This is a genomic window from Sphingomonas hankookensis (assembly GCF_001619955.1).
GTDB lineage: Bacteria > Pseudomonadota > Alphaproteobacteria > Sphingomonadales > Sphingomonadaceae > Sphingomonas > Sphingomonas hankookensis_A.
This window is the reverse complement of record NZ_LQQO01000063.1, coordinates 1-52,705: the sequence shown is the minus strand read 5'-3', so window position 1 is coordinate 52,705 and position 52,705 is coordinate 1. Positions and strand designations below refer to the sequence as shown.

The 52,705-nt window shown below is 67.1% G+C and carries 65 protein-coding genes and 2 tRNA genes (1 of these 67 cut by a window edge); 40 read left to right on the top strand and 27 right to left on the bottom strand.

Annotation, left to right across the window (positions count from 1 at the left end):
• Nucleotides 1–595, bottom strand: the 5' portion of a protein-coding gene (locus AVT10_RS17000; RefSeq protein ID WP_066694256.1) for a protein adenylyltransferase SelO family protein. The gene continues 881 nt to the left of window position 1, outside the view; the window shows 595 of its 1,476 coding nt (coding positions 1–595); its start codon is at nt 593–595; its stop codon lies beyond the left edge, outside the window.
• An 18-nt stretch (nt 596–613) separates the two neighbouring features.
• Here AVT10_RS17000 and AVT10_RS16995 point away from each other — a divergent pair, with 18 nt between their 5' ends.
• Both AVT10_RS16995 and AVT10_RS16990 read left to right on the top strand, forming a co-directional pair.
• Entirely contained in the window at nt 614–1,504 is an 891-nt protein-coding gene (locus AVT10_RS16995) for an alpha/beta fold hydrolase (RefSeq protein ID WP_066694241.1), read from the top strand.
• Nucleotides 1,501–2,637 carry a glycosyltransferase family 4 protein gene (locus AVT10_RS16990; RefSeq protein ID WP_066694236.1) on the top strand — a complete coding sequence of 379 codons (1,137 nt, stop codon included), beginning with the start codon at nt 1,501–1,503 and terminating at the stop codon, nt 2,635–2,637. Before AVT10_RS16995 ends, AVT10_RS16990 begins: the two co-directional genes overlap by 4 nt.
• 4 nt (nt 2,638–2,641) lie before the next feature.
• Here the strand turns inward: AVT10_RS16990 and AVT10_RS16985 are convergent, their stop codons facing one another.
• Complete coding sequence (locus tag AVT10_RS16985; protein ID WP_066694234.1) at nt 2,642–3,121, bottom strand: hypothetical protein; 480 nt, start codon at nt 3,119–3,121, stop codon at nt 2,642–2,644.
• A 128-nt stretch (nt 3,122–3,249) separates the two neighbouring features.
• Here AVT10_RS16985 and AVT10_RS16980 point away from each other — a divergent pair, with 128 nt between their 5' ends.
• The gene (locus AVT10_RS16980; protein ID WP_066694568.1) at nt 3,250–4,653 is read left to right on the top strand and encodes an NAD(P)H-dependent flavin oxidoreductase; all 1,404 of its coding nucleotides are present in this window, start codon (nt 3,250–3,252) and stop codon (nt 4,651–4,653) included.
• Nucleotides 4,654–4,726: 73 nt separating this feature from the next.
• Here AVT10_RS16980 and AVT10_RS16975 read toward each other — a convergent pair whose 3' ends face one another.
• Nucleotides 4,727–4,921 carry a hypothetical protein gene (locus AVT10_RS16975; protein ID WP_066694232.1) on the bottom strand — a complete coding sequence of 65 codons (195 nt, stop codon included), beginning with the start codon at nt 4,919–4,921 and terminating at the stop codon, nt 4,727–4,729.
• A gap of 127 nt (nt 4,922–5,048) precedes the next feature.
• Here AVT10_RS16975 and AVT10_RS16970 point away from each other — a divergent pair, with 127 nt between their 5' ends.
• Together AVT10_RS16970 and AVT10_RS16965 are read left to right on the top strand one after the other, a co-directional pair.
• Nucleotides 5,049–5,729: a glutamine amidotransferase-related protein gene (locus tag AVT10_RS16970; RefSeq protein ID WP_066694230.1), complete on the top strand. Its 681-nt coding sequence runs from the start codon at nt 5,049–5,051 to the stop codon at nt 5,727–5,729.
• 364 nt (nt 5,730–6,093) lie between these two features.
• Nucleotides 6,094–6,588: a hypothetical protein gene (locus tag AVT10_RS16965; protein ID WP_066694221.1), complete on the top strand. Its 495-nt coding sequence runs from the start codon at nt 6,094–6,096 to the stop codon at nt 6,586–6,588.
• A gap of 7 nt (nt 6,589–6,595) precedes the next feature.
• On the opposite strand, the gene AVT10_RS16960 is transcribed toward AVT10_RS16965, so the two are convergent.
• Both AVT10_RS16960 and AVT10_RS16955 read right to left on the bottom strand, forming a co-directional pair.
• Nucleotides 6,596–7,120 (bottom strand): HIT family protein, encoded by a 525-nt coding sequence (locus AVT10_RS16960; protein ID WP_066694218.1) that lies wholly within the window; start codon nt 7,118–7,120, stop codon nt 6,596–6,598.
• Between the two features lie 18 nt (nt 7,121–7,138).
• Entirely contained in the window at nt 7,139–8,140 is a 1,002-nt protein-coding gene (locus AVT10_RS16955) for a 2-hydroxyacid dehydrogenase (RefSeq protein ID WP_066694215.1), read from the bottom strand.
• Between the two features lie 98 nt (nt 8,141–8,238).
• Here AVT10_RS16955 and AVT10_RS16950 point away from each other — a divergent pair, with 98 nt between their 5' ends.
• Both AVT10_RS16950 and AVT10_RS16945 read left to right on the top strand, forming a co-directional pair.
• Complete coding sequence (locus AVT10_RS16950; protein WP_066694212.1) at nt 8,239–8,721, top strand: SH3 domain-containing protein; 483 nt, start codon at nt 8,239–8,241, stop codon at nt 8,719–8,721.
• A gap of 225 nt (nt 8,722–8,946) precedes the next feature.
• Complete coding sequence (locus tag AVT10_RS16945; RefSeq protein ID WP_420038522.1) at nt 8,947–11,181, top strand: S9 family peptidase; 2,235 nt, start codon at nt 8,947–8,949, stop codon at nt 11,179–11,181.
• A gap of 1 nt (nt 11,182) precedes the next feature.
• On the opposite strand, the gene AVT10_RS16940 is transcribed toward AVT10_RS16945, so the two are convergent.
• From AVT10_RS16940 to AVT10_RS18420, 4 genes are read right to left on the bottom strand one after another with little or no spacing between them, the layout of a single operon-like run.
• Nucleotides 11,183–11,545 (bottom strand): hypothetical protein, encoded by a 363-nt coding sequence (locus tag AVT10_RS16940; protein WP_066694209.1) that lies wholly within the window; start codon nt 11,543–11,545, stop codon nt 11,183–11,185.
• On the bottom strand, nt 11,542–11,841 hold the full coding sequence (locus AVT10_RS16935) for a DUF6402 family protein (RefSeq protein WP_066694206.1): 300 nt from the start codon (nt 11,839–11,841) through the stop codon (nt 11,542–11,544). The genes AVT10_RS16940 and AVT10_RS16935 overlap by 4 nt, the downstream gene beginning before the upstream one ends.
• 3 nt (nt 11,842–11,844) lie before the next feature.
• Nucleotides 11,845–12,054, bottom strand: a complete 210-nt coding sequence (locus tag AVT10_RS16930; protein WP_066694204.1) for a hypothetical protein — start codon at nt 12,052–12,054, stop codon at nt 11,845–11,847.
• Nucleotides 12,003–12,314, bottom strand: coding sequence for a DUF6402 family protein (locus AVT10_RS18420; RefSeq protein WP_420038520.1), 312 nt, complete (start codon nt 12,312–12,314; stop codon nt 12,003–12,005). The genes AVT10_RS16930 and AVT10_RS18420 overlap by 52 nt, the downstream gene beginning before the upstream one ends.
• A 196-nt stretch (nt 12,315–12,510) precedes the next feature.
• On the opposite strand from AVT10_RS18420, the gene AVT10_RS16925 reads away from it, so the two are divergent.
• Nucleotides 12,511–13,536, top strand: coding sequence for an aspartate-semialdehyde dehydrogenase (locus AVT10_RS16925; RefSeq protein WP_066694562.1), 1,026 nt, complete (start codon nt 12,511–12,513; stop codon nt 13,534–13,536).
• 116 nt (nt 13,537–13,652) lie between these two features.
• Nucleotides 13,653–14,354 carry a methyl-accepting chemotaxis protein gene (locus AVT10_RS18885; RefSeq protein ID WP_066694202.1) on the top strand — a complete coding sequence of 234 codons (702 nt, stop codon included), beginning with the start codon at nt 13,653–13,655 and terminating at the stop codon, nt 14,352–14,354.
• 4 nt (nt 14,355–14,358) lie between these two features.
• Here the strand turns inward: AVT10_RS18885 and AVT10_RS16915 are convergent, their stop codons facing one another.
• Nucleotides 14,359–15,003, bottom strand: coding sequence for a YitT family protein (locus AVT10_RS16915; protein WP_066694200.1), 645 nt, complete (start codon nt 15,001–15,003; stop codon nt 14,359–14,361).
• A gap of 145 nt (nt 15,004–15,148) precedes the next feature.
• On the opposite strand from AVT10_RS16915, the gene AVT10_RS16910 reads away from it, so the two are divergent.
• Entirely contained in the window at nt 15,149–15,907 is a 759-nt protein-coding gene (locus AVT10_RS16910) for an alpha/beta fold hydrolase (RefSeq protein WP_232308069.1), read from the top strand.
• A 26-nt stretch (nt 15,908–15,933) separates the two neighbouring features.
• Here the strand turns inward: AVT10_RS16910 and AVT10_RS16905 are convergent, their stop codons facing one another.
• The gene (locus tag AVT10_RS16905) at nt 15,934–16,602 is read right to left on the bottom strand and encodes a glutathione S-transferase family protein (protein WP_066694195.1); all 669 of its coding nucleotides are present in this window, start codon (nt 16,600–16,602) and stop codon (nt 15,934–15,936) included.
• 77 nt (nt 16,603–16,679) lie between these two features.
• Here AVT10_RS16905 and AVT10_RS16900 point away from each other — a divergent pair, with 77 nt between their 5' ends.
• Nucleotides 16,680–17,297, top strand: a complete 618-nt coding sequence (locus AVT10_RS16900; RefSeq protein WP_066694193.1) for an exopolysaccharide biosynthesis protein — start codon at nt 16,680–16,682, stop codon at nt 17,295–17,297.
• A gap of 113 nt (nt 17,298–17,410) precedes the next feature.
• Here AVT10_RS16900 and yihA read toward each other — a convergent pair whose 3' ends face one another.
• The 6 genes from yihA to AVT10_RS16870 form a co-directional block, all read right to left on the bottom strand.
• Nucleotides 17,411–18,079: a ribosome biogenesis GTP-binding protein YihA/YsxC gene (gene yihA, locus AVT10_RS16895; RefSeq protein ID WP_066694191.1), complete on the bottom strand. Its 669-nt coding sequence runs from the start codon at nt 18,077–18,079 to the stop codon at nt 17,411–17,413.
• Nucleotides 18,076–19,773: a membrane protein insertase YidC gene (gene yidC, locus AVT10_RS16890; protein WP_066694561.1), complete on the bottom strand. Its 1,698-nt coding sequence runs from the start codon at nt 19,771–19,773 to the stop codon at nt 18,076–18,078. Before yidC ends, yihA begins: the two co-directional genes overlap by 4 nt.
• A 22-nt stretch (nt 19,774–19,795) precedes the next feature.
• On the bottom strand, nt 19,796–20,008 hold the full coding sequence (yidD, locus tag AVT10_RS16885; RefSeq protein WP_055818097.1) for a membrane protein insertion efficiency factor YidD: 213 nt from the start codon (nt 20,006–20,008) through the stop codon (nt 19,796–19,798).
• Between the two features lie 29 nt (nt 20,009–20,037).
• Nucleotides 20,038–20,373: a ribonuclease P protein component gene (gene rnpA / locus AVT10_RS16880; RefSeq protein ID WP_066694189.1), complete on the bottom strand. Its 336-nt coding sequence runs from the start codon at nt 20,371–20,373 to the stop codon at nt 20,038–20,040.
• Between the two features lie 5 nt (nt 20,374–20,378).
• Nucleotides 20,379–20,513 (bottom strand): 50S ribosomal protein L34, encoded by a 135-nt coding sequence (gene rpmH / locus AVT10_RS16875; protein ID WP_055760664.1) that lies wholly within the window; start codon nt 20,511–20,513, stop codon nt 20,379–20,381.
• 109 nt (nt 20,514–20,622) lie between these two features.
• Nucleotides 20,623–20,868 (bottom strand): hypothetical protein, encoded by a 246-nt coding sequence (locus tag AVT10_RS16870; protein WP_066694187.1) that lies wholly within the window; start codon nt 20,866–20,868, stop codon nt 20,623–20,625.
• A 114-nt stretch (nt 20,869–20,982) separates the two neighbouring features.
• Between AVT10_RS16870 and AVT10_RS16865 the strand changes: the two genes are divergently transcribed.
• The 4 genes from AVT10_RS16865 to AVT10_RS16850 all read left to right on the top strand — a co-directional run bounded on the left by AVT10_RS16865 (nt 20,983) and on the right by AVT10_RS16850 (nt 23,506).
• Nucleotides 20,983–22,488 (top strand): YifB family Mg chelatase-like AAA ATPase, encoded by a 1,506-nt coding sequence (locus AVT10_RS16865; RefSeq protein WP_066694185.1) that lies wholly within the window; start codon nt 20,983–20,985, stop codon nt 22,486–22,488.
• Nucleotides 22,489–22,553: 65 nt separating this feature from the next.
• Nucleotides 22,554–22,946 carry a DUF805 domain-containing protein gene (locus AVT10_RS16860; protein WP_066694166.1) on the top strand — a complete coding sequence of 131 codons (393 nt, stop codon included), beginning with the start codon at nt 22,554–22,556 and terminating at the stop codon, nt 22,944–22,946.
• 41 nt (nt 22,947–22,987) lie between these two features.
• Nucleotides 22,988–23,072: transfer RNA gene (locus tag AVT10_RS16855), tRNA-Leu, on the top strand.
• Nucleotides 23,073–23,134: 62 nt separating this feature from the next.
• Entirely contained in the window at nt 23,135–23,506 is a 372-nt protein-coding gene (locus AVT10_RS16850; RefSeq protein ID WP_066694164.1) for a PilZ domain-containing protein, read from the top strand.
• A gap of 7 nt (nt 23,507–23,513) precedes the next feature.
• Here the strand turns inward: AVT10_RS16850 and AVT10_RS16845 are convergent, their stop codons facing one another.
• The 4 genes from AVT10_RS16845 to AVT10_RS16830 all read right to left on the bottom strand — a co-directional run bounded on the left by AVT10_RS16845 (nt 23,514) and on the right by AVT10_RS16830 (nt 29,976).
• Nucleotides 23,514–24,989, bottom strand: a complete 1,476-nt coding sequence (locus AVT10_RS16845; protein ID WP_066694163.1) for a tryptophan halogenase family protein — start codon at nt 24,987–24,989, stop codon at nt 23,514–23,516.
• Nucleotides 24,986–26,008: a cupin-like domain-containing protein gene (locus AVT10_RS16840; protein ID WP_066694161.1), complete on the bottom strand. Its 1,023-nt coding sequence runs from the start codon at nt 26,006–26,008 to the stop codon at nt 24,986–24,988. The genes AVT10_RS16845 and AVT10_RS16840 overlap by 4 nt, the downstream gene beginning before the upstream one ends.
• Nucleotides 26,009–26,010: 2 nt before the next feature.
• Nucleotides 26,011–26,670 carry a SapC family protein gene (locus tag AVT10_RS16835; RefSeq protein WP_198158626.1) on the bottom strand — a complete coding sequence of 220 codons (660 nt, stop codon included), beginning with the start codon at nt 26,668–26,670 and terminating at the stop codon, nt 26,011–26,013.
• A 162-nt stretch (nt 26,671–26,832) separates the two neighbouring features.
• Nucleotides 26,833–29,976, bottom strand: coding sequence for a TonB-dependent receptor (locus AVT10_RS16830; RefSeq protein ID WP_084401832.1), 3,144 nt, complete (start codon nt 29,974–29,976; stop codon nt 26,833–26,835).
• A gap of 301 nt (nt 29,977–30,277) precedes the next feature.
• Between AVT10_RS16830 and AVT10_RS16825 the strand changes: the two genes are divergently transcribed.
• From AVT10_RS16825 to AVT10_RS16780, 10 genes are read left to right on the top strand one after another with little or no spacing between them, the layout of a single operon-like run.
• Nucleotides 30,278–31,747, top strand: a complete 1,470-nt coding sequence (locus tag AVT10_RS16825) for a methyl-accepting chemotaxis protein (protein WP_066694159.1) — start codon at nt 30,278–30,280, stop codon at nt 31,745–31,747.
• A 41-nt stretch (nt 31,748–31,788) separates the two neighbouring features.
• Nucleotides 31,789–32,052, top strand: a complete 264-nt coding sequence (locus AVT10_RS16820; protein WP_232308066.1) for an STAS domain-containing protein — start codon at nt 31,789–31,791, stop codon at nt 32,050–32,052.
• A 16-nt stretch (nt 32,053–32,068) separates the two neighbouring features.
• Nucleotides 32,069–34,255, top strand: a complete 2,187-nt coding sequence (locus AVT10_RS16815) for a chemotaxis protein CheA (RefSeq protein ID WP_066694157.1) — start codon at nt 32,069–32,071, stop codon at nt 34,253–34,255.
• Nucleotides 34,252–35,115: a CheR family methyltransferase gene (locus AVT10_RS16810; protein WP_066694154.1), complete on the top strand. Its 864-nt coding sequence runs from the start codon at nt 34,252–34,254 to the stop codon at nt 35,113–35,115. Before AVT10_RS16815 ends, AVT10_RS16810 begins: the two co-directional genes overlap by 4 nt.
• On the top strand, nt 35,112–36,149 hold the full coding sequence (locus tag AVT10_RS16805) for a protein-glutamate methylesterase/protein-glutamine glutaminase (protein WP_066694151.1): 1,038 nt from the start codon (nt 35,112–35,114) through the stop codon (nt 36,147–36,149). The genes AVT10_RS16810 and AVT10_RS16805 overlap by 4 nt, the downstream gene beginning before the upstream one ends.
• Entirely contained in the window at nt 36,146–36,694 is a 549-nt protein-coding gene (locus AVT10_RS16800; protein ID WP_066694148.1) for a chemotaxis protein CheD, read from the top strand. The genes AVT10_RS16805 and AVT10_RS16800 overlap by 4 nt, the downstream gene beginning before the upstream one ends.
• 32 nt (nt 36,695–36,726) lie before the next feature.
• A complete protein-coding gene (locus tag AVT10_RS16795; RefSeq protein ID WP_066694146.1) occupies nt 36,727–37,089 on the top strand; it encodes a response regulator in 363 nt (120 codons plus the stop codon).
• Between the two features lie 27 nt (nt 37,090–37,116).
• Complete coding sequence (locus AVT10_RS16790) at nt 37,117–37,554, top strand: chemotaxis protein CheW (RefSeq protein ID WP_066694144.1); 438 nt, start codon at nt 37,117–37,119, stop codon at nt 37,552–37,554.
• A 33-nt stretch (nt 37,555–37,587) separates the two neighbouring features.
• Nucleotides 37,588–38,589 (top strand): chemotaxis protein CheB, encoded by a 1,002-nt coding sequence (locus tag AVT10_RS16785; RefSeq protein ID WP_232308065.1) that lies wholly within the window; start codon nt 37,588–37,590, stop codon nt 38,587–38,589.
• Entirely contained in the window at nt 38,586–38,864 is a 279-nt protein-coding gene (locus AVT10_RS16780) for a hypothetical protein (protein WP_066694140.1), read from the top strand. The genes AVT10_RS16785 and AVT10_RS16780 overlap by 4 nt, the downstream gene beginning before the upstream one ends.
• Before the next feature lie 16 nt (nt 38,865–38,880).
• Here the strand turns inward: AVT10_RS16780 and AVT10_RS16775 are convergent.
• From AVT10_RS16775 to AVT10_RS16760, 4 genes are all read right to left on the bottom strand, one after another.
• Nucleotides 38,881–38,954 (bottom strand) — tRNA-Thr (locus AVT10_RS16775).
• Nucleotides 38,955–38,996: 42 nt separating this feature from the next.
• Nucleotides 38,997–39,914, bottom strand: coding sequence for a hypothetical protein (locus tag AVT10_RS16770; RefSeq protein ID WP_066694137.1), 918 nt, complete (start codon nt 39,912–39,914; stop codon nt 38,997–38,999).
• On the bottom strand, nt 39,860–40,231 hold the full coding sequence (locus AVT10_RS16765; protein ID WP_126013665.1) for a hypothetical protein: 372 nt from the start codon (nt 40,229–40,231) through the stop codon (nt 39,860–39,862). The genes AVT10_RS16770 and AVT10_RS16765 overlap by 55 nt, the downstream gene beginning before the upstream one ends.
• A complete protein-coding gene (locus tag AVT10_RS16760; protein WP_066694131.1) occupies nt 40,201–41,508 on the bottom strand; it encodes a replication-associated recombination protein A in 1,308 nt (435 codons plus the stop codon). The genes AVT10_RS16765 and AVT10_RS16760 overlap by 31 nt, the downstream gene beginning before the upstream one ends.
• 96 nt (nt 41,509–41,604) lie before the next feature.
• Here AVT10_RS16760 and AVT10_RS16755 point away from each other — a divergent pair, with 96 nt between their 5' ends.
• From AVT10_RS16755 to AVT10_RS16715, 9 genes are all read left to right on the top strand, one after another.
• Nucleotides 41,605–42,147: a PadR family transcriptional regulator gene (locus AVT10_RS16755; protein ID WP_066694552.1), complete on the top strand. Its 543-nt coding sequence runs from the start codon at nt 41,605–41,607 to the stop codon at nt 42,145–42,147.
• Entirely contained in the window at nt 42,144–42,461 is a 318-nt protein-coding gene (locus tag AVT10_RS16750) for a DUF2218 domain-containing protein (protein ID WP_066694128.1), read from the top strand. Before AVT10_RS16755 ends, AVT10_RS16750 begins: the two co-directional genes overlap by 4 nt.
• Before the next feature lie 31 nt (nt 42,462–42,492).
• Nucleotides 42,493–42,759, top strand: a complete 267-nt coding sequence (locus tag AVT10_RS16745; RefSeq protein WP_066694125.1) for a UvrB/UvrC motif-containing protein — start codon at nt 42,493–42,495, stop codon at nt 42,757–42,759.
• Nucleotides 42,760–42,866: 107 nt separating this feature from the next.
• A complete protein-coding gene (locus AVT10_RS16740) occupies nt 42,867–43,247 on the top strand; it encodes a MerC domain-containing protein (RefSeq protein WP_066694550.1) in 381 nt (126 codons plus the stop codon).
• 40 nt (nt 43,248–43,287) lie between these two features.
• On the top strand, nt 43,288–43,749 hold the full coding sequence (locus tag AVT10_RS16735) for a Fur family transcriptional regulator (RefSeq protein ID WP_066694123.1): 462 nt from the start codon (nt 43,288–43,290) through the stop codon (nt 43,747–43,749).
• Nucleotides 43,750–43,835: 86 nt separating this feature from the next.
• A complete protein-coding gene (dxs, locus tag AVT10_RS16730; RefSeq protein ID WP_066694118.1) occupies nt 43,836–45,758 on the top strand; it encodes a 1-deoxy-D-xylulose-5-phosphate synthase in 1,923 nt (640 codons plus the stop codon).
• Nucleotides 45,755–46,174, top strand: coding sequence for a hypothetical protein (locus tag AVT10_RS16725; protein ID WP_066694117.1), 420 nt, complete (start codon nt 45,755–45,757; stop codon nt 46,172–46,174). The genes dxs and AVT10_RS16725 overlap by 4 nt, the downstream gene beginning before the upstream one ends.
• Before the next feature lie 24 nt (nt 46,175–46,198).
• Nucleotides 46,199–46,414, top strand: a complete 216-nt coding sequence (locus AVT10_RS16720) for an AbrB/MazE/SpoVT family DNA-binding domain-containing protein (RefSeq protein ID WP_066694115.1) — start codon at nt 46,199–46,201, stop codon at nt 46,412–46,414.
• Nucleotides 46,411–46,809, top strand: coding sequence for a PIN domain-containing protein (locus tag AVT10_RS16715; protein ID WP_066694113.1), 399 nt, complete (start codon nt 46,411–46,413; stop codon nt 46,807–46,809). Before AVT10_RS16720 ends, AVT10_RS16715 begins: the two co-directional genes overlap by 4 nt.
• Here AVT10_RS16715 and AVT10_RS16710 read toward each other — a convergent pair.
• Nucleotides 46,806–47,474 (bottom strand): RBBP9/YdeN family alpha/beta hydrolase, encoded by a 669-nt coding sequence (locus AVT10_RS16710; protein ID WP_066694544.1) that lies wholly within the window; start codon nt 47,472–47,474, stop codon nt 46,806–46,808. The genes AVT10_RS16715 and AVT10_RS16710 overlap by 4 nt on opposite strands.
• A 180-nt stretch (nt 47,475–47,654) precedes the next feature.
• Between AVT10_RS16710 and AVT10_RS16705 the strand changes: the two genes are divergently transcribed.
• The 5 genes from AVT10_RS16705 to proC all read left to right on the top strand — a co-directional run bounded on the left by AVT10_RS16705 (nt 47,655) and on the right by proC (nt 50,753).
• Nucleotides 47,655–48,443 (top strand): TlyA family RNA methyltransferase, encoded by a 789-nt coding sequence (locus AVT10_RS16705; protein WP_198158625.1) that lies wholly within the window; start codon nt 47,655–47,657, stop codon nt 48,441–48,443.
• A 39-nt stretch (nt 48,444–48,482) separates the two neighbouring features.
• Nucleotides 48,483–49,037, top strand: a complete 555-nt coding sequence (locus tag AVT10_RS16700; protein ID WP_066694110.1) for a TspO/MBR family protein — start codon at nt 48,483–48,485, stop codon at nt 49,035–49,037.
• Nucleotides 49,038–49,083: 46 nt separating this feature from the next.
• Nucleotides 49,084–49,383, top strand: coding sequence for an accessory factor UbiK family protein (locus AVT10_RS16695; RefSeq protein ID WP_066694108.1), 300 nt, complete (start codon nt 49,084–49,086; stop codon nt 49,381–49,383).
• 66 nt (nt 49,384–49,449) lie between these two features.
• Nucleotides 49,450–49,950, top strand: a complete 501-nt coding sequence (locus AVT10_RS16690) for a YbjN domain-containing protein (RefSeq protein WP_066694106.1) — start codon at nt 49,450–49,452, stop codon at nt 49,948–49,950.
• Nucleotides 49,947–50,753, top strand: coding sequence for a pyrroline-5-carboxylate reductase (gene proC, locus AVT10_RS16685; RefSeq protein ID WP_066694104.1), 807 nt, complete (start codon nt 49,947–49,949; stop codon nt 50,751–50,753). Before AVT10_RS16690 ends, proC begins: the two co-directional genes overlap by 4 nt.
• 109 nt (nt 50,754–50,862) lie before the next feature.
• Here proC and AVT10_RS16680 read toward each other — a convergent pair whose 3' ends face one another.
• Nucleotides 50,863–51,339: a MarR family winged helix-turn-helix transcriptional regulator gene (locus AVT10_RS16680; protein ID WP_232308064.1), complete on the bottom strand. Its 477-nt coding sequence runs from the start codon at nt 51,337–51,339 to the stop codon at nt 50,863–50,865.
• Between the two features lie 85 nt (nt 51,340–51,424).
• On the opposite strand from AVT10_RS16680, the gene AVT10_RS16675 reads away from it, so the two are divergent.
• A complete protein-coding gene (locus tag AVT10_RS16675) occupies nt 51,425–52,513 on the top strand; it encodes a branched-chain amino acid aminotransferase (protein ID WP_066694098.1) in 1,089 nt (362 codons plus the stop codon).
• Nucleotides 52,514–52,705 lie beyond the last annotated feature (192 nt).

Genomic DNA, 52,705 nt, shown 5'->3' with positions numbered 1-52,705 from the left:
GTTCCTCGCCGGTTTCGATCAGCGAGAAGCTGCGCGAGGTGGGGACGTTCAGCGCTTCCAGCATCTCGGTAGCCAGCACTTCGCGCACGCCGCCCTTCAGTGTCAGGCGGCCGTCGCCGAACCGGCTGTACGGGGTCTGGCCCGATCCCTTGGTGCCGAGGTCGAGCAGGCGGTCATGGGTATCGGTCGCCTGCGCGAAAAGGAAGCCGCGTCCGTCGCCGATATCGGGGTTGTACGACTGGAACTGGTGGCCGTGGTAGCGGAGCGCCAGCGGTTCGGAGAGGCTGCCGGGGAGCGGTACGAAGCGGCCGAAATGGTCGATCCATTGGGCGTCGGATAGCGGAAGCGTATTCCCGCGAAGGCGGGGATCCAGGGTTTCAATCGCTGCGCTGGGCTCTGCTAGGCTCTGGACCCCCGCCTGCGCGGGGGTACGCGACGCAGGGACGATCCCGATCTGCCCCGCCGCGCGGTCGTTCCTGAAGCGCAGGGTGTGCGCCGGGAACTGGGCTGCGGCGACCGCGTCATAGAACGGGGCGCCGAGCGACAGAATATCGGTGCGGGGACGATAGCGAGCGGGTTGCGGGTTTTCGGCCATGCGGCGATATGGGGTGCGATGGCGCTTTTGGACAAGCAACGCTTCACCGATGGCTATTGGTGGTCGAACGACGGCCTCCGACTGCATTATCGCGACTATGGCGGGCAGGGCGGCGGACGCACGGACCGGCCGGCGATCCTGTGCCTGCACGGGCTGACGCGCAACGCGCGCGACTGGGAGGATGTCGCCGACCGGCTGGCCGGAGAGTGGCGGCTGATCGTGCCCGAGATGCGCGGGCGCGGCGAAAGCGGCTATGCCCGCGATCCGATGAGCTATGTGCCGCTGGTCTACCTCCAGGATGTCGAGGCGCTGCTGAACCAGCTCGAGCTGCCGCGCGTCGTCGCGTTCGGGACGTCGCTGGGCGGTATCCTGACCATGTTGCTGGCGGCGACCGATCGCGACCGGATCGCCGCGGCGCTGCTCAACGATGTCGGGCCGGAGCTGGACCCGGCGGGGCTGGGACGGATTCGCGGCTATGTCGGGAAACAGGTCAGCCATCCCACCTGGATGCACGCCGCGCGTGCGCTGGCCGAAGGGAATGGCGACGCCTATCCGACCTATCAGGTGCAGGACTGGCTGCACATGGCGAAGCGGCTGCACCGGCTGAACTCGGCCGGGCGGATCATCCTCGACTATGACATGAAGATCGCCGAGCCGTTCCGCGTGCCGGGCAACGAGGCGGGGCCGGACATGTGGCGCGCCTATGAGGCGCTGGCGGGCAAGCCGGTCGGTATCCTGCGCGGGAGACTGTCGGATATCCTGCCGGCGACCGTGGCGGAGGCGATGGTAACGCGGCTGGACGGGGCGGAGCTGACGACGGTCGCCGATGTCGGCCATGCCCCGGTCCTGACCGAGCCGGAGTCGGTCGCGGCGATCGACCGGCTGCTGGCGCGGGTCGCCGGCCAGTGAGCGTGCCGGTCCGCATCCTCCACCTGCATTCGTCCTTCGCCTATGGCGGCAAGGAAGCGCGGGCGATCCGGCTGATGCATGCCTGGGGCGACCGCGCGGTGCATACGATCGTGTCGGGCGTGCCGGAGCGTACCGAGGCGCGCTCGGCCATCGCGGACTATATCCGCTACGAAATCGCGCAGAATCCGCCGCCGCTGACCGGCAAGCCGTCGGTCGCGCGGTACGAGGCGATCGCGAAATATATGCGCCGCTTCGATCTGGTGCTGACCTATAATTGGGGGGCGATCGACGGGGTGATGGCGAAGCGGGTCTTCGCCAGGGGCACGCCGCCGGTGGTCCATCACGAGGACGGCTTCAACGAGGACGAGGCGACCCGACTGAACCCGGTGCGCAACCTGTATCGCCGGTTCGCGCTTGGCGCAGCGGAGGCGCTGGTCGTGCCGTCGCAGCGGTTGATGCAGGTCGCGGGGGGGCCGTGGAAACAGCCCGACCACCGGCTGCACCTGATCGGCAACGGCATCCCGGTCGAGCGCTATGCCGAACCGGTCGCGGCGGATGCCATTCCGGGGCTGAAGCGCAAGCCGGGCGAGGTGGTGATCGGCACCGTCGCTGGCCTGCGCGAGGTGAAGGACCTGCCGCTGCTGGTCCGCGCGGTCGGCGGGATCGCGGTCAAGGTGCGGCTGGTCATCGTCGGCGAGGGGCCGGAGCGGCAGGCGATCCTCGACGCGGCGGAGGCGATGGGGATCGACGACCGGGTCGTGCTGCCCGGCTTCCTGCCCGAACCCTATCGCTATATGGGGCTGTTCGACATCTTCGCCCTGTCGTCGCGCAGCGAGCAGCAGCCGATTTCGGTGATGGAGGCGATGGCGACCGGCCTGCCGGTGGTCGCGCCGCCGGTCGGCGATATCATGGCGATGGTGGCGGACGAGAACCATCCGTTCATGGGCATCGACCGGCACGAGGTGCATCTGCGCGACCGGTTGCAGACGCTTGCGGTCGACGCCGACGCGCGCCGACGGGTGGGGGAGGCGAACCTCGCCAAGGCACGGGCGGAGTTCGACGAGGCGAAGATGATCGCCGCGTACAAGGCGCTGTACGAGCGGGCGCTGGGGCGGCTGGGGGCGTTGGGGTAGGCGATTATCGGGACCCGCTTGCCGATGGTACCTCGCCGTTGCACCCCACCATCGAGAAGCGCTTGATCGCGGGGTCGTACCGGATGGTTAGCTGGGCACAGCCACCGTCACTTATCATCGGGAGCATGTCGGGCGTGGCATGCCAGTATCTTCTGCCCGCTCCGCCCCATTGTTCGCGAGACAAGGCATTCATCGCCTTGATGTCCTCGATCTCGCGCGCGGTGGGTGCACGCCGATTGCCTCTGGTGAATGCCGCCACGTCCTCCTGCCAGTCGGTCGGTTCGATCGGAATGACGTAAACTGCCTCCACCGCGGTCGGGCTGCGGAACGCGTAGTGGCGAGCATAGGTTCGCATGGGATAGGCGTCGTCCGGCAGGCTGATCGTTCGCTCGATCTCCTCCATCAGCACCTGCTCACGGCCCGGCGGAGCGGCGCAACTGGCGGCGGGGAAGGCAAAGGCCAGGAGCAGGAGACGGGCGCGCATATCGCACGATAACGTGCCGGCCGATCGACGCCACGCAATTTGCTCGCCATCGGGCGCTGCTGGCAGTAATGACGGCCGGATGCGGTGGCGCGATGCGTGCCGCAACGAAGTTCCCGTTGGAGGTCGCGTTGTTCAAAGGTCTGTCGCCCATCGTCTATAACGGCCGCGAAGTCTGGCCGCTGATCGAAGGGGGCAAGGGCGTTGCCGCGACCAATCACGCATCGGCTGGCGCCTGGGCGGCGGCGGGCGGCATCGGCACCGTCTCGGCGGTCAATGCCGACAGCTATGACGCCGAGGGCAAGATCGTGCCCCAGGTGTACAAGGCGCTGACCCGCCGCGAACGCCATGAGGAACTGATCGAATATGCGATCGAGGGCGCGGTGCAGCAGGTGCGGCGCGCGTGGGAGATCGCCGGCGGCAAGGGCGCGATCAACATCAACGTGCTGTGGGAAATGGGCGGTGCCCAGCGCATCCTGCATGGCGTGCTGGAGCGGACGCGTGGGCTGGTGTCGGGCGTGACCTGCGGCGCGGGCATGCCGTACAAGCTGTCGGAGATCACCGCGTCCTACGGCGTCAGCTATCTGCCGATCGTGTCGTCGGGCCGGGCGTTCCGCGCGCTGTGGAAGCGCGCCTATTCCAAGGCGTCGGAATGGCTGGCGGCGGTCGTCTATGAGGATCCGTGGCTGGCCGGCGGGCATAACGGCCTGTCGAATGCCGAGAACCCGCTGGAGCCGCAGGACCCGTACCCCCGCGTCCGCGACCTGCGCGCGACGATGCGCGAGGGCGGCATCTCGGACGACGTGCCGATCGTGATGGCCGGCGGCGTGTGGTATCTGCGCGACTGGAACGACTGGATCGACAATCCCGAGCTCGGCAAGATCGCGTTCCAGTTCGGCACCCGGCCGCTGTTGACGCAGGAAAGCCCGATCCCGCCCGAATGGAAGGCGAAGCTGATGGAGATCGAGGAGGGCGAGGTGCTGCTGCACCGGTTCAGCCCGACCGGTTTCTATTCGTCGGCGGTGCGCAACCCGTTCCTGCGCAACCTCGAGGCCCGGTCCGAGCGGCAGATCGCTTTCTCGACGCAGGAGGCGGGCGACCATGTCTTCCAGCTCGACGTCGGGGTGAAGGGCAAGAATTTCTGGGTGACGCAGGGCGACCTGCTGCGCGCGCGCGAATGGTTCGGCATGGGCTTCACCGACGCGCTGAAGACGCCGGACAATACTTTGGTGTTCGTGACGCCCGAAGAAAAGGGCATCATCCGGAAGGATCAGGCGGACTGCATGGGCTGCCTGTCGCAGTGCAGCTTTTCGAGCTGGGCCGATAGCGAGACGAACTCGACCGGGCGGCTGGCCGATCCGCGCAGCTTCTGCATCCAGAAGACGTTGCAGGACATCGCCCATGGCGGCCCGACCGACCAGAATCTGATGTTCGCGGGACACGCCGCATACAATTTCAAGCGCGATCCCTTCTATTCGAACGGGTTCGTGCCGAGCGTGAAGCAGCTGGTCGACCGTATCCTGACCGGGGATTGATCGGCGATCCCTGCCGGCATGGCGCAAAGGTAACGGGCCGGGGTAGCGAAGGCGCTACCCCGGCCTTTCCATATCAGTCGTCGGCGACGGTGCCGACCACCGCACCGCCGACGCCACCGACCGCCGCGCCCTTCTCGACATTGCCGCCGGTCGCTGCGGCGATGCCGGCGCCGCCCGCTGCGCCGATCGCGCCGCCGCGCAGGGTCGAGCAGGCGGCCAGCGAACTGCCGGCGGCGAGGGCGAGGGCGATGGTTGCGAGCTTCTTCATCGGGTTACTCCTGTTTACGCGATGCCCGGGCAATGATTTTCGGGCGGCCGGGGTTCCCAAGCGTCACCACTGCAACACAAAGAAACATTGCAGGTGCCATTCAGCTTGCGCAGGATAGATTGTGCCCATGAAGTCCGCGCTGATCGTCCGCCACGTCCCCTATGAAGGCTGCGCCGGATACCGCGCGCCGGTGGAGGCGGCGGGATATGTCATCGACCGGATCGACGTCACCGACCCGAGCTTCGCCACCGCCGACCTGACCCGGCCCGACCTGCTGATCGTGATGGGCGGGCCGATGGGGGTGTATGACGTCGCCGAGCACCCGTGGATACCGGGCGAGATCGCCGCATTGTCACGGCGGCTGGCGGCGGACCGGCCGACGCTGGGCATCTGTCTCGGCGCGCAGATGATGGCGGCGGCGCTGGGATCGCCCGTTTCCCGGGGGACCGGGTGCGAGATCGGCTTTGCGCCCATCGACCTGGCGCCGGGGGTGGAGTCGCCGCTGGCCCATGTCGCCGGGGTGCCGGTGCTGCACTGGCATGGCGATACGTTCGACCTGCCGGAAGGGACCGAATTGCTGGCGACGACGCCGCGTTATCGGCAGGGGTTCCGGCGGGGGCGCAACCTGCTGGCACTCCAATTCCATGCTGAGATGGGCGAGGATGCGCGGTTCGAAGCGTGGCTCGACTATCTCGACTGCCCGACGCATCGCGGCGTCCTGACCGAAGAATATCGCACGCTGGGACCGGCGGCGGTGCGCGCGGGGCAGGCGATGATTGCCGAATGGCTGAGTAGCTTGAAGGGCTGAATATTTTTTCCCAAGTTCACTAAGTTCACACTCGTGCGCTGTTTGCGTGGCGTATGGAGCGGTGCCGTCGAAGAGCACGTCCCGCAACCGGGCCATCGGGCAGATTGGCAGCGAAGGTCGCTGTAGGAAAGCGCTCGCTCCGTCCGGAGGATGGTCCGGTTTCCCGGCAGCGACGTGTCACCCTCTCGGAGGCTGGGGTCTGAAGCTACTCTTGCTGTGCTACCGCAAAGAAGTCCCGGCGCTCATTGGCGGGACGCCTGCTCCCAGGAGGATGAATCGGGCTTTTGGGTGGCTGCACCGACTGGATCGCGCAGGACGGCCGTCCTATCGTCGGCTTTCCCGCTGAGATGCCGGACGAGGTGCGATGGCAGAGAAGCTCGTGTTCCGAACCGGATGGCCCAAGCGCCTGCTGAGCTGGTTCATCATTCTGGCCGGATCGGCGGCACTGATCGCGCTGGTAGAGGCGATGGTGCGGCACTGGGCGACATTGCCCGCGGCTGAAATCTGGTCCGGGCTGGCGATCGGACTGGTCATTCTCGGCTTCGTAATCGGTGGGTTCGCGATCCAGGATTTCAGCTGGACGCTGGATGGCGACGTCATCCGCATGAACCGGCTGTACCGAGAGCGGACGATCGACCTGCGGAACGTCGAAGGCTTTGGCCGGACGGTGTTCGTCCTGGGCGTGTTTCCGGTGGCGCATATCGATCTGTATGACGGGCGGTTGCAGCAAGTCGCGCGCATCCCGATCGATTTTCGCGACCTTCCCGTTGCGGAAAGACGGCTGGCAATGCGCTTTCGGCAGGTCGTGGACGACGGGAGCGCCGCCTTTCCGAAGCGCCGGTTCGTGGAGGACGAGTAGCGGCCGGTCATCCGGGCGGAAGGGCAGCCTTCAAACGCCGGGCGATGGCGTCCATTTCGGCGCGGGTCGGGTTGCTTCTGGGGTCCGGGGCTGTGTTCGGGATGACGTGCAGGTGAAAGTGGCAGACATGCTGGCTGACGGCATTGTTCTGCTGCACCGCGAACCCGGTGCTGCCCAGCGCACGCTGCTGCGCGGTCGCCACGCGTTTGGCCATCCGCATGACGGCCAGCATGTCGCGGTCGCTCAGCTCGTAGAGGTTGCGGACCGGCGCCTTGGGGATCACCAGCGCATGGCCCGGACGTTTCCAGTCGATCGGGACGATCGCCATCACGCGCGCGTTTTCGGCGATGATCGAGGCGGGGATTTCGTGGCGCAGGATGCGGGCGAAGGCATTGTCGGTGCGATAGGGCGCGGATAGTGGGCAGACGATCGGCTTGTCCGCTTCGGCTTGTTGCGCGGCCGGCATGGCGACGGTTCCGCCGGTCGGCGCGACGATCGGGATCAGTCCTGAGGCAATCGATCTCCACCGCATCGCCTGTCCCCAATGATCCTACCGCAACCCGTCCAGCACCTGATCCGGCGGGCGGTGGCCGTCCGCCCAGACGCGGATGTTGGTGATCACCTTTTCCCCCATCGCCACGCGGCCCTCCAGCGTGGCCGATCCCATGTGCGGGGTCATCACGACATTGGGCAGCGCCAGCAGACGGGGGTCGATGGCGGGTTCGTGCGCCCAGACGTCGAGGCCCGCGCCGGCGAGGCGTCCGCGTTCGAGGGCATCGACCAGCGCCTCTTCGTCGACGATGCCGCCGCGCGAGGCGTTGATCAGATAGACGTGGCGGCGCAGCCGGGCGATGCGGTTCTCGTTGAGCAGGTTTTCGCTGTCTGCATTGCGCGGGGTGTGGATCGTCAGCAGGTCGATGACGCCCAGCATCTCGTCGAGGTCGGCATGCCAGGTGGCGCCGAGTTCGGCCTCGACCGTTTCGGGCAGGCGGTGGCGGTTGTGGTAATGGATCGACAGGCCGAAGGCACGGGCGCGGCGTGCGACGGCCTGGCCGATGCGGCCCATGCCGACGATGCCCAGCGCCTTGCCGCCGATGCGGTGGCCGAGCATGCCGCTGGGGCTCCAGCCCTTCCATTCGCCCGAGCGGACCAGCTTTTCCCCTTCGGCCAGCCGGCGCGGCACGGCGAGGATGAGCGCCATCACCATGTCGGCGGTATCCTCGGTCAGGACGCCGGGGGTGTTGGTGACTAGGATGCGGCGGGCGTGGGCCGCCTTCAGGTCGATATGGTTCACGCCCGCGCCGTAATTGGCGATCAGGCGCAGGCGATCGGGCGCGGCGGCGATCAGCTCGGCGTCGATGACGTCGGTGACGGCGGGGACCAGCACGTCGCAGTCCGCCATCGCGGCGGCCAGTTCGTCGCGGGAAAGGGCATGGTCGTCGGGGCTGAACACCGTGTCGAACAGCGTCGCCATCCGCCCCTCCGTCGCCGCCGGCAACCGCCGCGTCACCTGGACTCGGGGGGTGCGGGGCGGGGGGGATGCTGCGGCCATGTCATACGGATTGGCGAAGGGGGCGGGCGGCGTCAACGGCTTGCCGCGGGGGGCTGCTTGCCGATACAGGCAAGCGACAGACATTCGGGGACAATATCATGCGCTTGGGCGGGCGATCGATCGCGGTGGCGGCGGTGCTGACGGTGGTTGCGACGGGAGCGGCCGATGCGCAGCGCCGCAAGACGCCCTATTATGCGTCGATCGCCGCGGGCGAGGCGCGGATGCGCAGCGGGCCGGGCAAGAATTATCCGACCCAGTGGGTCTATCGCCGCGCCGACATGCCGATCAAGGTGCTCGACATCTATCAGGACTGGCGCCGGGTCGAGGACCCGGACGGCACGCGTGGATGGTTGCAGGTCGGGCTGCTGAGCGACCGGCGCACCGGCTTTGTCGGGCGCGAGGTGGTCGAACTGCGCGCGTCGCCGCAGGCGGGGGCGGCGGTGGTGTGGCGCGCCGCGCCGGGGGTCGTCGGGCGGTTGTCGCGATGCAATGGCGCATGGTGCTTCTTCGATGTGAAGGGGCGCGGGGGCTATGTCGAACAGTCGCGGCTGTGGGGCGTCGATCCCGGCGAGACGATGTAGGGCGTTCCGTCATTCCCGCGCAGGCGGGAATCCGGAGCCAAGCTGACCACGGCCCGCGCCTGTGACCCTGGACCCCCGCCTGCGCGGGGGTACGGCATTGGTAGGACCGGTCCGCGACCCGCCTAATTCAGCCATTTACCTCCGCCGTCCCCCAAGCGATAACAACCGATACGACCGGCGCGGACGTGCCGGGCAAGGATACGGGGCACTATGGTAAAATGGTTGATGGGCGCAGCGTTGCTGGCAATGGGAACGGCCGGGATGGCGAGTGAACCGGCCCAGCCAGCGGCCGCCGGCAATCCGGCAAGGGCCGGCGAGCTGACTCTGGAGCGGGTGTTCGCCAGCCCCGACCTGAACGGCAGCCAGCCGCAGAATTTGAAGCTGTCGCCGGACGGCAAGTACGTCACGCTGCTGCGCAATCGGGCGGACGAGCGCGAGCGGTTCGATCTGTGGGCGATGGACACGACCACCCGCGAATGGCGGATGCTGGTCGATTCCAAGAAGGTCGGCACCGGTGCGGCGCTGTCCGAAGCGGAAAAGATGCAGCGCGAGCGCGACCGCTCGCTGACCGGCAAGCGCGGCATCCTGGCCTATGACTGGGCGCCCGATGGCAAGTCGATCCTCGTGCCGCTGGACGGCGACCTCTATCTCGCGACGATCGACGGCCAGGTCCGCCGGCTGACCAACAGCGAGAGCGGCGAGCTGAACCCGGTGGTCAGCCCGGAGGGCAACTATGTCAGCTTCGTACGCGACCAGAACCTGGTGGCGCTGGACCTGAAGACCGGCAAGGAAACCGCGCTCACCACCGAAGGCAAGGATAATGTCCATTTCGGCGAGGCGGAGTTCGTCGCGCAGGAAGAAATGGGACGGCGTACCGGCTATTGGTGGTCGCCGGGCGACCGGCTGGTCGCGGTGCAGCGCTTCGACGAGGCGCCGGTCGGCATCGTCACCCGCTCGGCGATCGGTGCCGAGGGGACGAGCATCTATCAGCAGCGTTACCCGAAGGCGGGCACGCCCAACGTGCTGGTCGACCTGTATGTGATGAAGCCGGACGGGTCGGGCCGGGTGAAGGTTGACCTGGGCCCCGATCCCGACATCTATCTGGCGCGGGTCGACTGGACGCCGGATGGCAAGGCGCTGCTGGTCCAGCGGCAGGACCGGGCGCAGACCAGGCTCGACATGCTGAAGGTCGATCCGACAACCGGTCGCTCGACCGTGCTGTTCACCGAAGAATCGGGACCGAAGAGCTGGATCAACCTGTCCGATGCCTATCACATGATGAAGGACGGGAGTCTCATCTGGTGGTCGGAGCGCGACGGGTACGGCCATCTGTACCGCTGGCAGGCAGGCAAGTGGACGCAGCTGACCAGCGGCAAATGGATGGTCGCAGATCTGGCGGGCGTCGACGAGGCGAAGGGGCGCGTCTATTTCCTCGCCAACAAGGACGATGTGCTGGAGCGGCAGCTATACCGCGTCGACCTGTCCAAGCCCGGCGCGGTCACGCGGATGACCGAGGCGGGCTGGTCCTACGGCGCGTCGATGGACGGGAAGGCGGCGCGGCTGATCGTCACCCGCTCCAACCCCGACCAGCCGGCGCAGACCTATCTGGCGGATACGTCGGCCAAGCGGATCGCGTGGATCAACGAGAATGCGCTGAGCGGCGATCACCCCTACGCGCCCTATGTCGCCAGCCATCGCCCGACGCAGTTCGGGGAGATCAAGGCGGCCGACGGGTCGGTGCTGCACTGGAACATGATCACGCCCAAGCTGGAGCCGGGCAAGCGCTATCCGGTGTTCTTCTCGCATTATGGCGGGCCGGGCAGCCAGGTCGTGCGCCGCGCATGGGGCGGGGCGCTGCGCCAATATCTGGTCGATCAGGGGTGGATCTGGTTCGAGATCGATAATCGCGGATCGCCCGAACGCGGCAAGGCGTTCGAGAACCAGATTTATCGCGCGATGGGATCGGTCGAGGTCGACGACCAGATTGCCGGCGCGAATTATCTCAAGACCTTGCCCTTCGTCGCGCCGGACAAGATCGCGACCTATGGCTGGTCCTATGGCGGCTATATGACGCTCAAGATGCTGGAAAAGGCGCCGGGCGTGTTCGCGGCGGGCGTGGCGGGCGCGCCGGTGTCGCGCTGGGAACTGTACGACACCCATTATACCGAGCGCTATATGGGCGATCCCCGCACGGTGCCCGAAGCCTATGCCACGTCGGCGACGGTGGCGGACGCGGCGAAGATCAGCGATCCGATGCTGCTGATCCACGGCATGGCCGACGATAACGTCGTGCTGGAACATTCGACCGCGATGATGGCGGCGATGCAGAAATCGGCGACACCGTTCGAACTGATGCTCTATCCGGGGCAGACCCACCGCGTCGGCGGACCGGGGGTGAGCGAGCATCTGTGGAAGACGATCCTGAACTTCCTGAACCGGCAGGTGAAGGACAAGCCGTAAGCTATTGCACCGACCATCGGCCCGTCGCCCGGTCGTACCGGGCGGCGACGCCGATCTCGACCGCGCGGGGCGACCACCGCGTCGCGCCCGATCCGTCGAGGTAGAAGGGCGGACTGGTGGCGAGGATCGTGCCGTCGGCGGTCGAGGACAGGCGGGCGATGGCATAGTCGTTTGCATTGTGGCCCGTCAGCTGCTGCCAGCGATCCGGGCGATAGAGCTCGACCCGTTCTTTCTGGTCGGGTGAGGTTTCGATGTCGATCAGGGCACCCGGCGTCGCCCAATGCAGTCCGGCAGTCGCGCCGACTGCGGTGCCCGCAACGAAGGCGATCGCGACTACCGGCGCACGCCACGGCCGCCGGCTCATCGTGGCACCATGACGGTGACGGGCTGGGCCAGTCGCTGCCCGCGTATGTCCGAATAGATCATGAAGTCCCCGCCCATGTCCGTAACGCCACGATATTGCCGGAACGGGTCGTTGCTGACCGGGAAACAGGCAAACCCCTGTCGGAAAGAGGAGGGTTGCTTGCGGACCTCTACTTCGATGGCCGGTGCGAGTAGCGCGACGCGCAAAAGGCCGCCCGGACCCCAGCTGCCCAGCGGCTGGTTGCCGTTGAAATCGTAAGAGTCACGCAGGTAGGTACCGACCTGATCGATGCTCACCCGCTAGCCGCCGGATACGGGTTCGACCATGCCGCTGACTGCCAGCCGTACCAGCGCGCTGCCGAACGCGGCGTAGAAATCGTCGGCGGCGCCATACCAGGCGCTGTCGACCACCTCGCGGTTGATCGCGCAGTCCATGTCGATGACCGGGACCCGCCGTCTCAGGTCGCCGAAGCGGAACGAGCGATCACCGGCGACACGGTAGATGCGCATCCACCGCAGGACCTGCGCACGACTTCGCCCGGACTGGGACCGAGCCGCTCACCACGCGACCATGTTGCCAGCAGCCGGCGTTGGGCAGCGGCGAAGCGCGGCACCGCCATTGCCCATGCCATCGTGACGGTGGTGGTATCGACGGCACGCGGCGGCGCTGGTTGCTGGCCGCGCTTGACGGCTGTCGGCATGGCCCAGGCCTTCGCTGCGAACCAGCGATCCATCAATGCTGCGCCAATCGGCCATTGCTCGCGCCGCATGACCGCCGGAATGTCGCTGAGATAAAACGCCTTGGGTGTTGCATTCAGCCTTGTCCTCCGCTCCGGCCGGGATCATGCACGCGCCACCGATCCCCAGGCAAGAGCGGCGCAGGAGCTGACCGTGATCCGCGAACCGCTGGACTTTTCTTGCAAGGCGACTATGCGTTCGCGCAAGTTAAGAACGCGGAGTATGCAAGTGGGGTATCGGGTAGTCGTCGCGGGCGCGACCGGCAATGTCGGGCGCGAAATGCTAAACATCCTGGCGGAGCGCGAGTTTCCGATCGACGATCTGGCGGTGCTGGCATCGTCGCGCTCGGCCGGCGACATGGCCGATTTCGGCGAGACCGGTAAGCAGTACAAGATCCAGAATATCGAGCATTTCGATCCGACCGGATGGGACATGGCGCTGTTCGCGATCGGCAGCGAGGCGACCAAGGTCTATGCGCCCAAGTTCGCCGCCGCCGGCTGCACGGTGATCGACAATTCGTCGCTGTACCGCATGGACCCCGACGTTCCGCTGATCGTGCCGGAAGTGAACCCGGAGGCGATCGACGGGTACAAGACGCGCAACATCATCGCCAACCCCAATTGCTCGACCGCGCAGATGGTCGTGGCATTGAAGCCGCTGCACGATGCCGCCACGATCAAGCGCGTCGTCGTCGCGACCTACCAGTCGGTGTCGGGCGCGGGCAAGGCGGGGATGGACGAGCTGTTCGAACAGAGCCGCAACATCTTCGTCGGTGACTCGGCAGAGCCCAAGAAGTTCACCAAGCAGATCGCGTTCAACGTGATCCCGCACATCGACAGCTTCCTCGACGACGGGTCGACCAAGGAAGAGTGGAAGATGGTGGTCGAGACCAAGAAGATCCTCGATCCCAAGATCAAGGTGACCGCGACCTGCGTTCGCGTTCCCGTGTTCGTCGGCCATTCGGAAGCGATCAATATCGAGCTGGAAAACGAGCTGTCGGCCGAGGATGCGCAGAAGATCCTGCGCGAGGCGCCCGGCATCATGCTGGTCGACAAGCGTGAGGACGGCGGATACGCAACTCCGATCGAATGCGTCGGCGACTTCGCGACCTATGTCAGCCGCGTGCGCGAGGATTCGACCGTCGAGAACGGCCTGGCCCTGTGGTGCGTCAGCGACAATCTGCGCAAGGGCGCCGCGCTGAACGCGGTGCAGATCGCGGAGCTGCTGGGTCGCCGGCACCTGAAGAAGGATTGACCGGGCGCGGCTTCCGCGGCGGCCGCGGCGCGCTACGTACCTGACGTACCGTTGTTTTTCGGAAGCCGTTCCGATTTCCTAAGTCGTCCTTAACGCTATGCGCGCATGATGTGTGCATGGACACGCAGTTCATCCAGGATAGCGCGCTGTATCACGGTGCGTGGGAGGCGATCTGCCGGTCGCAGGCGGTGGTCCATTTCGGGCTGGACGGCACCGTCCTGTGGGCCAACGATCTGTTCCTCGACGTCATGGGATATGGCCTGCCGGAGATACGCGGCCGGCATCACCGGATTTTCTGTCGGACGGAAGATGGCGTTTCCGCGCATTATGCGCAATTCTGGCACAAGCTGGGCGAGGGCGCGTTCGACAGCGGATTGTACCGGCGGATCGACCGGCAGGGCCATGATGTGTGGTTGCAGGCGACCTACAACCCGATCCTCGACGGTCGCGGCCAACCGACCTCGATCGTCAAGATCGCGACCGACCTGACGCGGCAGGTGCTGCTGGAACGCGAAGTGCAGGCACGCTTCGACGAGGGGCAGCGGTTTCAGGCGCGGCTGGAGCAGCAGGCGGAGGCGCTGCGGCTGCTGATGACGCAACTGGCGGCGATCGTCACCTCGATCGGCGATATCACCGCGCAGACGCGGCTGGTCGCGTTGAACGCCGCGATCGAGGCGGCGCGCGCGGGTGAGGCGGGGAGCGGCTTTGCCGTGGTCGCGCGCGAGGTGAAGTCGCTGGCCGAGGATATCCGCCACGCCACCGAACGCGCATCGGCCATGTTGCGTGAGAACGATCAGCTGACGGCCATCGCCGCCTGACCCGTCAATAGCCGGTGTAGCGTCCCGGCCGGTGCCACGCGATCAGGATGCCGCTGATCGCCGCCGCGCTGAGCGCCGACCAGGCGACCTGTACCGGGGCGACGACCGCGAAGGACGCGGCAAGGATGGCGAGGTCGATCGCGATCTGCGTCCGCCCCGCATTCCACCCGCGCGTGCGTTGCAGCCACAGCGTCACCACGCCGGTCCCGCCGACGCCGGCATCGTGCCGCGCCAGCGCGAGGATGCCCATGCCGATCACCGTACCGCCCGCGACCGCGGCGAAGGCCGGATGCGCCTCGACGATGCGAAAGCCGTAGCGCGCCATCGTCGAAAACAGCGCGATGCCGCCATTGACCGCGATGGTGCGCCACATGAAGCGCGACCCCATCGCCGCGCGCGCGAACAGGAAGAAGGGAATGTTGATCAGCGTGAACAGCACGCCGGTCGGCAGCGGCACGAGATAGGACACCAGCAACGCCACCCCGGCGATGCCGCCGGTCACCAGTCCGGCGGCGCGCAGCATGGCGAGGCCCAGCGCGATCATCACGCAGCCGACGATGATCGCATAGACATCTTCGGATCGGCTGTGCGGTACGCCGTTATGGGGCAGGGCGGGATTGATGGCGGTGGTCTCCGGGCTGGCCGGCATCCTCTTCCGCTTGTTCTTTTGTTGCTTGGGATACTAACTTGGTTTCACGCGCTGGTGAAGCGGCAAATGCGCGACGCCCGGCTCGACAGGCGGGATCGGTCCGCGCATAGCCCTTCGCGAAATTCCGGCCAAGGACTGCATGATCGTGACCCAGCCCCCTGTCACCACCCATCGTTTCGCGAGCTTCGACGGGGTCGAGATCGCCTGGGCCGAAATAGGTGAGGGGCGGCCGGTCGTGCTGATCCACGGCTATTTCAGCGACGCGCAGACCAACTGGATCAAGTACGGCCATGCGGCGAAGGTCGCGGCGCTCGGTCGACGGGTCATCATGCCCGATCTGCGCGCGCATGGGGCGAGCGCCCGGCCGCACGACGCCGCCGCCTATCCGCCCGATGCGCTGGCGAAGGACGGCATGGCGCTGATCGCGCATCTCGGGCTGACCGACTATGACCTGGGCGGCTATTCGCTCGGCGCGCGGACGGCGGTGCGGATGGTAACGATGGGCGCGACGCCGGGCAGGCTGGTGCTGAGCGGCATGGGGCTGGAAGGGTTGCTCGACACCGGGCGGCGCGCGGCGCATTTCCGGCGCATCCTGACCAATCTCGGCAGCTTCGAGCGCGGGTCGCCGGAATGGATGGCGGAGGCGTTCCTGAAGACCACCGGAGGCGATCCGGTGGCGCTGCTCGGCATCCTCGAAACGTTCGTCGACACCTCGCGCGAGGAACTGGCCGGTATTCGGCAGCCGGTGCTGGTGCTGGCGGGCGAGGAGGACGACGATAATGGCAGCCACGCCGCGCTGGCCAACTTGTTGCCCGATGCGCGGCTGATCGAGACACCCGGCAACCACATGAGCGCGGTGGTGAAGAAGGAACTGGGCGACGCGATCGCGGGGTTTCTGGCCTGAAAATCCTCCCCGTGCCGGGGAGGAGCTTATTTCACCGGCTGTTCGTACTGTTCGAGGACCCAGTCTTCTTCCTGGGCGCTGGCGATCCAGTCCTGCATCCATGGGTGCTGCAACAGGGTGATGATATAGCCCATCGCGAAGCGCGGGCAGGGCAGCGAATAGGTGACGATCCGCGTCGCGACCGGCGCGAACATGATGTCGGCCGCGCCGAATTCGCCGAACAGATAGTCGCCACCCTGGCCGAAGCGGGCGCGGGCCTGTGCCCATAGCTCGTAGATGCGCGAAAGGTCGGCGGCGACGTCGTCGTCGGGTTGGGTCGGATCATAGACCTGGCGGACGTTCATGCTGTGCTTGCGGCGTAGCGGCGCGAAGCCCGAATGCATTTCGGCGGCCATCGACCGGGCCATGGCGCGCGCCGCCGGGTCGGCCGGCCAGAATTTGTCGCCGCCCGATTTCTCGTTGAGATATTCGACGATCGCCAGGCTGTCCCACACGACGATGTCGTCGCCGTCCCACAGGATCGGCACCTTGCCCGACGACGGCGCGAATTCGTCGCCTTCGCGGCGTTTGTCCCAGTCGGCGTCGTAGAGCGGCACGACGACCTCCTCGAACGGCAGGCCTGACAGCTTGGCCGCCAGCCAGCCGCGCAGCGACCAGGAGGAATAGGCCTTGTTCCCGATGATGAGCTTCAGCATGGGCGCGGGTGGTGCCATGCGACGGCGCCCGTGTCGAGCGATTGGAACCGGGGGCGGAACGATCCGTTGGCAAATCCATGGCGGAAAACGAAAAAGGCGGCGATCCGCATAGCGTGGGCGAGGTGCTTGACCGGTTGAAGGAACTGGGCGAGCAGGCCGGTGCCGAGAAAGCGAAGCTGGGCGACATGCTGGAGGCGCTGGGCCAGCGTGCCTATGGCCCGTTCTTCATCATCTTTCCGCTGATCGACATTTCGCCGGTCGGCGGCATTCCCGGCTTGCCGACGGCAATGGCGGTGGTGATGATCCTGCTTGCCGTTCAGTTGATCCTCGGCCGCAAGCATCTGTGGTTGCCGGGCTTCCTCGCCAATCGTGGGCTGAAGGGCGAAAAGCTGGTCAAGGTCGCCGACAAGACGCGGCCGATCGCCAAGCGGATGGACAAATGGTTTCACGGGCGGCTACCGGCGCTGACCAAGGGGCCGATGGTCAAGGTCGCCGGGGTGGCGGTAGTGCTGCTGTGCCTGACCGTGCCGCCGCTGGAACTGCTGCCCTTCGCCAGCACCGCGCCGATGGCGGCGATCATGGCGTTCGGCATCGCGCTGCTGGTGCGCGACGGGTTGCTGATGATCGTGGCGTGCGCGTTGTCGGTCGGGGCGGTGGCGCTGGGGGCGGGGTTGTTTGTGTCGAAGTCGGGGTAAATGATTTCTGCCGTCATCCCGGCGCAGGCCGGGATCCATTGTGTCGGGTGTTCGCGGTTTATCGCGACCTTACCCCATCCATGGATTCCGGCCTGCGCCGGAATGACGGTAGGTCACCCGATCGATTCGATCACCGCCGCGCGCAGTTCGGCGATGCCCATGCCTTTTTCACTCGACGTCGAGATGACGTCGGGATGCGCGGCCGGACGCTTGCGGACCTCGTCGCCCACCGCCGCGTACACGGCGTCCAACTCGGTCGCCTTGATCTTGTCGGTCTTGGTCAGGACGATGCGGTAGCTGGTCGCCGCCTTGTCCAGCATCTCGAACACTTCGCGATCGACATCCTTGATGCCGTGGCGCGAATCGATCAGGACCAGTGTGCGCTTCAATACCTGCCGCCCGCGCAGATAGTCGTTCACCAGATAGCGCCACTTGCGGACCATGTCCTTGGGCGCCTTGGCGAACCCGTATCCGGGCATGTCGACCAGCCGCAGTTTCAGCGGCTGCCCGATGTCGAAGAAGTTCAGCTCCTGCGTCCGCCCCGGCGTAACCGAGGTGCGCGCGAGCGAAGTGCGGCCGGTCAGCGCGTTGAGCAGCGACGACTTGCCGACGTTCGATCGGCCGGCGAACGCGATCTCCGGCACGTCTGGCGACGGCAGATGGTCGAGCGACGGTGCCGATTTCAGGAACTGGATCGGGCCCGCAAAGATCTTGCGCGCCGCTTCGATCTGGTCTGGATCGAAGCGGTCGTCGCCCGGCGGCGGGGGTGGCAGGTCGTTCACTTGGCCGGCGCCTGCTTGAGCGCCGGATGCCGCGAATAGAGCAGTTGCTGCTGTGCGATGGTCAGCAGGTTCGACGTGATCCAGTAGACCTGCAGGCCGACCGCGAACGGCGCCATGATGAACATCAGCACCCACGGCATCAGCCCGAAGACCTGCTTCTGCATGTCGTCCATCGGTGCCGGGTTCAGCTTGAACTGGAAGTACATCGAGATGCCGAGCAGCACCGGCACGATGCCGATCGCCAGGAAGTGCGGCGGGGTGAAGTCGAGATAGCCGAACAGGTTCAGGATCGTCGCCGGATCGGGTGCCGACAGATCCTTGATCCAGCCGACAAACGGCTGGTGCCGCATTTCGATGGTCAGCAACAGCACCTTGTACAGCGCGTAGAAGATCGGAATCTGGATCAGCGTCGGCAGGCAGCCGGCGACCGGGTTCACCTTTTCCGTCTTGTACAACGCCATCATCTCCTGCTGGAGGCGTGGCTTGTCGTCCTTGTAGCGTTCCTGCAGCACCTTCAGCTTGGGCTGGATCGCGCGCATCGCCGCCATCGACGCGAACTGGCGCTGGGCGATCGGGAACATCAGGCCGCGGATGGTGAGCGTCAGCAGGATGATCGCCACGCCGAAATTGCCGACCATGCGGAACAGCCAGTCGAGATAGACGAAGATCGGTTCCTCGACGACGCGGAACCAGCCCCAGTCGATCGACCGCGAGAAATAGGGCACGCCCTGTTCCTCATAGGCGTTGAGGACCTTGTTCTCCTTTGCCCCTGCAAAGAAGCGCGCACTCTGCGTCATCGCCTGGCCCGGGTTGAGCGTAGCGAGGGTCGGCGAGCGATAGTCGGCCTGATGGCGCTGGTCGGCGCCCTTGAGCGACAGGCCGTGCTGCGCGTTCTGATCCGGGATCAGCGCGGTCATCCAGTAATGGTCGGTGAAGCCCAGCCAGCCGCCCTTCGCGTTGAAGGTCGTGGGGGCGGCGTCGATATCCTTGTAATCGACGTCGAACTTCACGCCGTTGCCCGCTTCGTAGATCGGGCCGACCTGGATCGTCATCGTGTCCTTGTCGACCGGCGAGCCGCGACGGCTGAGCAGGCCATAGGTCGCGACCTGCACCGGCTGCGCGCCGGTGTTCACGATGCTCTGGCGCACGGTGAACATATAGTCGTTGTCGACCGAAATCTGCATCAAATAGCGCTGGCTGCCCGCCTGCGTCGTGAGCGTGACGGGGGTGGTCGGGGTGAGCTTCGCGCCCGACGCGGTCCACAGCGCGTCGGCCGGCGGCGGAGTGATGCCGGTGCCGCTCCAGCCGAACTGCGCGAAATAGGCATCGGCGGTACCCGATGGCGACAGCAGCCGGACGGGGGGCGAATCCTTGGCGATGGTTTCCTTGTGCCGCACGAGCACCAGATCGTCGATCCGCCCGCCGCGCAGGTTGATCGATCCGCGCACCGACGGGGTTTCGATCAGCACGCGCGGGGTTTCGCGAAGCACCACCGCCCGGTCACGAATCGCGTTCGCGGTATCGGCGGCAGGATCGGTCGCGGGATTGGCGACGGGCTTGCTTCTGCCGTCCTCCAGCTTCGTCACCGGCGGATTGGCGGCCGGGAAGAAATGGTTGGCGATGTACGGCCAGCCGAACAGCACCAGCGCAGCCAGTACCGCGAACAGCAGGAAATTCTTCTGGTCGTTCTTCACGTACAATCCTTACGGCGCAGACTCAGGGCACCGGATCATGGCCGTGCCCGCCCCAGGGGTGACAGCGCGCGATCCGTTTGGCGGCCAGCCACGCCCCCTTGATCGCGCCATAGCGGGCAAGGGCGGTGATTGCATAGGCCGAACAGGAGGGTTGATAGCGACACGACGGCGGCAGGATCAGCGACGGACCCAGTTGCCACGCGCGCGCGACCAGCATCAGCGCGCGGGCGGCGATGCCCGGACGGTCGGGGTCGCCTGCGTCGGTCACCGGCGAACCTTGCGCAACGCCTTGGAAAGGTCGGCTTTCAGATCGTCGAACGGGCGTTCGATCCCGCTCGCCCGGCCGATCAGCACGTGATCGGCACCGGCAATGCCGTGCTCGGGCAGCAGCTCTGCGGCAAGCGCGCGAAAACGCCGCTTCATCCGGTTACGGACGACGGCGTTTCCGACCTTCTTCGATACGGTAATGCCGATTCGCATCGCGCCAGGCGGCGTATCGGCCAGTTCGTCCGCCTTGCGGTTACGCACCAGCAGAACGAAGCCGGGCATGGGGGCCCGGCGTCCCGCATTCGCCGCCAGATAATCCCGGCGGCGAAGCATTTTGGTTAGGCCGACAGCTTCTTGCGGCCGCGGGCACGACGCGCGCGGATCACATTGCGGCCGCCCGGCGTCGCCATGCGCGAGCGGAAGCCGTGACGACGGGCCCGTACCAGGTTGCTCGGCTGAAAAGTCCGCTTCATCACTCATTCCCCGGGTATTCAAAACTGCCAGAACGTAAAAAGCCGCCAGTGACGGCGGCCGCGTGGGTGGTCCCTTAGCCATGGAGGCCGCGCAAGTCAACGCCGAGCGTTACGTACCCGCCCGCATCCGGCGCCGTTTGGCGCTGGCGCGGCGCAGCGCGCGGTCGGTGAGCGCCCGCAGCCGCGGATGCCGCCGCAACCGGCGGGCGAAACGGTGCCTTGCCCAGCGCGAATTGCGCAAGATCAACGCGGTGCCGGCGGCAAAGGTGAAGATGCCGGCCGGACCCGGCAGCACCGCGACCAGCGGCGTCACCAGGACCAGCAATACACCGAGGGTCACCAGCGCAATCTGCATCGTAGCTCGCCATGCCAGCCGTGTGTTGCGCTGGCAAGACGGTCACGACGGGCCGTTCCTTACGGCGGCAAAGCGGCTATGGACGACCCAAGGGGAAATGGGGACAGGGGCAGCATGGTCGCGATCGTATCGACGGCGGCATATCTCGGGCTGGAGGCGCGCCGGGTCGAGGTGCAGGTGCAACTGGCCAGCGGCGTTCCGGCTTTCGTCGTCGTCGGATTGGCCGACAAGGCGGTGGGCGAGAGCCGGGAACGGGTGCGCGCCGCGATCGCTGCGATCGGCCTCTCGCTGCCGCCCAAGCGGATCACGGTGAACCTGTCGCCCGCCGACCTGCCCAAAGAAGGATCGCATTACGACCTTCCCATCGCGCTCGGGCTGCTGGCGGCGATGGGCGTGGTCGATGCCGAGACGCTGTCCGACTATCTGATCGTCGGCGAACTGAGCCTCGACGGGCGAATCGCCGGGTCGCCGGGCGTGCTGCTCGCGGCGATGCTCGCGAGCGGCGAGGGGCGGGCGCTGATCTGTCCGGCGGTGCAGGGTGCGGAGGCGGCATGGGCCGGAACGTCGGTGGTCGCCGCGCCCGACCTGTTGTCGCTGCTCAACCATCTGAAGGGCGAGCAGATGCTGTCGGCTCCGCAACCGGGCGGTGCCGAGGACGGGTGGAGCGGCACCGACCTGCAACAGGTGAAGGGTCAGGAGACGGCCAAGCGCGCGCTGGAGATCGCGGCGGCGGGGAATCACAACCTGCTGATGGTCGGGCCGCCAGGAGCGGGCAAGTCGCTGCTCGCCTCCTGCCTGCCCGGCATATTGCCGCCGCTCGACGCCGCCGAGGCGCTGGAAGTGTCGATGGTCCAGTCGGTCGCCGGCACGCTGACCGGTGGGCGGATGACGCGGGTGCGCCCCTTTCGCCATCCGCATCATTCCGCATCGATGGCGGCGCTGACCGGTGGCGGGCTGCGCGTGAAGCCGGGCGAGATCAGCATGGCGCATCTGGGCGTGCTGTTCCTCGACGAGCTGCCCGAGTTCCAGCGCGCGGTGCTCGATTCGCTCAGGCAACCGCTCGAGACCGGCGAGGTCAGCGTGGCGCGGGCCAATGCGCATGTCACCTTTCCGGCGCGGGTGCAGCTGATCGCGGCGATGAACCCGTGCCGCTGCGGCCATCTGGGCGATCCGGCGCTCGCCTGTGCGCGGGCGCCGCGCTGTGCCGCCGATTATCAGGCGAAGGTGTCCGGCCCGCTGCTGGATCGCATCGACCTTGCCATCGAAATGGCGGCGGTGAGTGCCGCCGACCTCGTCCTGCCGCCACCCGCCGAAGGATCGGCCGAGGTCGCCGCGCGGGTCGCGGCGGCGCGTGGCGTGCAGCGCGAACGCTATGCCGCCGATGGCATTCGTACCAACGCCGAAGCGGACGGCGCGGTGCTGGAGCGTGCTGCCGCGCTGGACGCTCCCGCACGCGCGCTGCTGGCACAGGCAGCGGAGGCGATGCGGCTGTCGGCGCGGGGGTTCCACCGGGTGCTGCGGGTCAGCCGGACGATCGCCGATCTGGCCGGGACCGATACGATCGGTCGGGGGCAGGTCGCGGAGGCGCTGAGCTATCGCCGGCGGGCACCGACGAACTGAGCCATTGCGTTGTCCGGGCGCGCTTGCAACACATTGCGTAGCTGTAACGATGAGGGAGCGTTGCGATGGAGTGGATGATCCTGCCGCTGAAGCGGTATTTCGAAGTGCGTGGCCGTTCGCGTCGGCAGGAATATTGGATGTTCACGCTGTTCTCGATCCTGGTCGGCATCGCGACGACGATCGTCGACCGGGTGCTGGGCTTCGATTGGGACAGCACCGGTCCGATCAACGGCCTTACCAGCCTCGCGCTGCTGATCCCGAGCTTCACCGTCACCTTTCGCCGGTTGCACGATACCGACCGGTCGGCATGGTGGATGCTGCTGGTGTTCCTGCCGATCATCGGGTGGATCTGGCTGTTCGTGCTCTATGTGACCGAAGGCACGCGCGGTCCCAACCGGTTCGGGCCCGATCCCAAGGACCCCTATGGCAGCGCGGACATCGACCAAGTGTTTTCATGACGGTTGCGAGGGCGTGTCGCTTCGGCTAACGCGCCCTTCGTGCCCCTGTGGTGAAATTGGTAGACGCGTCCGACTCAAAATCGGATTCCGAAAGGAGTGCTGGTTCGAGCCCGGCCAGGGGCACCAATTTCCGCGAATGTGTCGCGATTTAACCGGATATTAGCGGCCTGCCGGATAGCATCGCTCCCATGAGCGATTCGTCGACCGGTCCGTTCCCCCCGCGCCCGCGCCGGGACAGCGTGCTGCTGACCGCGCGTGTCGAATTGCGCGATCAGGTGGTCGAATGCCGGGTGCGCAACCTGTCGGAGGCCGGCGCCTGCATCGACGATCCGGTACAGCTGCCGCCGGACGGGCGGGTGCTGGTGACGATGGGACAGCTCCATCATCTCGAAGGGCGGGTTCGCTGGACGCGGGACGGCCGCGCCGGCCTGCTGTTCGACAAGGGGCGGATCGACATCGCCGCCGCCCGGCGCCCGCGCGGTACGGTGGCACCGGTCCCGCAGCATCTGGCCGGTTGGCTGTCCCATATCTACAATCCGTATCGGCGCGCCGGCGACTGAACCGCGCCTACTCCCGGCTGAGGCAATAGCTGTCGAGAAACTGCTGATGCGTCGGCAGCCGTGCGACGGTGGCGGCGATATTCGACTGTAGCCCGCGCAGCACCGTGCCCAGCTCGCCCGGTGGCATCGCCCGGGCAAGCGGATGCCATGCGGCAGGCGTCAGGCGCTGGCCCAGCATCACCTGCGTCCACGAACCGGTGCGGAACAGGTCGTCGGACGACTGATAGGTATGCGCGCCTTCGGCGAACAGCGCGATACGCTCGGCGAGGCTATCGGGTGGGGGAATTTCTTTCCGTTCGCGCCAGAAGGGTTCGGGGCGCTCGTTGAGGTGGTAATGGAGCAGAACGAAGTCGCGTACCGCTTCGATCTCGCGCCGAGCTTGGTCGTTGAAGCGGTTGCGGGCGGCGGCACCTAGATGGCCGAAAGGCAGCAGCTGTACCAGCCGGGTGAGCGCGATCATAACCAGATGCAGGCTGGTCGATTCGAGCGGTTCGACGAACCCGCTCGACAGGCTGAGTGCGACGCAATTGCGTTCCCACATCGCCAGCCGCCGCCCGGTGCGGAAGCGGATCAGGCGCGGTTCGATCAGCGCCTGCCCCTCGACCGAGGCCATCAGCCGGTCGCGTGCGGCATCGTCGCCAAGGTGACGCGAACTGTAGACGAGGCCGTTGCCGATACGGTGCTGCAGCGGGATCTGCCAGCGCCAGCCGGCGTCATGGGCGATGGCGCGGGTATAGGGAACGGCCGGGCCGGTTGCCCTGGTCTGCACCGCCAGCGCACGGTCGGTGGGCAGCCAATGACCCCAATCCTCGAACCCCACGCCCAGCGTCTGTTCGATCAGGAGGGCGTGGAAGCCGGTGCAGTCGAGGAACATGTCTCCGGCAATATGTTGCCCGTCGTCCAGCACCAGCGCGGCGATGTCGCCGCTGTCGCTGTCGCGTTCGACGCGGGCGATCCTGCCCTCGATCCGCGTCAGGCCCTGCGCCTCGCTGCGTTCGCGCAGATAGGCGGCGTAACGGCCGGCGTCGAAATGATAGGCATAGTTGAGCGGGGTGTCGGGACCACCGAGGAAGCGCCCGGCATCGGCGGCTTCGTGTTCGAGGCAATAGGCGCCGATGTCCGCCGCCCCGCCCTGTTCGCGCGCCTCCAGCCAGAAATGCTGGAAATCGCCCATCCAGGTCGACCGACCGACCTCGCCGAACGAATGGATGTAGCGGTCGCCGGCGCGCGCCCAGCCTTCAAAGGCGATGCCCAGTTTGAAGTTCGCCCCGGTCGCCGCCATGAAATCGCGTTCGTCGAGGCCCAATAGCGCATGGAAGCTGCGGATGGTGGGGATGGTCGCCTCGCCGACGCCGACCGTGCCGATCGCTTCGGATTCGACCAGCGTGACGTCGACCAGCCCGGCCAGCTGCCGCGTCAGCAGCGCCGCCGCCAGCCAGCCGGCAGTGCCGCCGCCAGCGATCACGATCCGTTTGCGCGTCATCGGTTCAGCCTTTGCAACAGTTTCGCGCGCAGCCGTCGGGCGGCGGTCGGGTCGAGCGGGGCGAGGTCGCCCTGCATTTCAGGGGGCAGGTGGTCGCGGGCATCGTCGCCGCCGCTCCAGATGTAATGGTCGAACATCGCAGCCCACGCCGCCCGCTCGGCCGCCGGGCGTTCCCGCAAGGACAGCATCGCGTGGAGCAAGGTCGTCATCGGGCTGTCGGCGAAGGCGGGAGCGTCGTTCCACCAATAGTTTATCATGACGTTGAAGCGTCCCAGCGCCTCGACATTGTGCCACCACAAGGCGGGGTAGAAGAGGACGTCGCCCGGCTCGAGCTCGGCCACCTGCGCATTGGCGAGCGCTTTGGCGAAGCGCGGGTAGCGGTCGAGGTCGGGCGTGCGCAGGTCGACCATGCTCACCACCTGTCCGCCGGGCGTCGGCTCCAGCGGGCCGGGATAGAGGTTCGCGACCTGATCGGGCGGGAACAGGGTGAAGCGGCGTTGCCCGACGAGGCAGACGGCGAGGTTGTTCGACAGGTCGTAATGGGTCGCGGCGATGGTGCGGTTGCCGATCCAGATGCTCGCCAGCGGCGCGGCATGGCCGGGGGGCGGGGGCGGCACGGCCAGATCGTTGTCGCGGCGCAGGCCGGGGAGATAGGTGTCGAGATCGGTCGACCCGATATAGAAGGCCGGCGGTTCGGCATCGTCGAGATGGGCGGCGATCCGGTCGAGATAGTCGGACAAGCCGACCCGCGCCGCGTCGAAGTTCAGCCCCGACCCGTCGTCGCGGTAGAAAAAGCGCCCGCCGATCGCCGGATCGCCGGTATAGCCGACGATGGGGCGCCCGCCGTCGAACTGCTTGAGATAGGCGATGGTCGCCGCCGGACCCGCCCGACCCGCCGCGACCAGCGGCCAGTGCGAGGCAATGCCGCGCAGGACGACCGGCTCGTTCGCTTCCAGCAGCTCCGGCAGCGACAGGTTGCCCGGGCGCGCGGTATCGATGCTGCGGACAGCGCGCACCATGGTCAGTTGCCGTGGCGCTGGTGCCGCCGGTCGATCAGCCGGGGAATATTGTCGAGCGAGGCGCTGGCCATGAACGCCGCGCGCAGCGCGCCGCTGGCGTGGAGGGTGGCGACCTGTTCGGCGGTCAGCGCGTCGAGCGCATCGTCGGCGACGACGAGGATGTCGGTGATGGCACAGCTCTGCCCGTCGCCGAGATCGAGTTCGATGGTGGTGGGGCGCAACAGATCCGCCGCCTGCCATGCCGCGAACAACGGGGCATTGATCTGCTGCCCTTCGTGGATCACGTCGAGCACGGTTTCGACATGGGCGAGATAGGGGGCGGTGCCGCCCTGCGGCAGATAGAGCGGATTGCCGTCGCCGCCGCGCGAAACGCGCGGATCGTCGAGATCGAGCGTCACCGCGCCGCTTTCCCGGTCGCGCAGGAACGGCCCGCGCTGGCGGACGGCGGGGACGTAGCTGGCGTGCCAGCCGCCATCGCTGCCTAGGAACAGATTGTCGTCGGGATCGAGGCCGAGCAGCGCCACGGCATAGATGCCGCCGCGATCGTCGCGGCGGAACAGGATCGGATAATCGCGCTGTGCCGCTTCGAATTCATTCGGGAACAGCAGCGCCTGATTGACCGCATCGCCATGCGCCTGGCCGTGCGCGACGAGGACGGTCAAGTCGTGATGATCGACGTTGTTAAGGGGCACGGGGGGCATCGACACGCGGACCTTTCGTTAAGCGTGCGGCAGGGTAGGGCAATGCGGCATGATGAAAAGGGGCATCCTTCGCAAAGGACGCCCCTTTTCAATCATTTGGCCTTTCCAGTCATTTGGCCGGCATCAGAACCGGTAGCGCGCGCCCAGCAGGAAGCGCGGCTTCAGTTCCTGTGCGAACACCAGCGCGTTGCGATCGCGCCCATATTGCACCAGCGGCTCGCTGGTCAGGTTCACGCCCTCGATCGACAGCGCCATGCGGTCGTTCAGGTCGTAGCTGATGTTGAAGTCGAGCGTACCGAACGGCGCGACGAACAGCGGGTTGCGGCTGTCGCCCTGATTGGTCGCGGCGAGGAACTTGTCGCGCCAGTTGTACGTCACGCGCGCCGACAGGCCGCTCTTGTCGTAGATGATCGACCCGTTGGCGCTGTCGCCCAGACCGGTCAGCGCGAACACGTTGACGCTGGGGTCGGCGGCGATGTCGGCATTCACGTCGCCATACACCTTGGTATACGACGCCTGCACGCCGAAGCCGGTATTGCCGAAGAAATGCTGTCCGGCCAGCTCGAAGCCATAGATATGGCCGTCGCGGTTGTTGACCGGCTGCGACACCGCGAAATTGTAGAGCGGGTCCTGCGTGTTGCCGTAAATGTCGACCGCCTGCAGGATCGAGTCGACGAACCCCTGGTTCAGCGCACCGCCGGCGTTGCGGTTCGCCTGGAACGTCGCATCCGCCTGCGCCGTGTTGCCGCCATTTTGCTGGAGCAGCGCGGTATAGGTGAACAGGTTGACGTCGCTGAGGTCGGCGGCGAGCGCGCGCAGCCGGTCGGCGGCAATGCCCGAACGGGTGCCGGCGGCGCCCGACGACGGATCGCGCAGGTCGAACAGGGTGCGGTTGAACACGCCCGTGCCGATGAAGTTGCGCACCCGCTTGTCGAAGAAGCCGACCGAGACATAGCTCGACGGCTTGTAATACCATTCCACCGACAGGTCGAAATTGTCGGAAACCAGCGGCAGCAGCCCGGCATTGCCCGAGTTGCCGGTCGGACGGCCACCCAGTGCCGTTGGACGGGTCGGCGCACCAGCGGTGGTCGACGCGAACAGGTTGCCGTAATCCGGCCGGGCGAGCGTGCGGCTGGCCGAGGCGCGGGCGACGAAATTGTCGAACACCTCGATGTTGAAGTCGATCGCGGGCAGCAAATTCTGGTAATTGCCCCGCTGCGACACGGTCGACACCGAGTTGGAGATCACCGACGAGAAGTCGTTGTCGGCATCCCATTTGATCGCCGACGGGGTTGCCTGCAACGCGGTCGAGCGGACCTTCGTCTCTTCGTAGCGCGTGCCGAACAGCAGGTTGGCGGTGCGGCTGGCAATCTCGCCCTTCCACGTGATCTGGCCGTACACGCCCCACACGGTTTCGCCGACGCGGTCGTAATCATTGGCGGTCGTGTTGATCGGGTTGGCGGCGTAGAAGTTCGAGAAGATGTCGTTCAGCACGACGGCGTTGCCGCGGAAGGCGGTGCGCTTGACGTCGGCGGTGTTGAAGCGGTCGAACTTGCAGTCGAGGCAGAAGGTCTTGACCACGTTCGACGCGAGGCGCTGCACGATGCCCGGATCGGTGATGCCCCAGTCGCCCAGCTGCTGCTGCGTCTGCACCCGCGCGCTGGTCATGACCGAATCGGTGTACGTACCGCCGAAATCGAAGCGGCTGCCGCCGCCCAGATCCCAGCCGAGATCGGCGCGACCGCCGTTGATCCGCTGCCGCTGCGTCGCGGCGTTGGTGCGGGCGATCTGCGTGCCGAGATCGCCGATGTCGAGCACGCCGTTGCCGTTGCCGTTGATGCGGTCGTTGATCGTCTGCGTCACGCGGGGGAAGCCGCTGCTATAGTCGATCGCCTGGCTGTCGATCACCGGTGCGCCGAGCGACACCAATGTGGCCGAGGTGCCGTTGGGCGCATCGGGGGTGGAACGCGAGACGGCGTGATAGCCATCGAGGTTCAGCGACAGCGTGTCGGTCATCTGCCACTTGCCGTTCAGGCCATAGGACTGAAGCTGCGTCTTGGTGGCGCGGAACTGCTGTTCGAAGCCCTGGTCCTTCACGCCGTTGATCGATTCCGAGATGAAATCGGGCGTGGCGATCACGTCGTTGCCGTTGAAGACGATGCGGCCGAACGGGCGGTTGAACCAGTTGGTCTGCTCGCTGCGCTGCTCCTCCAGCCGGTTCTGCGCGAACAGCGCGTCGGCGGTGAAGGTCAGCCCTTCGGTCGGCGCGAACTGCAACACGGCCTGGCCGTTGATACGCTCGCGCTTGTTTTCGGAGAACTGGTAGCGGCTGTCGTTGGGGATCAGCGTGAACGGCGTGGTCGGCCGGTTCTCGATCTGGGTCTGGCCGTTGACATACGGGCCAGCGGGATTGAGCACATCGGCGGTCGGGACCACGGTGAAATAATTGGGTGCGCTCTGGGCCGAGGTGCTGTCGCGGCGCTGATAGCTGCCGAACACGGACAGGCCGAAGGTGCGGGCGTCGTTGCGCCAGCTCATCAGGCCCGACACTTCGGGAAGGACGCGGGCGCCTTCGCCCTGCATCGTGCTCACGTCGTGCAGCGCCTTTGCGCCGAACGATCCGGTCACGCCGTCCTCGCGCGATTCCAGCGGCTTGCGGGTGACGACGTTGATCGCCGCGCCGATACCACCCGAAGGGATCGACGCGCGGCCGGTCTTGTACACCTCCAGCGCCGATACGCCTTCCGAGGCCAGGTTCTGGAAGTCGAACGAGCGGCCGGTGCCGCGGGCGAAATCGCCCGCACCGCTGGTGTCGACGTTGGACGCGGGCAACTGGCGTCCGTTCAGCGTGACGAGGTTGAAGCCGCCGGAGAAGCCGCGGACCGAAACCTGCGATCCTTCGCCGTTCACGCGATTGATCGACACGCCGGTGATGCGCTGCAGCGACTCGGCGAGGTTGGTGTCGGGGAACTTGCCGATATCCTCTGCGCTGATCGCGTCGACGACGCCGGCCGAGTTGCGCTTGATATCGATGGCGCGGTTGAGCGAGGCGCGGATGCCGGTGACGACGATTTCGTCACCTTCCTGCGCCGGGTGCTGTCCGGTCTGCTGGACGGTGCTGCCGGTGGCGCCTTCGGTGGCACCCGGCTGGGCATTGGCGGCGGTATCGTCGGTCTGCGCGGCGGCGATGCCGGGCGTGATGAGCAGCGCGGCGATCGCGATGCCCGAAGCGCTGCGCGCCAGATTGCCGAGAAGATGGCCTCTCATGCGAAAACTCCCCTGAACGTGGTGCGGTTCGGCCCGCCCATCATGTCGCCGGAATGTCCGGTCGTGGTAACGCTACCAATCTGTCCAGCGTTGTCAATTCGGGAAATCGGATAACATCATGGAATAGCTGGATAATATCCAGTATCCGATATTTGGCAGGATTGTCGGGCATGATCGGATTTGCCGGCGGAAACCGCCCGAAAGCGTCGTTAACCAGAAATTATACGAGCTGCCCTACACCGGCAGGCAAGCGAACATGCCGCCCGGGGGGGACGTCGCACTGGTCGTTTGGAGCAATTGAATGACGCCCTCGTTCCGCAAGCACGCCCCGATCCGGCAAAAGTTTCTTATCATGGGCAGCGTCTACGCGCTGCTGGCGGCCGTGCCGGTCGCGACGACAGCGGCCGCACTGTCCGATATGGCGCCGACGCCCCTCCTGCTCGGACTGGCGGGTGCGGCGCTCGTTCTGACCGTCGTGATGTCGGTGGTGTTCCGTAGCGCGGTCTGCGATCCCTATGTCGATTCGGTTGTTCGGATGGAAGGGATTGCCGCGGGCGACCTGACCAGCCCGATCGAACATACCGACTATCGCGACTGCATCGGCCGGATGGCGCGTGCGATGGAAGTGTTCCGCGCCAATGGCCAGGTCGTGAAGGATGCGACGCTCGCCCAGCAACTGCTCGTCACGCAGCTGGGTGAGGGGCTGTCGCGGCTGGCGGCCAGCGATGTCAGCTATCGCATCCACGATACTTTCCCCGCCGACTACGAACGCCTGCGCATCGATTTCAACGCGGCGATGGACGCGGTGTCGGAAGTGCTGGCGGCGGTGCGCCAGGCGACCGACGGCATCAACAACGGCGCCAACGACATTCGCCAGGCATCGGACGACCTGTCGCAGCGGACCGAGCAGCAGGCCGCGAGCCTGGAGCAGACCGCCGCGGCGATGGACCAGATCACCGGTACGGTGCGCGAGACGGCCGCCGGGGCGACCCGCGCCCATACCGTCGTCAGCGAGACCCGCGACGAGGCCGAACAATCGGGCGACGTCGTGCGCCGCGCGGTCGATGCGATGAACGGCATCGAACGCGCCTCGGCCGAGATCGGCGACATCATCACCGTCATCGACGGCATCGCATTCCAGACCAACCTGCTGGCGCTGAACGCCGGTGTCGAAGCGGCCCGCGCGGGCGATGCTGGCAAGGGCTTTGCCGTCGTCGCGTCCGAAGTGCGTGCACTGGCCCAGCGTTCGGCGGATGCCGCCAAGGACGTGAAGGCGAAGATCAACGCATCGTCCGAACAGGTCGCGACCGGCGTCGAGCTGGTGAGCGAGACCGGCAAGGCATTGCAACGCATCATCGGTCGCATCGGCGAGATCAGCACGCTGGTCGGCACCATCGCGACCTCCGCCGATCAGCAGGCCACCGGCCTTCAGCAGGTGAACACGGCGGTCAATGAAATGGACGGCGTGACGCAGCAGAACGCAGCGATGGTCGAACAGGCCACCGCCGCCGCCCGCAGCCTCGCCGAAGAGGCGCAGGAACTGGCGCGTCAGGTCGACCGCTTCACGCTGGCCGCCCATGGCCGTGCGGCGTCGATGGCGGCTTCGGTCCGGTCTGCACCGACCCAGAGCGCCGTCCACCGCCTCCAGGCACGCGTGGCGCAGGTCAGCCGCGAAATGACCGCTCCGCCGCCCCGTCGCAAGGTCGCCGCGGCCGGCGGTGGCGCCGCCGTCGCGACCGTCGTCAGCGATGACGACTGGACCGAATTCTGATCCGCGCCACCGCCAGCGACCATCTTATCCCGGGAAATCCCATGACCATCGCCCTTCCAGCCGTGCTCGACACCCCCGCCGCCGCCCCGCTGCGCCAGACGCTGCGCGACGCGGTCGGCACCGGCCAGCCGATCCAGATCGACGCATCGGCCGTGGAGCGGATCGGGCAGGCCTGTCTGCAGGTCCTCGCCGCCGCCGAGGCCGCGGCCGAGGAAGCCGGCCAGGATTTCCGCATCGTCGGCGCGAGCCCGGTGTTCGCCGACATGGCGACGCTGGCGGCCCTCGACACCCTCATCGCCGCCTGAATCGGGAGCGAACCCCATGGACCTCGACGCAATCCAGCAAATCTTCTTCCAGGAGTGCGAGGAAGGCCTCGCCGCGATGGAGAGCAACTTCGCGGCGCTGCGCGACGGCGACCGCGATTCGGAGACGATCAACGGCGTCTTCCGCTGCGTCCATTCGATCAAGGGCGGGGCGGGGGCGTTCGGTCACGAGCGGTTGCAGGCCTATACCCACCAGTATGAAACGCTGCTCGACCTGATCCGGAACGGCACGCTGGAATTGACGCCCGCGCTGCTCGACGTGGTGGTCGGCGCGTTCGACATGCTGGCCGACCATGTCGCGGCGGCGCGCGACGGCGACACGCCGCCGGCCGACGCGGCGATGCTCGAACGGCTGGAAGCGGCGGCGGGCGGCGGCGCCGCCCCCAAGGCGGCCGCACCCGTTGCCGAAGCGGTCCCGGCGGTCGAGATTTCCGACGATTTCGACGACCTGATGTCGATGCTGGGCGATGTCGCCCAGTCGGAGGACGGGGCGGATGCGGCCAATGGCTGGCGCCTGCGCTACACGCCGGGGCCCAAGGGGTTCGAACATGGCGCCGAACCGCTGCTGCTGCTGCGCGAACTGACGATGCTGGGCGGAAAGGTCACCGCCTGCGACCGTTCCGCGCTGCCCCCGCTCGACACGATGGATACCGAATGCGCCTATCTGGCGTGGGACGTGGCGCTGCCCGCCAGCGTCGCCGAGGACGATATCCGCGCGGTGTTCGAATTCGGCGATCCGACCGCGATCGCGCTGACCCGCGGCGATGCCGAACCGGCGATGGCCGAGGACAGCGTCGATGCGCTGTTCGACCTGCTCGATTCGGTTGAATCGGCACCCACGCCGGCACCGGTCGCGGTGGTCGAGGAAGTGGTGGTCGCCGCACCGCCGCCGCCCGCACCTGCGCCGGCTCCCGCACCGGCCCCTGTGCCGGTGGCGGAGGAGCCGGTCGAGGCGAAGGCCGCGGCACGCGCCGCCCCGCCGTCCGCACCCGCCGCGCCGGCGGCACAGACGATCCGCGTCGATCTCGACAAGCTCGACCGGCTGGTCAACCTGGTCGGCGAGCTGGTGATTACCCAGGCGATGCTGGCGCAGCGTCTGGCGGAAAACCAGATGGGCGGCATTTCGGAGCTGAGCGACCTCGAGCACCTGACGCGCGAGTTGCAGGAGTCGACGATGGCGATCCGTGCGCAGCCGATGAAGACGGTGTTCAGCCGCGTCCCGCGTATCGTCCGCGAACTGGAGGGCGAGACCGGCAAGCGCGTCCGCCTGGAGGTCGATGGCGAGATGACCGAGGTCGACAAGACCGTGGTCGAGCGGATCGGCGAGCCGCTGACCCACCTGATCCGTAACGCGGTCGACCATGGCCTCGAAATGCCCGACGTCCGCGTCGCGGCGGGCAAGCCGGCCGAAGGGGTCGTGCGCCTGTCGGCCGCGCATCAGTCGGGCCGCATCGTCATCACCGTCGCCGATGACGGGCAGGGGATCAACCGGGCGCGGGTCAAGGGCAAGGCGATCGAGAAGGGCATCATCCTGCCCGACGCGGTGTTGAGCGACGAAGAGATCGATAACCTGATCTTCGCGCCCGGTTTCTCGACCGCGGCGGCGATCACCAACGTGTCGGGGCGCGGCGTCGGCATGGACGTGGTGCGCAAGAACATCCAGGCGCTGGGCGGCCGCATCGGCATCCAGTCGCGCGAAGGCTTCGGGTCGAGCTTCTCGCTCAGCCTGCCGCTGACGCTGGCGGTGCTCGACGGCATGATCGTGACGGTGGGGGCGCAGACTTTCGTCATTCCGCTCGGCCATATTGTCGAAAGCCTGCGGCCCGACGAAACGACTCTCAGCCGGCTGGGGCCGGACGGGACGGTGCTCGACGTGCGCGGCTCCTATGTGCCCGTACTGCGCATCGCCGACTATCTCGGCATCGAGGGCGCGGAGCGCAATCCGACCGACGCCGTGCTGATCGTGGTCGAGGGCGACCATGGCCAGGCCGCGCTGCTGGTCGACACGATCCAGGATCAGCGGCAGGTCGTCGTGAAGAGCCTGGAAGCCAATTATCAGGCGATCGACGGCGTGGCCGGGGCGACGATCCTGGGCGACGGGCGCGTCGCGCTGATCGCCGATGTCGATGCGCTTACCACGCGCGGCCGTTTCGCCAACCGTCCGTCGGCGGCGCTGGCCGCATGACCCGGGCCGCCGCCCTTGCCGACAGCCGCGCGCGGGAATTCGAATTCCAGGCGAGCGACCACCGTGCCATCGCGGCACTGGTGTATGACGAGGTCGGCATCCTGCTGCCCGACGGCAAGGCGCAGCTGGTCTATGGCCGTATCGCGCCGCGCGTCCGCGCGTGCGGGCTGACGAGCTTTGCCGACTATGTCGCGCATATCGGGCGCGATGCCGAAGAGCGCGGCCGGGCGATCGACGCACTGACGACGAACCACACCAGCTTCTTTCGCGAAAACCATCATTTCGAGGATTTCGTGGAGCGGATCTGGCCGCCGCTCGCCGACCGCCTGGCCAAGGGCGGCCGGGTCCGGCTGTGGTCGGCGGCGTGTTCGAGCGGGGAAGAGCCCTATTCGTGGCTGATGGCGATGTTCGGCAACGACCGCGCCGCCGCCCAACGACTTCTGAAGACCGATCTGCGCATGCTGGCGACCGACGTGTCGCCCAGCGTGCTCAACACCGCACGCGCGGGTCGCTATTCGAAGGATACGATGCGGACCGTACCCGCGTCGCTGCGTTCCGTGTGGACCGGGGGGGACGGCGACCAGCTGGTCGTCGATCCGGTCCTTCGCGACGCGATCGCGTTTCGCCCGCTCAACCTGCTCGGCGACTGGCCGATGAAGGGGCGGTTCGACACGATCTTCTGTCGCAATGTCATGATCTATTTCGACGAGCCGACCAAGGAACGCCTGCTGGCGCGGCTCGGCGAGCGGTTGGAGGTTGGGGGGATGCTCTATATCGGTCATTCGGAGCGGTTGATCGGCGCGGTACAGGACAAGTTCCGCTGCATCGGCCGCACCGCCTATCAGAAGATCGCCGCATGAGCGTCCGCACCCTCATCGTCGATGATTCGATGGCGATGCAGGCGATCATCCGGCGTCGGCTGCTGGCCGATCCGGCGATCGAGGTCGTCGGCACCGCCGCCAGCGCCGACGAGGCGCGCGCCCAGATCAAGGCGCTCGACCCCGATGTCGTGACGCTGGACGTCGAGATGCCGGGCATGAGCGGGCTCGACTTCCTCGAACGGCTAATGCGCCTGCGCCCGACGCCGGTGGTGATGCTGTCGACCTTGACCGCGCAAGGGGCGGAGGCCAGCCTGACCGCGCTGGAACGCGGCGCGTTCGACTGTTTCGACAAGACGCGGCTGATGGCCGGAACCGATCCGGCGTGCACGTCGGAGCTGACCGAACTGGTCCGCGCGGCGGCATCGTCGCGGCCGGCGGCGCGTCCTGCCGCGGTCCGCACCGCGCCGCCGGTGCAGGAACGCGCGAGCTACACGCCGCGACCCGGTGCGATGATCGCGATCGGTGCGTCGACCGGCGGCGTCGAGGCATTGATCGAACTGCTGTCGGGCTTTCCGGCGAACTGCCCGCCGACTGTCATCGTCCAGCACATGCCGGCGACCTTCACCCCCAGCTTCGCCGCACGGCTCAACCGCCTGTGCGCGCCGACCGTCGAGGAAGCCCGCGCCGGCGCGCCGCTGGCGGTGGGCAAGGTCTATCTGGCGCCGGGCGGTGAACGGCACATGGAGATCGGCGGGTCGGGCGACCGGCGCCATTGCCGGCTGGTCGAGGGTGACAAGGTCAACGGTCATCGCCCGTCGGTCGACCGGCTGTTCCATTCGGTCGCGCGGCTCGCCGGCCGCGATGCGACCGCCGCGATCCTGACCGGCATGGGCTGCGACGGCGCGGAGGGGATGAAGGCGATGCGTGGCTGCGGGTCGATGACCTTCGGCCAGGACAAGGCGACGAGCGTCGTCTATGGCATGCCCGCGATCGCGCACCAGATCGGTGCGGTCGCCGAGCAGCTGCCGCTGCGCCGGATCGCCGCGCGCCTGCTTGCGGAATGTGCCGCATGAGTGCGCTGGCGACCCGCGACGGGCTGCGCCGGGTGACCGTCGCGCAGGGCGAGACGAAGGTCAGCGACGAACGCGACGTCGTGCTGACCACCGTCCTCGGCAGCTGCGTCGCGGCCTGTTTCTTCGATCCGATCGCGCAGATCGGCGGGATCAACCATTACCTGCTGGCCGAGGGCAATGCGTCCGACGAAGCGTCGATGCAGCGCTATGGCGTCTATGCGATGGAAGTCCTGATCAACGCGATGCTGGCGCGTGGCGCCGCGCGGTCGCGGATGCGCGCGCGGATCTTTGGCGGAGCGACGATGCGGGCCGGCTTTCGCGATATCGGCGGCGCCAACATCGCCTTTGCCCGCAGCTTCCTGCGCGACGAACGCATCGCGCTGGTGGGTGAGGATGTGGGCGGCACGCAGGCGCGCCGGGTCGAATTCCGGGCGGCGGTCGGGTTGGCACGATGCCGCTCGGTCGTCGATTCCGCCGCCCCGCCCATTATCGTGCGGGCATCCCCGCCGCCGCCCGCCGCCGTCGGCGACGTGGAGTTTTTCTGATGACCGAATTTGCACCGAGGGAGCCTCTTACCGTGGCCAAGACGATCATGACCGTCGACGATTCGCCCAGCATGCGGATGTTGCTGCGGGTCGCGCTGACCGATCTGGGATACAGCGTCGTGGAGGCCGAGGACGGCGTCCATGCGCTGGAAAAGCTGGACGGGTTCCAGCCCGACCTGCTGATTACCGACATCAACATGCCGCGCATGGACGGGTTCGGCCTGATCGCCGAAGTCCGCGGGCAGGGGCGTCGCAGCCTGCCGATCCTGGTGCTGACGACCGAGAGTTCGGACGAAAAGAAGCAGCGCGCGCGCGATGCCGGTGCTACCGGTTGGATCGTGAAGCCGTTCCACCCCGAAAAGCTGGCCGCCGCGATCCGGCGCGTCATGCACTGACCCTATAGCGCGATCAAGGAACCACCCATGTCCCGCCAACTCATCACCTTTCAGCTGGGCGACCAGATCCTGGGCGTCGACATCATGGCGATCCGCGAGATCCGCGCATGGTCGCCGGCCACGCCGCTGCCCAACGTGCCGCCCTATGTCCGCGGCGTCGTGAACCTGCGCGGCGTCGTGCTGCCGGTGTTCGACCTGCGCCACCGGCTGAACTGGGGCGTGACCGATCCGTCGGCCCGCCACGTCATCATCGTCGTGCGGATCGGCGAACAGCTGCAGGGCATCATCGTCGATGCGGTGAACGACATCGTGTCGATCCACCCCGATGCGATGCAGCCGGTGCCCGACATGGGCGATACCGAAGCGTCGCGCTTCCTCGAAGGGCTGGCGACGATCGACAATCGCATGATCCTGGTGCTGGCGCTCGACCGACTGGTCGACCAGCCGGTCGCCGAAGCCGCCTGACGTACCGCGTAATCTTTTTGGGACAATCACATCATGGCTGCTAGCACGAAGGTCCTTGTCGTCGACGACTCCCTGACCATGCGCGCGCTCATTTCCGGGGCGCTCGAACGGATTCCGGGCGTGGAGGTCGTCGGACTGGCCGATGGCGCCGAGGAGGCGCGCTCGATGGTCGCGTCGCTCAAGCCGCACGTGATGACGCTCGACGTCGAAATGCCGGGGATGAGCGGCATCGAATATCTGGCCGAGATCATGGAATCGAAGCCCATGCCGGTCATCATGTTCTCCACCCGCACCACCGATGGCGCGGGCGAGACGATCGAGGCGCTGCGCCTGGGCGCGATCGACTGCCTGCCCAAGCCGCGCGTCGCGGCGCCGGCCGAACTGAACGCGATCATCGCGAAGCTGGGCAAGCGCATCAAGTCGGCGCGCAACGCGCCGGTCAAGGTGCCCAAGGTCGCATCGGCCGCGCGGCCGATCGACTGGAACGGTCGCCTGCTGGTGGTGGGCGGCGATGCGTCGAGCACGGCGTCGCTGTTCAACCTGTTCGGGCAATTCCCGCCCAACTGCCCGCCGACGATCGTCGTGCAGCATTTGGGGCCGGGGCTGGTCGAGGGGATGGTCGAGAAGCTCGGATCGCAGGTCGCGCCCAAGGTCGTGGTCGCGCAGGACGGCATGGCGATCGAACAGGGCACGATCTATTTCGCGCCGCAGGGCGACCATCACCTCGTCGTCGATGCCTGGCCCTCGGGCAAGCTGCGCCTGCTGGCGCGCGATCCGGTGGCGGGCGAGCGTCCGTCGATCTCGCTGCTGTTCGCCGCCGCCGCCAAGGCTGCCGGGTCGAACGCGGCCGGCGTCCTGTTCCTCGACAGCAGCGAAGATGGCGGCGGCGGGCTGAAGGCGATGCTGGGCGCGGGCGGCTATGCCTTTGCCCCGGCGGAAAGCGGCGGCGGCCATACCCTGTCGCGAGGCATGGTGACCCAGCCGGTTCCGGCCGATGGGCTGGCCGCCGGCGTGCTGAAGCTGTGTTCGAAATGAGCGGGGTCGCCTTTCCCCCGGCCTCGCCCGCGCTGGGCGAGGCGCTGGCCGGCGAGCTGGAGCGGGCCTCGCGCCTGCTCGGCGAGCTGGCGTTCGAACTGGGCAGCGACGAAGCCACGCTACGCCGGCACCTGACCGGGCTGCAGTCGATCGACCATGTGACGCAGATCATGCTGAACATCGCGACCGTCCTGCGCGCAGGCGAGGGACAGGACCAGCTGGCCGGCGTCACGCTGGAGGATGTGGCGGGAAGGCTGCGCGCGAGTCTGAACTAGGCAGCGAAGCGGCGGCTGGTGCCCCGTGCAGGAATCGAACCCGCGTCTCTTCGTTACAAAGGAAGCCGTTTACCATTAACGTAACGGGGCACGCCGCGTGCCGTCTACCAAGCGGCGGGTCGAACCACAATCTCAAACCACACCGAAGGTCCAGCCTTCGGTCCGCGCGACCTGCGCCGACAATGCCGGTGGCGACCAGAGCGCCGGATCGTGCGCCACCGCCCGCAGCCATGCGGCGCCGAGCAGCGCATCGGTGGCATGATCGTCATAGCGTGGCGAGGGTACATGCGGCGGACTGCCCAGTACCGCCAGCGCTGCATCCAGCTGTTCCGCATCGCGCAGCTTGCTCCGCCCGGCACGCACCCCGGCGGCCCGTGCGGCGATGGTCGTGTAGATTTCGACGAGGACCGGTCCGGTCTCCGGCACCGGATCGAACGGCCAGACCGGTATCCGCCCGTCCAATCGGTGCAGCACCCGCATGCCCGTCAGGCTCGATTTGCCGACCTGCGCCGCGCCGACCAGGTTGAAGCAGCTGGTCGGCGAAAAGCCGGCGGCGCGTTGCCGTTCCTCGCACAGCCGCAATCGTCCGCGGCCCTGCCCGAACAGGTCGCCGCAGGCGCGATGGCGGCGGAAATGGCGCGACAGCTCGGCATCGTTGACCGCCGACGTCGCCGCCAGATGCGGATCGTCCGCCGCGCGTCGCTCGACCATCGCCCACAAGGCGCGTGCATCGGTCGGCGATTCCGTCCAGCCGGGGAAATAGCTGTCGGCATCGACAAAGGGCAGGGCGGGCGACAGGTCCAGCCCGATCAGCATGTCCGCTTGGGTGTCGGCGAGCATGGTCAGCCAGTCGAGGATTCCTTCCCGCGACCATCCTCCGTCGCGTGCGACGAGCGCCGGGCCGCCGTCGCCCACCTCCGCCACCGCCAGCCCCGCCGGGCGCGCGACCGCCTGTCCCGACCAGTCGATCGCGGCGAACCAGGTAAAGCGCCGCGTCAGGGTCGCTCGCCCCGGTCGCGCCGCTGGCGCAGCGTCGCCCGGTCCCACCATGCCCGTTCCAGCAGCAGTGCGATACGGTCGCGCGCATCGGTGCCGTAACGCACGAGGATCGCCGGCCAGTCGCGATAATGATCGGTCTGCCAGAAGATCGCCGGATCGGTATCGAGCAGCACGTCCTTTTCCGCCAGCGCGACATGCAGCACGAAACTGCCCGGATCGGGCGCGGTGGTGCCGGCGAGCGTGCCGTTCCGGAAGCGCAGCGCCGGCTGGCCATAGCTGGTGCCCAGTTCCACGCCGGGCAGCGCCAGCCCGGCGGCGACGACCTCCGCCCAGTCCTTCACGACGTCTGCCGCCGTTCGTCCCACCATGCCATCCGCTCGGCGATCCGCTGTTCGAACCCGCGCCCGGTCGGTTCGTAGAAGCGCGCCGGCGTCATCTCCTCGGGCCAGTAATTTGCACCGGAAAAGCCGTCCTGATGGTCGTGGTCATAGGCATAGCCCTTGCCATAGCCGATATCCTTCATCAGCCGCGTCGGTGCGTTCAGGATCGAGGGCGGCGGCATCAGCGATCCCGTCTCGCGCGCCGATTTGAACGCGGCCTTCTGCGCCTTGTACGCGGCGTTCGATTTGGGCGCGGTGGCGAGGTAGAGGCACGCCTGCACGATCGCCAGTTCGCCTTCGGGGCTGCCGAGAAACTCGTACGCGTCCTTGGCGGCGAGGCATTGCACCAGCGCCTGCGGGTCGGCGAGACCAATGTCTTCGCTGGCAAAGCGGGTCAGCCGGCGCAGGACGTAGAGCGGTTCCTCGCCCGCGGTCAGCATCCGCGCCATGTAATAGAGCGCCGCCTGAGGGTCCGATCCGCGCAGCGATTTGTGGAGCGCGGAGATCAGGTTGTAATGCCCCTCGCGGTCCTTGTCGTACACCGCGACGCGGCGTTGCAGCAGCGCCGACAGCCCGGCGGGATCGAGCGGTTCGGGCAGTTCGATCGAGAACAGCGTCTCCGCCTGGTTGAGCAGGAAGCGCCCGTCGCCATCGGCGCTCGCCACCAGCGCCGCGCGGGCCGCGTCGTCGAGGGGGAGGGGGCGCCCTTCGAGTGCCTCGCCGCGCGCCAGCAATTCGTTCAGCGCATCGGCGCCCAACCGGTGCAGGATCAGCACCTGCGACCGACTGAGCAATGCCGCGTTCAGTTCGAAGGACGGATTTTCGGTCGTGGCGCCGACCAGCGTGACCGTGCCGTCCTCGACATAGGGGAGGAAACCGTCCTGCTGCGCGCGGTTGAAGCGGTGGATTTCGTCCACGAACAGCAGTGTCTTGCGGCCCAGCCGGCCATGTTCGCGCGCTTCGGCGAAGACCTTTTTCAGGTCTGCGACGCCGGAAAAGACGGCGGAAATCTGGGCATAGCGCAGGCCGACCGCGTCGGCGAGCAGGCGGGCGATGGTCGTCTTGCCGGTGCCGGGCGGTCCCCACAGGATCATCGACGACAATTTGCCCGCCGCGACCATCCGCCCGATCGCGCCTTCGGGGCCGGTCAGGTGATCCTGTCCGACGACTTCGGCCAGGGTGGTCGGGCGCAGTCGGTCGGCAAGCGGTCCGTCGACCGGGGCCTGGGGCGTAGGGGGAGCGAAGTCGGCGAACAGGTCGGACATGAGCGGAATATAGGGGTTGCGAAAGTTACGCGAAACGCCCTTGCAAAAGCTATTTCGAGATATATCTTAAAGGACAAGATATATCGGAGAATGAATATGCGATTTGGAATGGGATATGCGTCATGGACCGGCGGACCGGGGCATGGCGGTCGCGGCGGTCGCCATGGCGGCGGACCGCGCGGACGGGTGCTGGGCGGGGACGAGCTGAAGCTGGTGCTGCTGGCGCTGATCGCCGAGGCGCCGCGCCACGGCTATGACCTGATCCGTGCGGTCGAAGCGCGTACCGGCGGTGCCTATGCGCCCAGCCCCGGTGTCGTCTATCCGACGCTGACGCTGCTGACCGACATGGGGCTGATCGAGGAACAGGCGAGCGAGGGTACGCGCAAGCTGTTCGCGGTGACCGAGGCCGGCACCACGCAACTGGCGCAGGATGCCGAGCAGGTCGGTGACCTGTTCGCGCGGCTGACGGCGCTGGGCGAACATCGCGCCCGGACCGACGCCGGGCCGATCCACCGCGCCCGGGCCAATCTGCGCGCCGCGCTGCATCATCGCCTCGCCGGGCCGGAAGTTGACACCGACACGCTCCACGCCATCGCCGCGATCCTCGACGAGGCGGCCCAGAAGGTAGAACGTCTATGAATGATTGCACGACCCAGGCGGCGGTGCCGACCGCGCATGCCAGCCGCTACCTCCAGCAGCTGTGCAAGCACTGGCAACATAATCTGACGGTCGAGTTCGACGCCGATCATGGCACCGTCGTCTTTCCGAAGGATGCGCGCGGCGCCAGCCATCCCGGTGACGCGCTGGTGACGTTCGATGCCCGGGCCGACGCGCTGAACGTCCGGATCGACGCGACGTCCGCCGAACAGCTGGATGGGTTGAAGGGGGCCGTCGCCCGGCATCTCGACCGCTTCGCCTTTCGTGAAGCGCCGCTGGCGTTCGACTGGCAATGATCCGTCGACCGGCGTCGTGCGTTGATGCCGGATGACCGACACGATCGAAACCCTGCGCGCGCAGATGGAAGCCGCCGCCGCGGCGATGGACTTCGAAACCGCGTCGCGGCTGCGCGACCGGATCACCTTGTTGCGCGGCGGTGCCGAACCGGATGCGGCGCAGGCGGCGGACACCGCCGGGCTGACGCGGCAGCAGCCCGGCGCGATGGGGCTGGGCACCAGCCGGCAGCGGGTCGAGCCGCCGGCCGGCTGGACGCCGCCTGCGAAGCCGGACCTGATGGTGAAGCGCAAACGCTGAAATATCAGCGATTTCGTCCGGCGATCGAACCCGATCGTCCGAACCGCGTTATCGGTCCCATGAAACGATATGTTGTAACTTCGCGCAATCCGGGGCATAGGGTGGCGATGCGCAGCACCGCCGCCCGCTCCTGGTTGCACGAAGGCCGACTCGATCGGTTCGGCATCCTGTTGTCCGGGCTGTGCGCGGTGCATTGCGTCACGACCATCGCGGTCATGGCGCTGCTCGCCTCGGTCGGCGGCACCTTGCTGCATCCCGCGATCCATGAAGTCGGGCTGTTGCTCGCCGTGCTGCTCGGCACTGTCGCGCTGGGCGCGGGCTATTGGCGCCACGGCCACAAGCTGCCGACGTTGATCGGCGGGGCGGGGCTGGCGATCATGGCGATGGCGCTGACCCTGCCGCATGGCGTGCCGGAGGCGTTGGCGACGCTGAGCGGTGTCGGCCTGCTGGCGCTCGGCCATCACCTCAACCGCCGGGCGGGTTGCTGACCGGCTTGCCGCTGGCCCCGCGCACGCTTATCTCGCTGGCATGGCGCACGAACATCACGAACATCACGGGACCGCATGGAACAAGGCGGCGGAAGCCGCGCTGATTCGCGCCGGTGAACAATGGACGGCGATGCGTGCCAGCATCTTCGATGTGCTCGCCTCGTTCGACAAACCCGCCTCGGCCTATGACATCGCCGATGCGGTGTCGAAGGCGCAGGGTCGCCGGGTCGCGCCGAACAGCGTCTACCGCATCCTCGACCTGTTCGTGAACGCCAACCTTGCCCGCCGGGTCGAAAGCGCCAACGCCTATCTAGCGAACACCCATCCCGACTGCGTCCACGACTGCATCTTCCTGGTCTGCGACCAATGCGGACAGACGACGCATATCGATGACGACAAGATCACCGGGACCGTCCGCGCCGCCGCATCGGGTGCCGGGTTCAAGCCGGTACGTCCGGTCATCGAAGTGCGCGGAACCTGTGCAGATTGCGCGCAGAATTGAACCTGAACTGAAGGACGTGCCGAGTTTGTCGGACCTTGCGCGTACCGGCAATCGACAGTGGGTTCCGCCTGCGCTAGGCAGGCCCGATGGCCGATCCACTTAGCACCCCGCTGCTCGACACCGTTCAGACGCCCGCCGACCTTCGCAAGCTGGCTCCGGAAGATTTGCGGCAACTCGCCGACGAACTGCGACAGGAAACGATCAGCGCGGTCGGTACGACCGGCGGGCATCTCGGATCGGGCCTCGGCGTTGTCGAACTGACCGTCGCGATCCATTATGTGTTCGACACGCCCGCCGACCGGCTGGTGTGGGACGTCGGTCACCAATGCTATCCGCACAAGATCCTGACCGGCCGCCGCGATCGCATCCGCACGCTGCGCCAGGGCGGCGGGCTGTCGGGCTTCACCAAGCGGTCGGAGAGCGAATACGACCCGTTCGGTGCGGCGCACAGCTCGACCTCGATCTCGGCGGCGTTGGGCTTTGCGGTTGCCAACAAGATCGCCGGCACGCCGGGCAAGGGCATCGCCGTGATCGGCGACGGCGCGATGTCGGCGGGCATGGCCTATGAGGCGATGAACAACGCCGAACAGGCGGGCAACCGTTTGGTCGTCATTCTCAACGACAATGACATGTCGATCGCGCCGCCGGTCGGTGGCCTGTCCGCCTATCTGTCGCGCATCGTGTCGAGCCGCGAATTCCTCGGCATCCGCGATGCGTTGAAGAAACTGGCGCGCAAGCTGCCCCGCCCGCTGCACACCGCCGCGCGCAAGACCGACGAATTCGCCCGCGGCATGGCGACCGGCGGCACCCTGTTCGAGGAACTGGGCTTCTATTATGTCGGTCCGATCGACGGTCACAATCTCGACCATCTGATCCCCGTCCTCGAAAATGTCCGCGACGCGGCGGAAGGCCCGATCCTGGTCCATGTCGTGACCAAGAAGGGCAAGGGCTATGCCCCGGCCGAGGCGGCAGCCGACAAATATCATGGCGTCCAGAAGTTCGACGTCATCACCGGCACGCAGGTCAAGGCGCCGGCCGGCCCGCCGCAGTACCAGAATGTGTTCGGCCATACGCTGAGCAAGCTGGCGGACAGCGACACCCGCATCTGCGCGATTACCGCCGCGATGCCCTCGGGCACCGGGCTCGACCGGTTCAGCAAGGAACATCCCGACCGGTTCTTCGACGTCGGTATCGCCGAACAACATGCCGTCACCTTCGCCGCCGGCCTCGCCGCGCAGGGGATGCGGCCGTTCTGCGCCATCTATTCGACCTTCCTGCAGCGCGCCTACGACCAGGTCGTGCACGATGTCTGTATCCAGAACCTGCCGGTCCGCTTCGCGATCGATCGCGCCGGGCTGGTCGGGGCGGATGGTGCTACCCATGCCGGCAGCTTCGACGTGACCTATCTCGCTACCCTGCCTAACATGGTGGTGATGGCCGCGGCGGACGAGGCGGAACTGGTCCACATGACCTATACCGCCGCCGAATATGATGCCGGGCCAATCGCGGTGCGCTATCCGCGCGGCAACGGCGTCGGCGTCGCGCTGCCGGAGGTTCCGCAAAAGGTGGAGATCGGCAAGGGCCGGCTGGTCCGCGAAGGCAGCAAGATCGCGATCCTGTCGCTCGGCACCCGGTTGGAAGAGGCGCTGAAGGCCGCCGATGCGCTGGAGGCGAAGGGGCTGTCGACTACGGTCGCCGACCTGCGCTTCGCCAAGCCGCTCGACGAGGCGCTGATCCGTCGCCTGCTGACGACGCACGAGGTCGCGGTGACCGTCGAGGAAGGCGCGGTTGGTGGACTAGGCGCCCATGTCCTGACCTTCGCCAGCGATTCCGGCCTGATCGACGCCGGGTTGAAGCTGCGCACGATGCGCCTGCCCGATACGTTCCAGGATCAGGACAGCCCGCAGAAACAGTATGACGAGGCCGGCCTGAACGCGCCGCAGATCGTCGACACCGTGTTGCAGGCGCTGCGCTGGAACGAGAGCGGAGCCGCCGAAGCCCGCGCATGACCGGCGGACAGAAGGCGGCGGCGATCATCGCGCTGGCGGTGGTCGCGCTCGCCTGGTTCAACTGGCGGATGTGGCGGCAGTTTCGCGCGGCCAGGGCGTATCGCGCCGGGTGGAGCGAGGCGGATTTCGACGCGATGGTCGCCGATAACGGCGTGTCGCCGGCCATCGCCGCGCTGACCCGCGAACTGGTCGCGCCTTATTATGGGCAGGGCGTCGTGCCCCATCCCGACGACGATTTCGCCCGCTTCCTGATGATCGATGACGAAGAGGTTGCGGATCTGGTCGAGGCGAGTTGGTGGCGATTGGGGCTGGTGATGCCGACGCCAGCCAATCCGGTCGAACTGCCGCCGATGAAGGACGTTCGCGACCTTGCGGTCTATCTTCAGTCGGTTGTCAGCCGCCCCGCATCGACGTAATTTGCCCGACGAAGGAGAAGCGCGGTGAAGGTCGAAAAGATCGGTGACCAGCTCGCTATCGTCATTCCGCAGGATGTGGCCGAAACGCTGGGGCTGCATGAAGGGGATAGCGTCGAAGTGCGGCGGAGCAGCGATCCTGCGCCAATGACTCGTGACGAAGCAATTGCCGCGATGCGCGCGTTGGCACGGCCACTCCCGCCCGGATACAAATTCGATCGAGAGGAGGCGAACGCGCGTTGAGCGTCGCGTTCTTCGACACGAACATTCTCGTCTATGCGCTGGGCGTCGATGACAGGGCGATACGCGCGCAGTCGCTTCTGGCGGACGGCGGTATCATCAGCGTGCAGTCGCTCAACGAGTTTGCGACCGTTACCCGGCGCAAGCTGCGCTACGAATGGCCGGCAATCCACGACGCCCTTGCCGCGTTGCGCGTCCTGTGTCCGCACATTGTTCCCCTGACCGATGCCATCCACCGCGATGGCCTGCGCATCGCCGAACGCTATCGCCTGTCGATCTACGACAGCATGATCTCCGCCGCCGCGCTGTCCGCGGGTTGCGATCGGCTATGGAGCGAGGACCTCCATCACGGGCTGGTCATCGATGCTCGGCTGGAGGTCCGCAACCCGTTCCTCTAGCGCAGGAACTGCCCCTGCGCTGCGTCGGTGGCGTTCACCGCCAGCACAGAGCGCGCTTCGGAGGGCAACCGGACATGGCCATGGCCATCTCCCGACGCAGCGATGACCCGGTCGAGCAGTTCCTGTCCTTCCTCCCACCAGCCGATGCCGCTGGCGGCGTTGAGGTGGCCCTGCGCGCCGGCATCGACGAAATGGCTGCCCCAATCGACCGCCATCGAATGCGCCCGCTCGATCGACACCCACGGGTCGTCGGTCGATGCGACGACCAGCGACGGAAAGGGCAGGGCGAAGCGCGGCGTCGGGGCGAACCCCTGCAACTCGACCGGCGCGCCGGGGCGATCGACATCCGCCGGCGCCACGAGCAACGCGCCCGCCACAGGCCAGCCATAGGGCTGGCCCGACAGCTGCGCCCACCATGCGACCGCGAGGCAGCCGAGCGAGTGCGCGGCGAGGACCACCGGCGCCTGCGCCTGCCGGATCGCCTGGTCCAGCTTCGTCACCCATGCATTGCGCAAGGGCCGCGACCACAGGCCCAGTTCGACCCGCGCGGTATCGGGCCGCGATTGCTCCCACAATGTCTGCCAGTGCGACGGGCCGGAACCGTTGAGGCCCGGCACGGTCAACACCGTCGGCAGGCCGGTCTGGGGAGTCGAAAGCTGTGCCATCATCGCGCTCCTGCTCTTGGGTGTTCCAACAGGGTGGAAGCCGCCGGCCACGCTTAGGGACAGGGATCGGGTCCGGGCGACTTCCTGCAGCCAATGTATTCCTACTTAAACGATAGGCAATGGCCAATCGACCAGTCGATCAAGGGTTGCGACGGGCGGAAAGCCGCGCCATGCGGGGCCATGGCAAAGCAACGTGCGGACCAGATGCTCGTCGATCGCGGTCTGGCCGAAAGCCGGACGCGGGCGCAGGCGCTCATCATGGCGGGGCTGGTGTTCGTCGGCGACCGCAAGGTGGACAAGCCCGGCCAGCAACTGCCGCCCGACGCGACGCTCGACGTGCGCGGACGCGATCATCCCTGGGTGTCGCGCGGCGGGATCAAGCTGGCGCACGGCCTCGACCATTTCGGCTGGGACGTGGGTGGTGCGGTGGCGATCGATGTCGGGTCGTCGACCGGGGGCTTTACCGATGTGCTGCTGTCGCGCGGCGCGGCGCGGGTCTATGCGGTCGACAGCGGCACCAACCAGCTGGCGTGGAAGCTGCGACAGGACCCGCGAGTGATCGTCCATGAACAGCTCAGCGCACGCTTGCTGACGCCCGCCCATATCCCCGAGCCGATCGACCTGGTGGTGTGCGATGCCAGCTTCATCGCGCTGGCCAAGGTGCTGGCGGTGCCGCTCGGCTTCGTGAAGCCCGGCGGGCGGCTGCTGGCGCTGATCAAGCCGCAGTTCGAGGCGGGCCGCGACGAGGTCGGCAAGGGTGGGGTGGTGCGCGACCCCGCGATCCATGCGCGGGTCTGCGACGCGGTCGCCGACTGGCTGACCGGCCTTGGCTGGCGCGTTGCGGGCGTCGATCCCAGCCCAATTACCGGTCCCGAGGGCAATATCGAGTTCCTGATCGGTGCGTACGCCCCCGAATCGACCGCTTTGGCTTGCAATGATGCACCGCACACAGCAAGCAATGCGCCCTGAACGGCAGCGCAGCGTGCGCAGTGGGGGCTGGGGTACGGGATGAACGAGATCGCGTCGAAGTGGCAGTTGCGATCAGGATTTCTGCGGCGCGCGGTGGTGTGCGTGCCGTTAATCCTTTTGCTGGGGTTCACGTCGGGACAGCTGGTCGTCGCGGGGGATGCGAATGGCTGGTACCGGATGCTGGACCTGCCGGCGATCCGCCCGCCGCAATGGGCATTCCCGGTCGTCTGGACGATCCTGTACCTGCTGATGGGCTTCGCGCTGGCGGTCGTTCTCAACGCACGCGGGGCGCGGGGGCGCGGCATCGCGATCGCGCTGTTCACCCTGCAGCTGGCGATGAACCTCATATGGTCGCCGCTGTTCTTCGGCGCGCATCAGGTGACACTGGCGCTATACCTGATCGTCGCCCTGTTCCTGACCGCGCTTGCCACCACCTTCGCCTTCGGCCGCATTCGGCCGATCGCGGCGTGGCTGCTGGTGCCCTATCTGGTCTGGCTGGTGATCGCATCGGCGCTCAATTGGCAGATCGACCGGCGCAATCCGGATGCGGAAACCCTTGTGCCGCCGGCCCATTCCACCCAAATCAAGCTCTAGAGAAAGGGCGGGCCGTGTCGCGCCCGACCAACCGGAAGGATTTTCCATGCAGTCCGACAATCGCCTGTTCGACGATTTCGCCAAGTTCGTGAACGGCGCCGCCGGGACCCTTGCCGGCATGGCCCGCGAGGGCGAGGCTGCGGCGCGCGAACGTGCCAAGACCTTCCTGGGCGGCATGGATTTCGTCAGCCGCGACGAATTCGAAGTGGTGAAGGCGATGGCCGTCGCCGCCCGCGACGAGGCCGACGCGCTGCGCGCCCGGCTCGACGCGCTGGAGGGCAAGACCGCGCCGGCCGCGCAGCCGATCACGCCCGACGCGCCGGGGGCGGGCGAAGGCGCGCTCTGATCCGCCGTCCCGGGTCCCACGCCGTAACGCGTGACGCCGGGCACGCGAGCGGCTAAAGATTTGGGGATGATGTTGGACGAAGTGGAAGAGGACGGCGACGACGCCGTGCCGATCGATACGCTGGAGCGCTATTTCGCGGCGCACGGCTGGAAGCATGAGCGCGACGGCGACGAGATCGTCGCGCATGTGAAGGGCAGCTGGACCGAGTTCGAGCTGCGCGCCATCTGGCGGGGCGAGGACGGCGTGCTGCAGTTCCTCGCGCTGCCCGACATCCGCGTCGCCGACGAACGGCGCGGGGCGATCTATGAAACGATCGGCCTGATCAACGAACAGCTGTGGATCGGCCATTTCGAGCTGTGGTCGTCGAGCGGCATCCTGCTGTATCGCCACGCCGCGATGCTGCCGGAGGAGCCGGTGCTGACCATCGATCAGGCGGAAATGATGATCGACGCCGCGATCGACGAATGCGAGCGCTTCTACCCGGTGTTCCAGTTCGTGCTGTGGGGCGGCAAGTCGCCGAAGGAAGCGATCGCCGCGTCGATGATCGAGACGCAGGGCGAGGCATGACCGCGCTGCCCGGACCGCTGTGGCTGATCGGCTGCGGCAATATGGGCGGGGCGATGCTGGAGCGGTGGATCGCCGATGGCGTCGATCCGAGGGCGATCACCGTCGTCACCCGCTCGCCGCGCGAGGTGCCGGCGGGCGTGACCCATGGTACGGCGATCCCGCAGGACGGGCCGCCGGCGGTCGTCGTGCTGGCGATCAAGCCGCAACAACTCGATCAGGTCGCGCCCGACCTTGCGCCGCATATCGCCGGCGTGCCGCTGCTGATCTCGATCCTTGCCGGGGTCGAGGAGGCGGCGCTGGCGCGGCGGTTCGACGCCGCCACCGTCGTCCGCGCCATGCCGAACCTGCCGGTCGCGATTGGGGAGGGGGTCGTGGCGTTGCATTCGCACGGGGAGGATCGGGCTGCCCGCGATACCGCCGCCGCGCTGATGGCCCCGCTCGGGCTGGTCGAATGGATCGACGACGCCGCGCTGTTCGACGCGGTTACGGCGCTGTCGGGCTGCGGGCCGGGTTTCGTGTTCCGCTTCATCGACGCGTTGGCAGCAGCCGGTGCCGCTCTCGGCCTGCCTGCCGATCAGGCGCAACGCCTCGCCATTGCCACGGTACAGGGATCGGCGACCATGGCCGCCGGGTCGGACGTATCGCCTGCGACGCTCGCCGACCGTGTCGCCAGCCCCGGCGGATCGACGCGGCAAGGCTTGAACGTGCTCGACGAAGGCGATGCGCTTAAGCAGCTGCTCAGCGCCACGCTCGCCGCATCCGAACGTCGCAACGCGGAAATAGCCGCAGCTGCGCGGGGCTAAGCCACTTGCGATCCCGTCACCCCGGGCTTGACCCGGGGTCCCGCTTCTTCTTCTAACCGTGCCAAAGGAAGCGGGACCCCGGATCAAGTCCGGGGTGACGGTGCAGCAGTCATGGTCGCCCCAACGCCGCCACCGCAGCCTTGTCCCCTGCCGGGATCAGCCCCTCCAGCACGGCCCAGAAACCGCTGACCGCATCCTGTCCCGCCCCCGAATAGGCGCGCGACAGTTTCGCGTTCAGCATCTCGTACAGCCGGGCCTCCAGCGCCTGCCCCTCGGGCGTCAGCTTCAGCAACCGCTGCCGTGCATCGCGGTCGCCCGCCCGGCTTTCGACCAGTTCGCGTGCCGACAGGTCGTTCAGCACCCGCCCGAGCGACTGTTTGGTGATCGCCAGCAACCGCAACAATTCGCTGACCGACAGATCAGGCCGCCGTGCGATGAAATAGAGCGCGCGGTGATGCGCCCGCCCCAGATTCTGCGCGGACAGTTCCTCGTCGATGCTGCGCGTCAGGTGGCTGTAGCCGAAATAGAGTAGCTCGATCCCGCGTCGCACCTCGGCCTCGCGCAGGAACAGGGCGGATGCGGTCATCGGTTGCGCGGAAGATGGGGCAGTCATGTTGACCATTTGTGCCATCCGGCCTACCCCTCCGCAAGCATTCATCCAAGAGGACGCCATGACGCAGCCGAGCTTCGCCTTCGAACCCCATGCGACCCCGGTCGAGGCGAGCGAGCGGGCGGCGCGGATCGTCAATCCGGGCTTTGGCCGGGTATTCACCGATCACATGGCGACGATCCGCTGGTCGGAGGACAAGGGCTGGCACGACGCGAAGATCACCGCGCGCGCGCCGATCGTCATGGACCCGGCCGCCGCCGTGCTCCACTATGCGCAGGAAATCTTCGAGGGACTGAAGGCCTACACGCTGCCCGATGGCGGCGTCGCGCTGTTCCGCGCCGAACAGAATGCCGCCCGGTTCCGGCGGTCGGCCAAGCGCCTCGCCATGGCCGAGCTGCCCGAGGACCTGTTCGTCGCGTCGTGCCGCGAACTGACGCTGGCCGAGCGCGAGTGGATTCCGGCCGGCGAGGGCAGCGCGCTCTACCTCCGCCCGTTCATGATCGCGTCCGAGACGTTCCTCGGCGTGAAGCCCTCGGCCGAATATCTCTATTGCGTGATCGCCTCGGCGGTCGGCAATTACTGGCCGGGCGGTGCCAAGAGCGTGTCGCTCTGGGTGTCGAAGGAATTTACCCGCGCCGCGCCCGGCGGCACCGGCGATGCCAAGTGCGGCGGCAACTATGCCGCCAGCCTGCTCGCCCAGTCGGAAGCGATCCGGCAGGGCTGCGATCAGGTCGTGTTCCTCGACGCGACCGAGCGCCGCTGGGTCGAGGAACTGGGCGGCATGAACATCTTCTTCGTGTTCGACGACGGCACGATGCTCACCCCGCCGCTGACCGGCACGATCCTGCCCGGCATCACCCGCGATTCGATCCTGACGCTGGCCCGCGATCAGGAGATCACGGTGCGCGAGGAACGCTATTCGATCGAGGAGTGGCAGGCCGATGCCGCCAGCGGCCGCCTGGTCGAGGCGTTCGCTTGCGGCACGGCGGCCGTCGTGACGCCGATCGGCAAGGTATCGTCGGCGGATTTCAGCTTCCAGATCGGCGACGGCCAGCCCGGCGAGCGGACGCAGGCGCTGCTCAAGCAGCTGACCGACATCCAGCGGGGGCGGAGCAACGACCCGCACGGCTGGATGCAGCGGATCGGGTGACGCCTAAAAGCCCTCTCCCCGGCGGGGGGGGGGGTGGCGCTACCCGATCGCCACAACCTTATCCATCCAAACCCACCGTTTGCTTCGAGCGCAGGTTAGAGCCTGTCGAGAACCGAAGTCGAGAAGGGGGTGTCCCGAGCGACCAAGTTCTCGACTGACGCTTCTCGACAAGCTCGAAGCTGCTCGAACCGA

Excerpts from the sequence above, each read along its gene's own strand:
- AVT10_RS16680 (WP_232308064.1), bottom strand. The coding sequence starts at position 51,339 with ATGACCGCATCCGCCCTGTTCCTGCGCGAGGCCGAGGTGCGACGCGGG.
- AVT10_RS16750 (WP_066694128.1), top strand. The coding sequence starts at position 42,144 with ATGAATGATTGCACGACCCAGGCGGCGGTGCCGACCGCGCATGCCAGC.
- AVT10_RS16785 (WP_232308065.1), top strand. The coding sequence starts at position 37,588 with ATGGCTGCTAGCACGAAGGTCCTTGTCGTCGACGACTCCCTGACCATG.
- AVT10_RS16905 (WP_066694195.1), bottom strand. The coding sequence starts at position 16,602 with ATGCTGAAGCTCATCATCGGGAACAAGGCCTATTCCTCCTGGTCGCTG.
- AVT10_RS16690 (WP_066694106.1), top strand. The coding sequence starts at position 49,450 with ATGATGTTGGACGAAGTGGAAGAGGACGGCGACGACGCCGTGCCGATC.
- AVT10_RS18420 (WP_420038520.1), bottom strand. The coding sequence starts at position 12,314 with ATGCGGCGCGAGCAATGGCCGATTGGCGCAGCATTGATGGATCGCTGG.
- AVT10_RS16870 (WP_066694187.1), bottom strand. The coding sequence starts at position 20,868 with ATGCAGATTGCGCTGGTGACCCTCGGTGTATTGCTGGTCCTGGTGACG.
- AVT10_RS16760 (WP_066694131.1), bottom strand. The coding sequence starts at position 41,508 with ATGTCCGACCTGTTCGCCGACTTCGCTCCCCCTACGCCCCAGGCCCCG.
- AVT10_RS16770 (WP_066694137.1), bottom strand. The coding sequence starts at position 39,914 with ATGGTGGGACCGGGCGACGCTGCGCCAGCGGCGCGACCGGGGCGAGCG.
- AVT10_RS16940 (WP_066694209.1), bottom strand. The coding sequence starts at position 11,545 with ATGAGCCGGCGGCCGTGGCGTGCGCCGGTAGTCGCGATCGCCTTCGTT.
- dxs (WP_066694118.1), top strand. The coding sequence starts at position 43,836 with ATGGCCGATCCACTTAGCACCCCGCTGCTCGACACCGTTCAGACGCCC.
- AVT10_RS16945 (WP_420038522.1), top strand. The coding sequence starts at position 8,947 with ATGGGCGCAGCGTTGCTGGCAATGGGAACGGCCGGGATGGCGAGTGAA.
- rpmH (WP_055760664.1), bottom strand. The coding sequence starts at position 20,513 with ATGAAGCGGACTTTTCAGCCGAGCAACCTGGTACGGGCCCGTCGTCAC.
- AVT10_RS16710 (WP_066694544.1), bottom strand. The coding sequence starts at position 47,474 with ATGGCACAGCTTTCGACTCCCCAGACCGGCCTGCCGACGGTGTTGACC.
- AVT10_RS16845 (WP_066694163.1), bottom strand. The coding sequence starts at position 24,989 with ATGACGCGCAAACGGATCGTGATCGCTGGCGGCGGCACTGCCGGCTGG.
- AVT10_RS16995 (WP_066694241.1), top strand. The coding sequence starts at position 614 with ATGGCGCTTTTGGACAAGCAACGCTTCACCGATGGCTATTGGTGGTCG.
- AVT10_RS16975 (WP_066694232.1), bottom strand. The coding sequence starts at position 4,921 with ATGAAGAAGCTCGCAACCATCGCCCTCGCCCTCGCCGCCGGCAGTTCG.
- AVT10_RS16900 (WP_066694193.1), top strand. The coding sequence starts at position 16,680 with ATGGCGGAAAACGAAAAAGGCGGCGATCCGCATAGCGTGGGCGAGGTG.
- AVT10_RS16830 (WP_084401832.1), bottom strand. The coding sequence starts at position 29,976 with ATGAGAGGCCATCTTCTCGGCAATCTGGCGCGCAGCGCTTCGGGCATC.
- AVT10_RS16765 (WP_126013665.1), bottom strand. The coding sequence starts at position 40,231 with ATGGTGGGACGAACGGCGGCAGACGTCGTGAAGGACTGGGCGGAGGTC.
- AVT10_RS16700 (WP_066694110.1), top strand. The coding sequence starts at position 48,483 with ATGAACGAGATCGCGTCGAAGTGGCAGTTGCGATCAGGATTTCTGCGG.
- AVT10_RS16865 (WP_066694185.1), top strand. The coding sequence starts at position 20,983 with ATGGTCGCGATCGTATCGACGGCGGCATATCTCGGGCTGGAGGCGCGC.
- AVT10_RS16985 (WP_066694234.1), bottom strand. The coding sequence starts at position 3,121 with ATGCGCGCCCGTCTCCTGCTCCTGGCCTTTGCCTTCCCCGCCGCCAGT.
- AVT10_RS16790 (WP_066694144.1), top strand. The coding sequence starts at position 37,117 with ATGTCCCGCCAACTCATCACCTTTCAGCTGGGCGACCAGATCCTGGGC.
- AVT10_RS16805 (WP_066694151.1), top strand. The coding sequence starts at position 35,112 with ATGAGCGTCCGCACCCTCATCGTCGATGATTCGATGGCGATGCAGGCG.
- AVT10_RS16695 (WP_066694108.1), top strand. The coding sequence starts at position 49,084 with ATGCAGTCCGACAATCGCCTGTTCGACGATTTCGCCAAGTTCGTGAAC.
- AVT10_RS16725 (WP_066694117.1), top strand. The coding sequence starts at position 45,755 with ATGACCGGCGGACAGAAGGCGGCGGCGATCATCGCGCTGGCGGTGGTC.
- AVT10_RS16930 (WP_066694204.1), bottom strand. The coding sequence starts at position 12,054 with ATGCGCATCTACCGTGTCGCCGGTGATCGCTCGTTCCGCTTCGGCGAC.
- AVT10_RS16860 (WP_066694166.1), top strand. The coding sequence starts at position 22,554 with ATGGAGTGGATGATCCTGCCGCTGAAGCGGTATTTCGAAGTGCGTGGC.
- AVT10_RS16850 (WP_066694164.1), top strand. The coding sequence starts at position 23,135 with ATGAGCGATTCGTCGACCGGTCCGTTCCCCCCGCGCCCGCGCCGGGAC.
- AVT10_RS16755 (WP_066694552.1), top strand. The coding sequence starts at position 41,605 with ATGCGATTTGGAATGGGATATGCGTCATGGACCGGCGGACCGGGGCAT.
- AVT10_RS16800 (WP_066694148.1), top strand. The coding sequence starts at position 36,146 with ATGAGTGCGCTGGCGACCCGCGACGGGCTGCGCCGGGTGACCGTCGCG.
- AVT10_RS16840 (WP_066694161.1), bottom strand. The coding sequence starts at position 26,008 with ATGGTGCGCGCTGTCCGCAGCATCGATACCGCGCGCCCGGGCAACCTG.
- AVT10_RS16705 (WP_198158625.1), top strand. The coding sequence starts at position 47,655 with ATGGCAAAGCAACGTGCGGACCAGATGCTCGTCGATCGCGGTCTGGCC.
- AVT10_RS16950 (WP_066694212.1), top strand. The coding sequence starts at position 8,239 with ATGCGCTTGGGCGGGCGATCGATCGCGGTGGCGGCGGTGCTGACGGTG.
- AVT10_RS16915 (WP_066694200.1), bottom strand. The coding sequence starts at position 15,003 with ATGCCGGCCAGCCCGGAGACCACCGCCATCAATCCCGCCCTGCCCCAT.
- AVT10_RS16825 (WP_066694159.1), top strand. The coding sequence starts at position 30,278 with ATGACGCCCTCGTTCCGCAAGCACGCCCCGATCCGGCAAAAGTTTCTT.
- AVT10_RS16965 (WP_066694221.1), top strand. The coding sequence starts at position 6,094 with ATGGCAGAGAAGCTCGTGTTCCGAACCGGATGGCCCAAGCGCCTGCTG.
- AVT10_RS16740 (WP_066694550.1), top strand. The coding sequence starts at position 42,867 with ATGCGCAGCACCGCCGCCCGCTCCTGGTTGCACGAAGGCCGACTCGAT.
- AVT10_RS16810 (WP_066694154.1), top strand. The coding sequence starts at position 34,252 with ATGACCCGGGCCGCCGCCCTTGCCGACAGCCGCGCGCGGGAATTCGAA.
- AVT10_RS16960 (WP_066694218.1), bottom strand. The coding sequence starts at position 7,120 with ATGCGGTGGAGATCGATTGCCTCAGGACTGATCCCGATCGTCGCGCCG.
- AVT10_RS16675 (WP_066694098.1), top strand. The coding sequence starts at position 51,425 with ATGACGCAGCCGAGCTTCGCCTTCGAACCCCATGCGACCCCGGTCGAG.
- AVT10_RS16735 (WP_066694123.1), top strand. The coding sequence starts at position 43,288 with ATGGCGCACGAACATCACGAACATCACGGGACCGCATGGAACAAGGCG.
- AVT10_RS16970 (WP_066694230.1), top strand. The coding sequence starts at position 5,049 with ATGAAGTCCGCGCTGATCGTCCGCCACGTCCCCTATGAAGGCTGCGCC.
- rnpA (WP_066694189.1), bottom strand. The coding sequence starts at position 20,373 with ATGCTTCGCCGCCGGGATTATCTGGCGGCGAATGCGGGACGCCGGGCC.
- AVT10_RS16745 (WP_066694125.1), top strand. The coding sequence starts at position 42,493 with ATGACCGACACGATCGAAACCCTGCGCGCGCAGATGGAAGCCGCCGCC.
- AVT10_RS16955 (WP_066694215.1), bottom strand. The coding sequence starts at position 8,140 with ATGGCCGCAGCATCCCCCCCGCCCCGCACCCCCCGAGTCCAGGTGACG.
- AVT10_RS16780 (WP_066694140.1), top strand. The coding sequence starts at position 38,586 with ATGAGCGGGGTCGCCTTTCCCCCGGCCTCGCCCGCGCTGGGCGAGGCG.
- proC (WP_066694104.1), top strand. The coding sequence starts at position 49,947 with ATGACCGCGCTGCCCGGACCGCTGTGGCTGATCGGCTGCGGCAATATG.
- AVT10_RS16820 (WP_232308066.1), top strand. The coding sequence starts at position 31,789 with ATGACCATCGCCCTTCCAGCCGTGCTCGACACCCCCGCCGCCGCCCCG.
- AVT10_RS16815 (WP_066694157.1), top strand. The coding sequence starts at position 32,069 with ATGGACCTCGACGCAATCCAGCAAATCTTCTTCCAGGAGTGCGAGGAA.
- AVT10_RS18885 (WP_066694202.1), top strand. The coding sequence starts at position 13,653 with ATGGACACGCAGTTCATCCAGGATAGCGCGCTGTATCACGGTGCGTGG.